The sequence below is a fragment of the Achromobacter colocynthidis genome (assembly GCF_057334535.1).
In genome coordinates, this window is the sequence record NZ_JBHFIZ010000005.1 from 1 (window position 1) to 53898 (window position 53898).

Genomic DNA, 53898 nt, shown 5'->3' on the forward strand with positions numbered 1-53898 from the left:
AGCGCGCGATTCGCCTTCATGGCGATCGCCCTGCGGTGGTCTTTGGGCGCTACCCCGCGCCCTACTCGGCTGATGATCGGGCCGCATGACCTGGAACCGATCGGATCGGAATCGGCCTTCTGGCGTTTCGCAATGCGGCATGCGCTCTTCGGTCAGTCATTCCTGGTGACACGCGGTGGCCACTGGGATGTGGCGGCGTCGGTAGACGGCGACGAGGTCCACGCGTTTGGCCGCAAGTTTGCGCTCAGCCAGTGCCTGTATTAGCCGTTTCTGGATGATGCGCGCGGCGTGCGACTGATGCTTGGGGTGAAGCCCGGCGTTGATAGCCAACGCAGAGGGCCGGGGTCAACGCCCTGTTCACGCACCTCAGCCGGGCTTGCGTTGAAAGGTCGCCATTTCCTCGGCCGTCCAACGCTGTCGCGCCTCGTCTTGGCAGCACGAGCGAAAAACCAAGGCGCCAACGTCCAGGAATCGGTCCACATCCGCATCCGTCAGTTTGCCTTGCACCTGCAACAGGCAATCCGCATACGCCGACAACACGCCATCCCAACCATCCAACTGGTCCGGCGCTACGGGCTGAGAAATCATGCGCGCCATCATTTCACTATGGTCCATTCGATGTCCCCCCTGGATACCGCACTGACGCCGCACCGCGACGACCGTGCGTGCGCAATACCCAGCAAGTGGCATGCCCAACCCCATCCGCCGTGAATGGCATCCGGTCAGGAAGACATCCGGCGCCTACCGCCGCGGCGCCGCATCCGGCGCCCTGCCCCGTAAAAGCGCGTCCGGGTTTGTTTGAAGATAATCGGACAATTCCCGCAACGAGCGGGCCGCGCGGCCCAGCTCACGCAGTGCGGTTTCAGTGCTTAACGGCAACCCCGAATCCGGCGTCAGCAGTGCGCTCAAGACGACCCACGACCGGTTGGCTTGGCGCAGCATTGCCTGCGCCTCGGGAGCCAACTGCGTATCCAGCCGCTTGACCAGACGGGACGCGCCACGCAGCGCACCCGCCAACTCCGTGCCGATGGCATCAAACGGCACCTTGTCCACCTTCGTCAGAATGCTGTTCAACTGCTGCTGCAACTGATCCAGGTTGTTGGGCACCGTGGGAATGAACGGCCGGTCTTCCATCTTGAATGTCACCGGCGGCGCATCGGGAAACTCGGCCAGCGCCACATAGAGTTGTCCCGTCAACAGATTGCCGATACGCAACTGCGCCCGCGTACCGCGCGCCACCATCGCCGTCAGCAATCTGCCGCTGGGGTGGGCGGTGTCGGCGCCCGAGAATTCCCTGATACGTCGGAATGTCTGTCCGCCCAGGCGTTCGGGATACACCGTGGCGGAAACTTCCGCAAAGAACTGTTTGGTGGCGTCGTCGAAATCCAGGTTGATCGCATCGACCTGCCCGATGAGCACCCCGTAGGCGTCAATGGGCGCGCCGACCGCCAAGCCGCGCACCGACTGATCAAAACGCATGCGAATACGCAGCGGCACGCCATCTGGCTGGGCACGGGCGGCCGCTTCATTGGGAAAAATGGTGTAGGTTGCGCCGTCAGCGGCAGCTTGGGGGCCGTCCTGGTCCAAGGTATCAAAGGCCACGCCGCCGATGAACACCGACACCAGGGATTGCGACCGCATTTGCAGGCCACGCGAGTCCACGCTGAAATCCACGCCGCTTGCATTCCAGAAGCGCGTGCTGGGGTTGACGTAGGCGTCATTGGGCGCGTCGATAAAAACCTGCACGTCCACGCCACCGCCACCCTTGGATAGACCGTAGTTCACCACCTGCCCAACGGGAATGCGGCGGTAATAAACGGGCGAGCCGATATCCAGGGAGCCTAGATCCGTCGCATGCAGCGTGAAACGCTTGCCGGCGCGGTCCTGAGTCACTTCAGGCGGCACTTCCAGGCCCGTGAATTCGGTTTTCCGTTCGCCCCGCGCGCCCTCTTTGCCTTGGTTTTCCACCGGGTCCAGGCCAATGTAGGAGCCGGACAGCAGCGTGCCCAGGCCGGAGACACCACTGAGGGTCAAGCGCGGCCGCACCACCCAAAACACGGTGCCCGCCCGCAGCAGGCTGGCGGCGTCATTGTCGACGCGTATCGTCACCACCACGCCGTTGCGTTCCGGATTCAGGCTGACGCGCTCCACCAGCCCAACCGTGACTTCCTTGTACCGGACCTGCGTCTTGTTGGCCTCTAAGCCTTCAGCCGTCTGGAAGTGGATGGTAGCCGTGGGCCCCGCGTTGAGCCAGGCCTGCACCACCAGCAGCAATCCGCCGATCACGGCTATCACGGGCACTAGCCATATCCACGATATGCGACGTGCCTTGCGCGGCGGAATTGCGGGTGCTGCGGAACCAGACTCGGCCATCGAGGATATCTCCTTCGTGTACGCAGCAGACCCAATCGCCCGCCAGCAAGCGCCTGGAATAGCGGGTAGCATGGCCCTCCTATTTGGAGGAAGTCAACGTGAATATCGCCATCCGCCCCGCGGCCACTACGGACGCGGCCCAGATCTACGCCTTCATCACTGAACTGGCCGTCTACGAACGCGCCGCGCATGAAGTGATCGCAAGCGCCGACGACGTCGCCCGCACCCTGTTCGCCCCTGGGGCGCCGGCCAAGGCCTTGATGTGTCTGGTGGACGGCAAACCCATTGGGTACGCCGTCTATTTCTACAGCTATTCCACCTGGCTAGGCAAGAACGGCATTTACCTGGAAGACCTGTACATCACGCCCGAGCACCGCGGTATTGGCGCCGGACGCGACCTGTTGCGCCACCTGGCGCAGGAAGCCGTGGCCAACGATTGCGGCAGGCTGGAGTGGAGCGTGCTGGACTGGAACCAGCCGGCCATTGACTTCTATGTGTCGATCGGCGCGCGGCCGCTGGATGAATGGGTGCGCTACCGGCTGACGGACGATGCGCTCAAGCAATTCGCCGAAGGCCGCCGCCAGCCCGTCTAGAACTCGGGCAGATCGAACAGCGTGTGCAGCGTGGAGCTGGGCGCGGGCACGGACGCAAGACGCTCGCGTCCGTCGTCGGTCACCAGCACCCGGACGGGGCGCAGCGCCACGCTGGTGCCGTCCACGCTGATGGCGGTTTCGACGTCCGCCCCGGCCTTGATCGCGTCGATCACCTCGGAAGCCGACGCGGTGCCGGGCTCGGTGACCCAGCCCGGTACGCCGCGCTCGGCCTGGCCCCACCGCACATAGGTGATGTGCCCGCTGACGGGCTCTTTTCGAACGGCGACGATCACGTAAAAAGACATCCAGGCCTCCCTAAAGTGGTGTGGCCAGGATCGTATAGCAAGTTGCCGGTGATGGCATACCCGCCCGCGTCAGGGTTCGATATCGATGGCCGCAAAGGATTTCACCAGATCGTCCAGTTGCTTAAGCTGGGTCAGGAAAGGTTCAAGCTTGTCCAGCGGCAACGCGCTGGGGCCGTCGCACTTGGCGTTCTTGGGGTCGGGATGGGCTTCCAGGAACAGGCCCGCCAGGCCGACCGCCATGCCGGCCCGCGCCAGTTCGGCCACCTGTGCGCGTCGGCCGCCGGACGCCGCATCCAGTGCCGAACGCTGCTGCAAGGCGTGGGTCACGTCGAAAATCAGCGGACGGTTGTTCGTCACTTTCTTCATGACGCCAAAGCCCAGCATGTCGACCACCAGATTGTCGTAGCCAAAGCTGGTGCCGCGGTCGCACAGGATCAGCTTGTCGTTACCGGCCTCGGTAAACTTTTCAACAATGTTCAGCATCTGGGTCGGGCTGAGGAACTGCGGTTTCTTGATGTTGACCACGCGCTGAGTCTGCGCCAGCGCCACCACCAGGTCAGTCTGCCGGGCCAGGAAAGCCGGCAACTGCAGGATGTCGGCCACTTCGGCGACCGGCGCGGCCTGCCAGGGTTCGTGCACGTCGGTAATGACCGGCACGCCGAATTCCTTTTTGACCGCTTCGAAGATCTTCATGCCCTCTTCCAGGCCCGGCCCCCGGTAGGAATGGATGGAAGAGCGGTTGGCCTTGTCGAACGACGCCTTGAACACGTAGGGAATACCCAGCTTGCGGGTGACGCGTTGATATTCCTCGCACGCGCGCAGCGCCAGATCCAGGGATTCCAGTACGTTGATACCGCCAAATAGCACGAAGGGGCGATCATTGGCGCAGTGGATCGACGAGGAAATAACGACTTCTGGGGCGGTCATGATGGGCGAATCCTGTATTAATTTTGCGGGTGACAGTGCGTAATGTACAACTAGCCCAAGCCGAAAAACGCGCTTGCGGCCCAAGCCGGCCGTGCGGCGCTGGTCATCGCCCTGCCAGCCATGCGTGGCGTTATCGCTGGACGCGGTGGATATCCCTGTCCACAATGACCCGTCGCGGCCCGGCCATTGCGCCGGCCAGCATTTGAATCAAAGGCGGGCTCATGGGTTTCTTAGACACGCTGTTCCGGCGCACGCCCTCGCCGGACCAGTTCGCCAAGCTGTTCGTGGCGGCGGCGCGCAAGCAAGGCTTCGAGGGCGACGTGGCCTACAAGGCTGATGAATTCCGCCTGCTGCTGGGCGAAGGTTCGTACTTCAACCTGCATAACGCCTACCACGCCTACTGCAACACGCAGGGCGCGCAGCAAAAGCGCGCCTTGCAGGGTTTTGTCTCGGCCTTGGCCGGCAGCAAGCAGGCGACGCCGCAGCAGGCCACGGTGATCAGGCCGATGCTTCGCGCCGTGATCCGCAGCCGTACCGCGCTGGAAGACGTGCGCCTGCATCACGTACGCACCGAAGGCGACGATAGCGCCTTTCACCCTGCTTTTCAGCCGTTTGGAGACGATTGCGTGGTGCTGCTGGCGCTGGACCACCCCGACGCGATCTCTACCCTGACCAACGGCCCCGAGGCCGCCTGGCAGTTGACGTACGACGAGGCCCTGGCCATTGCCATCGATAACCTGCGCGACGCGCCGGACAACTTCACCGAACTTGCGCCCGGCGTGTTCCGTAGCGCATGGGGTGACGGCTACGACATCAGCCGCGCCCTGCTGCCCGACATGATCGAACGCGTGCCGGTGCGCGGCCGGCCGGTCTTCATGATGCCCACGCGCGACGTGTTGCTCGTGACCGGTGACAACGACCCCAATGGCCTGACCACGATGGTTGAACTTTGCCATCAGGCGCTGACGCAAGGCCGTTCGGTCAGCGCGCACATGTACCACTACGAAGAGCGGCAAGCGCTGCGCTATGTGCCCAAGGATTCATCTCTTGCGCAACGCCAGGCGCATCTTGCCCGCCTGCTCGACAAGTCCGACTACGACGCGCAGAAGGCCACGCTGGACCATATCCACGAAGAACAGGGCATGGATATCTATGTGGCCAACTACAACCTGTTCACGGCGGACGACGACCCGGTCATGTCGTTCTCGTTGGCGTCATGGACGCGCGGGGTCGACACGTCGCTGCCCAAGGTAGACCGCCTGGCCCTGGTGCGCCCCGAGGCCGAAGACGAGCTCGGCGAAGTCCGGGTGGTGTCTTGGGAACAGTCGGCACATCTGCTGGAGCCCCTGCTGACCAAAGAACCTGGGTACCCGGTTCGGTATCGCACGCGCGGCTTTCCCGAAGACGCCCAGCTTGCCGAATTGGACGAAGTGCCGTAATCGTGCGCCAACGCGCTGATCGGTAACGCCGGAGGACACCGCCCTCGCACGGACGGCGGCGGCCTCCCGGCCCATCTCAACCCTTGATCTGCCTGGCCTCCAGGCTCCACAACGCCGGGTCGCTTGTGGATACACCCACCGCGCCGTGCTTGATGGCGATGCCGATGTCCGTCTGGTTGCATACGAACCCCGAAGCAACGATGGGCGGCAGGGCTTTCAAGTCTTGCTTTGCCATGTGCGTCAGCATGGGCGCCGGCATCAGCTGAACCAGGTTCGGGTCGCTTTGCTCCAGCGCCTTGACGCTGCGCGGCCAAGTCGAGCGGTCGGTCACGAACACCTTTTGCATGGTGACCATGCCCGCCCGGTTGGCGCGTTGGATGGTGGCCACGCGGGTGGATACCAGGCTGGCCACGCCGATATCGGCCAGGTATTCCACCCCGCCCTTGTCCTGCGACAGGCCCTCGCAACTGTCGATATTGACGATGGCGAATTTGCCCGCGCGGTTCAAGGTGGCGATGACGGGCGCCAGCTTGCGCAGTTCAACGTTGGCGACGATACCGATTTCGGCCACGCTGCCCACGAAGGTGTTGATCTGCTCAAGCCCGTACAGGGTCGCAATGACCGGGTGACGCGCCAGACATGCCCCAAATGACCTATCCATGGTTATCGATCTTCCTGACCGTAAAAGCGCTGATCGCTCAAGCCCAGCTTGCCGGGATTCAACAGGTTCTGCGGGTCCAACTGGCGCTTGACGGCAAGCATCAGATTGAACGCGCCGCCCAGCGATTCCTGCATGTACGGCGCCCGCAACAGGCCCACGCCATGATGGTGGCTGAGCGCGGCATTATATTTAATCAGCACGGCGTTGGCGGCATCCCAGGCGGCGCGATACCACGTGGCGCGCTGCTCCACCGCGACGTCGCCGCGCAACGAAAAATACAGGCAGGCGCCGTCGACGTAGGCATGCGACTGATGCGCGGACCCTGCCAGCGTGCCGGGCACCGCATTCACCGCCGCCACCACCTCGTCGTAGATGGCGGACAGGTCGCTCCAGCGCCCCGACATCTCCAGCGTATCGGCCACGAAGCCCGGGCTGCGCTTGAAGCCTTCGGCGCTTTTCCCGGTCAGGTAGCGTGTTTCCAGCCAGCGTTCGAAGATGGCCTCGCCGTCGAGCTTTTCGCCCAGTTCCTCGCAGACGCCTTCGCTGATCTGCATGACGGCGTCCACCATCTGGCGCGCGCCCTCGTCGGCCACCAGCAACACGTTCAGGTCAGGCCGGTTGAACTGCACGCCGCTTTCCAATTCGTCGTACAGGCGCAGCGCCGCGGGGTTTGCGCCGCGCTGCATGATCTCGCGGCAGGCATCCAGGCCGATGGCAAAGGTCTTGAAACCGTAGGCGATGGCGCGGCCATAGTCGGGCAGCCTATGCAGCTTCAAACGCAGCCGCACAATCACGCCCAGCGTGCCTTCCGATCCGATGAACAACTGCTGAAGGTCCGGCCCCACGGCCGCGCGCGAGTAGCCGCCCACCGTGACCAGGCTGCCGTCCGCCAGCACCACGTCCATGCCGAACACCATGTCTTCGATCTTGCCGTAGCGTGTGGACAGTTGCCCCGCCCCACGGCAGGCCGCCCAGCCGCCCACGGTGCTGATGCCGAACGACGACGGCCAATGGCCCATCGTCAACCCATATTCTTTCTGGATGGTCTCTTCAAACACGTCGCCGAACATGCCGGCTTCCACGTCCACGATCTGGCTGTCGCGGTCCACCCCGATCAGCTTGTTCAATTGGCAAACGTCCAGCACGATGCCACCGCGCACGGGCAAGGCCGCGCCCGTCACGTTGCTGCGTCCGGCGGACACGGTGACCGGAATCCCTCCGGCATGCGCAATGCGCATGACCGCCTGCACCTGCTCCACCGACGACACCGCCACGATCACCGCGTGCGGCGTGGCGGGCTTGCCGCCCGTCTCCGACACCATCGACCCGGCCCACCAGTCGCGCGTCCACGCCACCACGTCGCCCGTGGCGGTCAACACGTTGTCAGCCACGTGGCGCAAGGCGTCAAGCTGCGCGTCAGACACGCGCACGGGGTCGCGCTGCAAGCCGGCTTCACCGCCGGTGCCTGTCAAGGTGGCGGCATAGGCAGGCGGCGTGTGTGCGCCCACCACGTAATTGCCCCGGTTGTAGCCGCGCTTGATGGCTTCTTTACTGATCATTGTTCCTCTCCCATGAGTATGGATTTTTCGAGCTTGATGGCAGCCAGGTAATCACTGACCTGCTGCGTGATGGTGGCAGGCGGCAAACCGAGTTCCGCCTGCAAGATCTGTCCCACCCGGTCGGCCGCTTGCGCCGCGGCGTCGCGCGCCATCAGGCGGGTACGCATGCGCCGGGCCAGTACGTCTTCGACGGTGCCTGCCATTTCATGACGCACCGCGTAAAGCACTTCGGCTTCGGTGTAGGGCAGGCCCTGGACAATGGGCGCCAGCAAGGCCGGCGACGCCTGCATCAGGTCGCTGACAAAGCGCGCCTCGGTGCCGTAGCGTTCGCCCAGATGCGCCGACATGCCGCCAGACGCCACGATGGCTTGCGGGTCGTAGCCGGCCGCCCCCAGCAGATAAGCCTTCTTGGTCTGGCAGGCGTTGCGCTGCCCCAGCACCTGCTGCGCGGCATCGATGGTCTGTTCCGCCATGTGCCGCGACGTGGTGAGCTTGCCGCCCACGATCGTGACCAGGCCGTCGGCCGACACGCGGATCTCGTGGTTGCGCTTGATCTCCAGCGTCTTGCCGCCCGGCGGCGCCACCAGCGGACGGCAACCCGCGATGCTGCCCACCACGTCTTCGGCTTGCAGGTCGGTCTTCAGCGCCGAGCGCGCGCCTTCCAGCAGGAAGTCCAGCTCGCGCCGCGTGCAGTAAACGTCATCCAGATTGCCGTCGTAGTCTTCATCGGTCGTACCCAGGTACGACACATCGCCCCAGCGCGTGATGGTGGCGCGGCGGCTGCGGCCGGGCACGGGGATGGTGACGGTGCAGTCGTTGCGGATCTTCATCCACGGCACGGCCACGTGCACGCCCTTGGCCGGACGCACATGCAAGGCGGGCTCATCGCCTTTTTTCGCGCCGGTCCAGTCGCGCAGCCACACCCCCGTGGCCATGATCACCACACGGGCCCGCGCGCGAATTTCGCGCCCGTCCGCGTGCACGATCACGCCATCGACCTTGCCTTGCGCGTCGCGCGTTACCGCCACCGCCTTGGCGTGGTTGGCCACCGCCGCGCCGTGAAAGGCGGCGGTGCGCGCAACCGTCAGCGTCAGGCGCGCGTCGTCCACCCGCGCGTCGTAGTACAGAAAGCCGCCCAGCAGGCCGTCCTCTTTGAAGGTCGGACAATGCGACAGAACTTCCGCCGCGGTCAGCTTCTGGTGCAGGATGCCTTCGCGCCAGCCGCCGGCCATGTCGTAGGTCCACAGCAGGCTTTCAAAGGCCTTGGACAAGCGCTTGTCGAACACGCCGTCCCGTTCCAGGATGGGAAACAGGAACGGCAAGCGCTGCACCAGGTGCCGCGCATTGCGCCGCAAGCGCTGGCGCTCGTGCAGGGAATGGCGCACCAGGCCCAGGTTGCCCTGCTCGATGTAGCGCAAGCCGCCATGCACCATCTTCGAGGACTTGGACGAGGTGCCCGAGGCAAAGTCGTCTTTCTCGATGACAGCAACGCGGTATCCGCGCAAGGCCGCATCCAAGGCCGCATAGGCGCCGGTGATGCCGCCCCCCACGATCAACATGTCGAATTGTTCACTGCCCAACCGGTCCAAATGTTCCTGCCGATTCAGGCGTAATGGCTCGGTGCTGGTCATGTCGGCCCGGTCCTTTCTGGGCTGTCTGGATAGCCACCCGATCATTTCTGCAATGCCTCCTGGTTGTCTTGCTTGAACTGTTTTACGTGCCCCAATTCCGACCCGACGCGGGCGTGCCACAGGGCACGTCGACGCGCGCGTTCACCGGCATCGACAGCGGGTTCGAACACGGCGTCGGTCACGATGGTCTTGCGGGCTTCGTGCAGCGAGGGCCACAGCAAGCCGGACGCCCCCGCCAGATAGGCGATGCCGCGCAAGCTGGCGCGGTCCGCTTCTTGCATGCGGCGTATGGGGATGCCGATCAGATCGGCCTGGATCTGCAACAAGGGATCGCTGCGCGACAGGCCTCCACCCACCACCAGTTCCGACACCCGAACGCCCGACGCTTCCTCATCCGCCTCGATGCAACTGGCGACCGAGTGCGCGATGCCTTCCAGAATGGCGTAGGCCACTTCGGCCTGCGTGGTGGCCATCGACACGCCGGTCAGCGAGGCGCGCGCGGCGGCTTCCATACGCGGCACGCGCAGGCCGGTCAGGGCTGGCACGAACGTCACGCCGTTTGAAGAGTCCACGGTTTGCGCCAGCGCGCTGATCTCGTGCGCGTCCTTGAACCACTTCAGCTTTTCGCACACCCAGTTCAACGCCGACCCGGTCGTCGCCACAAAGGTCTCGACCGCAAAGTGCGACACCCCGCCCTGGCGGCGCGCCGTCATCGTCAGCGATCCGTCGGACATGCCCGCATTCGCGGGCGGCTCGGTACCGATGATCAGGTCCACAAAGCTGCCGGTGCCATGCACGCACATCGCCTGCCCACGGTCCAGGCAGCCCAGGCCGATGGCGCCCGCGTGCTGGTCGCCGGCAGACGCCAGAATCGGCACGTCGATGCCAAGGAGCTCGGGGCGGGTGCGCCCGAAGTCATCGGCGTCCTGACGCAGCGTGGGCAACAGCTCGTGCGGGAAGCCCAGTTCCTGCGCCCATTCCAGGTAGTAGCGATGGTCGGCCAGCACGTAGGCGCCCGCGGATGTGGCGTTGGTGGGCGTGGTCACGCATTCGCGCCGTTGCGAAAAGTGCCACAGCAACCAGGTGTCCACGGTGCCGAACGCCAGCCGCTTGTCGCGCCACGCATCCACCACCTGCGGCGTATCTCGCAGATGGCGCGCGGCCCACAGATACAGCGAGCGCACACCCACCGGCCGACCGACGCGCTCGCGCAGCCGCGCATCCCATTCCGGCGCCAGCAGGTCCAATTCATCCACAAAACGGGTGTCTTGCCAGACCATGGCCGGCACCAGTGCGCGGCCCGTATGCGTATCCCACAGCACGGCCGTGGCACGCTGCGTGGCCAGCGCCAGCGCAACGATCTCCTGCCCGGCGCGCTGGGCATCCGCGATGGTGGCGCGGCAGACGTCGATGGTCCGGTCCAGGATGTCGTTGGCGTCCTGCTCCACCACACCCGGCCTGGGCGAGTCCACATGCAAGGCCGCGTACTGCAGGCAAGACACCTGCCCATCGGCGGACACCGTGGCGGCGCGCGTGCCGGATGTGCCTTCGTCTATGGCCAAAATCACATTCTTGTTTGTCATCGCGAGGCTTTCCCAATGGCGGGGTCCAGGGCGGGCAGCACAACGTCGTCCTTGAACTGCGGCGCGCCGGCTTCGTTATCGGGGTTGATGGCGGTGCGGGTGGGATCCCACTTGATCACGAAGCAGATGATGCTGGCGACAAGCGGCACGATCGACAGGATCAGGAAGGTCTTTTCCAGCCCGTAGTTCTCGCGAAAAAGCGGGAACACCAGCAGCCCGATCGCGGCGCCCGTCGAACCCAGCGCGCCGATGATGCCGTTGGCGCCCGCCCGCAATTCGCTGCGAAACGACAGCGACGACAGGCTCTTGCCATTGGCGCCCGGACCGCCGGAGTGGAACAGGATGAACAGCGAGGGCACGATGACGGCCACCCACAGCGGCATCTTGCCGTGGAAGGTGCCCAGGATCAGCAGCATCAGGAACACCGCGGCGAAGCCGAACGCCGAAGCGCGCCGCAACCCCAGCTTGCGGCCGATGTACGGCGACAAGAAGCCGCCAAAGATGCCGAACACGTTGAACACCAGGGCGCCGATGGTGGCGAAGATGAAGTCCTTGCCGAACAGGGCGGCGCTGATCAAAGGCAAGTACCAGCCCACGGCGAAATACTGGATCGACTGGCCGATCTGAACGGTGGCCGCCAGAATCGTGCGCGGCAGGTAGACGCCACGGAAGATCAGCAACACGTTGGCCATGCCGCGCTTGGCCTGGTTGGTCACGGGCACCCGTTCATGCACCGGCGCGGCGGCGAAGGGTTGGCCATAAATGCGGGTCATGGCGTGCGCCGCCTGTTCGACACGCTCTTTGCGGGCCAGCCAGATCGGGCTTTCGATCATGTAGCTCAGTTGCAGCACCAGGATGACGACGGCGAAGACAGCGGTGGCCGCCACGGAATAGCGCCAGATCGAATCGCCCACGTCCCAAGAGAAGAACAGCATGGCCAGCAGCAGGTTCGTGCACACGGCCGTGTACCACATGCCCTGCCAGGTGTTCAGCCGGCTTTTGAATTTCAGAGGCGTGAACTCGGCCAACACGGCCATCGCAATGGCGAAGTCGATGCCGTAGGCCGCGCCGACAAAGAAGCGGCCCACCAGGATGACTTCGAAACTGGGCGCAAACATCACCAGCAGCGCGCCGATCACGGCCAGGAACTTGGCGATGATCAAGGGCCGGATGCGACCCCAGCGGTCAGCCATCCACCCGCCGATGGGGTTGAAGGCGATGGCGACCCACGCCGCGAACGACGTCATCAGCGCCACCTGACCGGCGGTCAAACCCAGGTCGCGCGTCATGGGGCCCAATGCCGCGCTCAAAGCGGAATTGGCGAAGGCATCCAGAAACAGTCCGCCCAGCGCCAGCCACCAGATAAGGCCGGCCCGGCCAGTAATACCGGGGCGTGAATCGATATAAGCGATGACATCGTCGATGCCACGTATTTTTACGGTCGATGATTGCACAGTCGTCTCCTCTTGGAATTATTTCTGTAAGAGGTCGACGCAAACTGCGCGCAATAAAAGACCACCCTACAGATGGTCTTTTATCTAAATCTGTGCGGTGACTTTATGGGCTGCGCACAGGGGTGTCAAGAAGAAGGCGTATCGGGATAAACCCTGTTTCCCGACGCTTTTGTGGGCTTGGAAAAAGTATCCAAAGCACCAGAAAAGTATAAGGAACGCGATTAATTTATATGTTTTTTTCTTTATTTTTCAACGACTTGCATTAATTTTGCAAGCAGGCAAACTACGCGCATTCTGAAATTCCACCCAACAAGCCGAAAGAGGATTTCCATGCGCTTAATCACCGATCAAGAACTCAGCAATATGTCGACCGAGAACAAGCGTCGTCGTCATATGGAACTGGATAAGAAGCTTGAAGTGGCGGCCAGCCGTGGCTGGGCCTGCGCCCACCGCATTGAAGCCACCCGCGCCAAGGTGCACGCGGCGATCCAGTCGGATGTGGAATTGGGCCGCGATGTTGAGCAGCGCACGGAAAAGCGGCGCGACCGCGTAAAGTTCAAGAACTGACCGGCTGAATCCGGAGATTCGCGACAGCTCCGCAGGATTCGCGCCTACTCCGCAGGATTCGCGACAGCTCCACCGGGTCAGCCCCAAGCTGGCCCAAAAACAAAAAACCCCCTGGCTCAACAGCCAGGGGGTTTTGTCATATTAGTGGTGCGAAGGAGGGGACTCGGAAACCTACCAAATATGCGGGTCTTCGGGATTTTTGGGGCCATTTTGGGGCCAATTGCCGTCCAGTTGTTGGAGCAAACTCAGCACTTCCTGTTATCGCCTTGATCCACATTGCCCTGTTCGCAGGTCATCACTTGCTGTGTGTTACATTCAGGTGCAATTCACCCTTCCCATCATAACCGTTGCGAACATGACAGCCCCCTTACCGTCATCTTCTAACCTGCCCATATGGCTAATTGACGTGGCTACAGTCGCCTCAATTATCGGACTCGGGCTGACAATCTATGTAGCAATTACGCTTGAGCAAGTTCGTCGGAGATATGCACGTAAGGGACGGCTACCCAAGATCTATGATGAGTTAGAGCGCGCGACGAGCGCGCTCTTGGCGTTTCTAAATGCCCTTCCAGGTGGCGAAGTCGACGACCAGAACGCCGCGTCTTTAGCGGCGCAAGCGTTGAAGCCCCATGTTCTCGATGCGGTGAACTACACAAGTTCAAACGTTAAGGTGAGCGCCCAAGGACTACATGACAGGCTTTCAGATTTGATCGATCTAGCCCGAACTACTGGTATCACGGCCGGCCAGCTATGGACGTGCTACGGCTCTGCCAAAGAGCTAAACTCAATGTTGAATTCGTCGCTCCTGGACGATGCTTGGAGAGCATGAAATGGCAGTTCCCACGACCACAAAAGAAGCGCGCTTAGTTGCCACGCTAACGGAATTGTCGTCGACTGGCCGACTTCGATGGACCCTTAAAACACCGAGCGCACTGCGTGCTGGCAAGGCTGTGCCTGCGCATCTGCGATTTTGTTACGAAACAGACTTCGGCGACAGCTATCTTGTGCTTTACGACAACTCGGCTGTGTCGCCACTTGGGCTAGGAATTGGCGTTGTGGGCGCTAGTCTTGAAGCTTTGATGGGGGGCAAGTATGTGCTTTCAATCGTCAACAAAGCAAGTCGGGACGAAACCTTGCAGCTCAGTGGCCGCGTATTGAACGATCTTTACGCGACTGTCCAATCTAAGGCTGGTGATGCCGACAGCGTCATCGACGACCTCTTGCAGACTGCACGCGGTTTCTAGCTCCTTGGGCCGGCGCAATCCGAAAGCGATATGTGCAGCCATTACCAGACCTTGAAAGACGCCGACCTACTGCTCAAAAAGTTCGGCGTGCGCGACAAGACGGCCACTCCCGGCAAGTACGACATGTGGCCGCGCTACCAAGGCGTGTTCGTGCGGCGACCGGTCGAGCATGACGCGGGTGACGAAGCGGTGCCTGAGCGGGAAGCTGTAATTGGCCGCTGGGGTCTCATCAGCGCCATGACCAAGCCCGATGGGCTGGACAAGGTAGGCAAGCTTTCGACGTTCAACGCGCGCAGCGAGACGGCGCCCAAGTCGTTCACGTTCGGCAACGCCTGGCGCCGTGCCCAGCACTGCATCATCCCGGCAGACGCGATATTCGAGCCTGACCATCGCGAGGAAACCAAGGCCAGGTTCCAGACCGATAAATCGGTGCCGACCAGATTCACACGTGCGGATGGTGCGCCGCTCGGCATAGCCGGCATCTGGGATCGGTACCGAGACGAGGCCGGCCAGTGGCAAGAGAGCTACACCATGCTGACCATCAATGCCGACAACGATCCGCTGTTCCGGCTCTACCATCAGCCCGGCAAGGAAAAACGCATGGTCGTCATCCTGCCGGAAGGCGCATACGGCGACTGGCTGACCGCGCCGGTCGAAGCGACCCGCGACCTCCTGGTCCCCATTCCCTCCGACAAGCTCGTCGCAACGCCGATGAAGTGACCCCGTTTTTGCTGCAATATACTGTTTTTTTATCCAGTATTTAGGCAGCAAACGATGCTCTGTACCGTCACCCGCACCCATTGCCTGGGCGAAAAGCGCCCTGACCGCGATCCCGGCCCCACCATCACCGGCACCGTCCGCATGTACTCGATCATGCGAGATGACCTGAAGAGGTACGTGCGCGTCATGACTATGGACAGCCTCGCCACATTCGGCGCGACCAGGAAAAGCCCTATTCCTGACCTATTGCAGCCAGAACTGCTGACCTTCGCATCCGACCGCGGAATGATGGTCTGCGGCTTTGAAGAGATCGACGGCAAGCGCTATTACCAAGGTTGGTGGATGCAGTGGATCGGCAAGTGATGCGCCCGGCACTTCTCAAATAGTCCTGCAACACTATTGCGAACGTCATTCCAAGTGGGCAATACTGGCTGCTCCAGTCACCATTCTTTTGGAGGAAATGGCAATGCATCGCGATGACATCCAGAAGCTCGGCGCACAAGCCGCCCGAGAGGGTCTTAGCCTGTTGGATTGTCCTTATTTGCGCACTGCGGAGATGCCAGGCCACTGCGGTGGCTCGATTGCCGAGTGGCGAGAAAAAGTGGAGGCATGGGAAGCCGGTTGGCGCAAAGAGGTGCGGAGCCGCCCGTCTGCCGTCAGGAGCCGGGCTCACCGCTTAGTCACTCACCACCGAAGTCCGCCGATAGTCCTCGGCGCGAGCTAACGTTCGATAAAACGAAGCCCCGACAGCAATCAGCCGTTCGCACTCTTCCCGGCTCAACTTCGGGCTGACTTCCACGACACAGTTTGCGAACTCTGTCAGTACATCAGCCCAGTCGTCAAAATTGCGACCTGGGGAAGTTTGAACGATCATCTTGGCAAGTAGTTCGTCTCGTAGCATTGGTCGTACCTCTCAATTTCCGCACCGAGCGCGTGTGCAGCAATTTCAATGCCTACAGCGGGCTCCTGCCCGACTGGCGCCCCAGCGATGGGGCGCTTTTTCTTGCCAAAGCCTGACGCCAGCTTGGCCCTCCACCTCATGGCGGATATGCCGAGCTGTTAGGGCAGTGCTAACAATGAAGTATCACGGGAGAACGCGCCGGCCGCTGGCCATTAAAATCTATCCCGATGCGGACGCGCGAGCTTTAGAAGGGGACATTTATGACGTCCGGCTCACGCTTGTCCGATGTCATCGTCAAGCTGCCCGATCGGTCAATCTGTAGGGTAGAAAGGCGCCTAGTTATAAAGCGCAGCCCTGATTGCGCGCCGGTCCACCAGTACGTTTGCACCCTCCCATCAGGCGAGATTGTCATGTGGCTTGGCGATGGCAAATACCGACTGCCGAATGGCTGCATCGCCGTGGCAGTGGCCCACAAGCGGCCCGTCGATTGATACGCAGGAACACTGCTTGCTGCTCCGCCCGTTCTTACAAGGAGGATTCGCATGTCAGACGATCTTACGAACCGAGGCCCCCAGGACCGTGCCCGGATCAACGTGAACGAAGACCACGAACTGCGCTACTGGACCAAAGAACTGGGCGTGAGCGAAGAGCGATTGAAGGAAGCAGTGAAGGCGGTCGGCGTCTCCGTCGGGTCAGTAAGAGAGCACCTTAGGAAATAGCTACGGCGTGCCACGCACGCTTTCGTAGGCCCTCTCACACGTCAGCCCTGCGATGCGGGCGCGGCCTACATTCTTACCAGCTTTTCTGCTCAGTTACTAATGCGACCGAGGAGCTCAAAGTGCTTACGATGCATCTCCTCCGGTAGCGAGGCAACAACGCCGCCCGCGCCATTAGGCCACACACGACCCTGGGCATAAAACCAAGCTCGCAAAAAAAGCCCCTTCCGAAACGGATGGGGCTTGGCCAGCCTCTAGGCAAAACAGCAAGAAAACAGCGCTACAGCATTTTGTCCCGGTCTTGCTCGGCCCTTGATGCACCAATTGCGGTCTCCACTTTCCTGACTTCTTCCGGAGGCGGTAGCACAGCGGGAAACCCGAGAGCCTCAATCCATAACTCTCGTGTCCACCCCATCGTATGGTAGAGATGGTGGTCCTCATCCTTCTCCACCGCTTCATGGGCCTTTTTTAGAATCTTCGCTTCCTTGCCTTTAAGCTTCTCCGCGACGAGGCCAATGAGCTCCCAGTTTTGATGATCCTTCGTCTCCGCCAAGACCACACATTCAGCGGCTGCGACCTGGGCCGCATCAGAGTCACCCTGTGACTTTGCCAACGAAATGGCCGCAACCAACGAGTCACCGTGATGCTTGACCACTTCGCGGCTCGGTACGGGCTTATCAGGGTCAAGGCCCAGTTCTTCAAAGACGGTAAGCAATACCTGTCGATGAGTCGTGGTTTCGTCGAGATAGCTTTGCCACTCTTTCGCCAAGTCTTCATTCGTCGCACAGGTTAGAGCGGCCGTGTAGACATTGATCCCCCCGATCTCGGTCTCCAACGCTTGATACAGCAAATCATGAATTCGAGCCATGTCACCGGTTTTGTTGGTCGCCATAGGGCTCCTCCTGAGGTTATGGGGGGGGTGGGCAATATGGCGCCACCCTCGCAGGTTTAATTACGGAGTCGGTTGATTTGAGGCCGGCGTGCCTACGGGTTCCTCCGGATCTAGTTCGTCCGACTCGCCCGGCTCATCGTCAGTGGTCGGCGACGACTCGTCGATCTCGTCGTCAGGAAGGCCCGATTTCTTGGGTTCGTAGGTTTCCGGCTGGGCAGGCGTAGTTGGAAGGGGTGTCGTCATTTGATTCACCTTATTCGGCCACATAGCCGAAAACAGAGCTTCGCAAGTAATGATCCCAAAAATCCGCGCTCGACGAATCCCAGCGCATTCCAAAGCTGCCCCGCCCCCTGCCCAGAAAGCGCGTACTGCGCTCGCGACGGGATCTTAGGCGCCTACGGCACGGGTGACGCGAGTGCGCCCACCGACCACCGGCTCGAGCGAAAGCGGCATCAGCGAGGTGCCCAAGGCGACTGCCGAGCATCACAGGCCGAAGCCATCCAAGATCTCTTGACGCAATTCTGATTGAAAATCTCCAACCTTAAGACCTGCAAAGGTTGTGCCAGATTTCGTTCCCTTCCAGCACCTGGCGACGCACCGGCGCCGGCGTCGAATCAACCTGTGCGGCAGAATCGAAATAGATCGGCCGTGCATGGTCACAATACTCAACGCCCACCCTGCCCGGGGCCGCGCACCCAGCCAGACTTGAGCCGATCAGAAACAGCATCGTCGTCCATACGGGCCACTTCATCTTCCACATTGCGTACCTCCTGGCGAGCGTTCTTCGCCTGTTCATTGATCTGCTCGTTGCGCTCCTGCCGCTCGACATGCCGACCAGTGGCTCGGCCCCGGTAGAACACGCTGACCAGCGCGCCCATGAAGAGACCGGCAAACAGCAGCCAGCCCTTCACACGTTCAAACCACATTTGCATTCCTGTCCTCCACTGCCGCGATAGCCTGGGCATACAGCGCTGGCCAGGTTTCCGGATGCGGCTTGCCGGGGCGCCAAGTGCGCAGATAAAGCGACCATGCGCCGTCGGCGTCACCAAGCGAAGGCAGGCGCTGGGGGTCGGTCCACAACAGCAGGCGCGCGAATGCTGCCGCCAGAATGTCGTCGTGCGCCAGCGAGTTGTACACGCCCGTCGAGGTAGGCTCCACATCCCGAATGGCGCACACTGCGCGGGCATCGGCCCAACTCGACGCATGCGCCAGCACACCGCGTACGCCGCCCCCGCGCTCGAATTGCCAAAACCCCACGGCCGGCCCTTTGATCTGCCGGCGGTGCACAAAGCGACTTTCCTGCAAGCCAATGGCAAGAAGCATCACGCGCGCTTCGCGGGTGTCTCGGGTTGCCGGTAGCAGCCCGAGCGCAGGCGCGATCGCGGTATCGATAACGGTCTTCAGATCCACAATCACCCCTCCCCACCAGGCCGCACGCCCAAGATCTTGGCGCGGACCTCGGCCACCCATTCAAGCAGCCCCTTCTGGCGCATGCTTGCCATCCATCGCATGTACGCCCCCAATACCCACCACGCGGGAAGCCCCGCCAGCAGCATGCTCGGCCCCAACACGTAGAACTTCGCCAGCAGCGCGTCATCGCTGCCCGCGCCGTGCTGCGCCAGCCAAATCATGGCGTCCATCAGCCCCGGCTTCCACGCGATCACCGCGCCGGCCAACGCCGGCCCAAACATGAACGAGCATGCGACGGTCGAAATCGTGCGGACGGTGAACTCGCGCGCCGACCTTGGCGGCATAATCAGCAGGCCAAGCATGGCCGCCAGCGCCGCCGGTACGCCATACGCCATCGCGACCTTCAAGGCGGCGAGGCCGCCCAGCCCCGTAGTACCTGGTTCCATAGTTGCACTGCTCCTGTAGACGGTGCGCATGATTGCCTCCCGTTTGGACGAAAAAAGGCCCGCACGCGGCGGGCATAGACAGAGTGAATTTAGATGGATCGTGTCAGAGCCAGCCTGACACATCAATAAACGAAACAGGGCAATTCCCCGCATAGCTGACAAACGAGTTCGAATACAACGGCGCCCACCCAAAAAAGCGCATGCGCCACTCCCCCATGTTCACGTGCAGGCCATTCGGCGTGGCCGACAGGTACTCGGTTTGAAGATTCGACGACCATCCGCCACCAGGCTCCGGCATACAGTTGTAGCCCTGGCGGACATATGAGACGTTGTAGGCGTACTTCGAAGTCGGCAGGCCCGCGTATGTCCATCCGTCCTGGAACGCAAGCCGATAAGCGTCAAAGTACTTGGGAAGATCGATCGTCTGCACGACGTTCATGGGCCGCGCAGTGCTCATGAAAATGTGCCGCCCGTCTTGAGCCCAAATGTCGATGGGGCCGCCGGTCCTCCAGGGTCGATCGAAGACGTAATACTCACACTGTCCACGGAAGCGAAACGTGAAAGAATTGCCGCTTCGACTCGTTGCGACCAGTGCGCCTAAACCCGAAACCGGGCGAATGAAGACGACCGGATCCAAGCACTCCAAGACCACATTATTAAAGCGCTCGCCCCCCGTAATTCCAGAGTGTCGCAAGAACAAGTTGATGTTCCGGCTGTCAACCAGGAGGTCGCCGCTTTGGTTGTAGAGCACCACCGCTGCATCGGCCATTCACCGCACCCCGTAAATTATCGTTGCGGCGACGCGCCCGCCGCTCGGCTGGTTGGGGATAAACCGCCAGGACAATGACCCGCCTACTCGGTTGATCATCGGCGCACTATCAACACCGTAGTCGCCGAAGAATTGCACCGCCATCCAGCCGTTTGCGTCCGCCAGTTCCGCCACGTACTGACTGCCATCGGAAGTGCCTGTTGAAAAACTACCCATCTGCCGCGCTACTCGTGTGTTGAAGTTGAAAAGCGATCGCCCCTGTTCATCCCAAATTTCAAGCGGTGCGATTGCCATATCATTCGCCTCCGAAACGCGCGCCTAGCACGCCGTTGGGGTAGTAATACCGCATCCCCTTGTTGTTGATTTCCGTGCGTGACCCATCCGCACTTTGCCCATTGAACTCAGCGACCCCAGAGCGAAAATTCAGTCGCAACAGAGGCCTTCCGCCATACCCGGTCGCATCAGAGTCCAGGTAGTCGCGGAACTTCGCCGACCCAATGGACGCATTTCTAACCAGCAGATCGTCCATGAAGACTTGGTTCCCCTGGACAACGAACGGCAGCGTGACATTTGCGCCGTTAGGGTGCATAACTGCGAAGCGGTCAGCGGCCACCAACACCTGGGATTCGACTACGCCGCCTGAGTTCTCGACGCCTACGCCAATTCCTGCGATGTAGGTTCGCCCCCCCGAGGTGGTTTGCGTCTTGATGCTCCACATGGCCGCCAAGTCGCCGTTCGTCTTGGCTATCGCCTGGCTGGTCTGTTCAACAGCCGAGAAGGCTTCGCCTGCCGCCCCCTGTGCGTCTTCCGCGACGGCCTGCACCGTATCTACCCTACGCCCGATCGCCTCATCAGCGTTGGCCAGCGCGGTGATCTGTGTCTGGATAGCCGCATTGGTTGTGTCAACCTTCGCGCTGACGGTGCTGATGGTCTCTGCCATCGCGTCGTTCTGCTCCTGCCGTGTGGTCGACTCCTGAGAAATTCGAGTCTCCAACACCGGGATCTTTTCAATCGGCGTCAGGAGGTCCTGGGCCAGCTGAGTTGGTGTGATCCTCCCCTTCAAGTACTCCAGAATTTCCCATGCGTCAGAACTGGATTGCCCCAACACGCCATTGCCGGCCGGGTAGCGCTCCCCAGCCACACCATTGCGATCGCGCAGGATTGCCCAGAAGTACAGCCGCGCTCCCGCCGAAAGACCCATAAGGGTCGCCGTGTCTTGCGGGAAAGCGTAGTCACCCAGCTTCTGGGCCGTCGAAAATGCCTGCGCTTCGCTGTACCAGATTTCCGTGCGCTCGATGATCGACGGAGACGTGGGCAAACCCCACTTCAAGCGGATGGCAAACACCAGGGCCGTGGCCGTCAAGCTTGTCACCGTCGGCGGCGGGGCCAAGATCCCGTCAAGTTGCGTCTGCGTGGACGATGCCCAGATGGAGGCAATATCCAGCGCATTGAGCGCCCGCACGCGGCACAAGAACGCACCGGCATAGATATTGGGAATCTCAATGCTGGTAGACCCTGTACGGGGCAGATTGACCCACTCGGAGTTGTCGCGCCGCCACTGCACTTCATACGCCACTGCATTCGCCGCCGGCTTCCACGTAAACACGGCGGTGTGGCTGGCGTATCCCTGATCAATCACCGGGTACGACGTGATTGTCACATCCGAAGGCGGCGGTTGAACACCGGGCGGGATAACGGTGATGGGCGCGGGGTCCAGGCGTGTGCCGAAGTCCACGTTGTCGAATTTCCCGGGCTCATGCTGTATGGCCGAGATTTCGGCAATCAGCCCGTCCTTGCGCTTCACACTGAGGACGCGGAAGCGCTGGGCCGAAAGCGTTTCCGATTCCAGCGTCCACACACATTCAGCCTCGGGCACCTCGGAAAACGGCGCCGTTACAGTCAAAACCAGGACCGTACCGGGCAATCCCACCATGTCGGCCGTCAGCTCGGTGGAATCAACGGTGAACGTCGTCATGTCAGCCGTCAGCCCCTGTCCGACCGCCGTGCTGATGATTCGGGTTTCCGACACGCCGCTGGGTAGGTTCACCGTCAGACGATCCCCAGGCCTCACACCCAGTTCTGCGTCTACCGTGACAACCGTTGCGGTCGCTTGTCGGATCCGCCCGCCGATACGCCGTCCGGCCAAGTGCTGATCGGCCACCCGAACGATGCTGCCCGGCCGTACCCGGCAAGCGTCCAGCCCGACCGCGAACGACACCGACCGCGTTTCCATCCGCGATGTCAGCAAAAGCCACTTGCCAACGCGATTAGCCTGCCCGCGAGACGTGCACCCGAACGCACTCACTTCGACCTGCTTAAGCCCATAGCGAGCCAGCGCTTGCCGGTCCTCCACGTACTCGACCTTCTGCCGGCCCATGTCGGACAAGTCGTTCCACGAAACCAGCGCCACCGTGTAGCGGGTATTGAGTGGCGACCCGACATAGTTGAACCGTCCGTCAATGACGTTTGCCGACGTGAAGGTGTATACCGGGTCACCCGGCATATCGGCCACCGCGAACACTGATCCGCTGGCCCAATACGCCATTCCCCGAAACGTTGATGCCAGATCCTGCAATACCCGAAAGGCGTCTGCGGCCGTCTGCAAGTAGGCGTTGCACGTGAACCGCGGCTCCTGGCCGCCGAATCCATCCGGCACCAGCTCGTCGCAATACCGGGCTATCTGGTACAGCCCCCACTTGTCCAGCCAACCGGCCGGAATGCGCTCGCCCAGCCCATAGCGGTCATTGCTTACCAGATCAAAGAAAATCCACGCTGGGTTGTCGGTCCAGGACAGCTTGAACGTGCCATCCCACGTACCAGTGTAGGCCCGGCTGTCGGCGTCATAGTTCGACGGCACACGGATAATCCGGCCCTTCCAATCGTATGAGCGCGTGGGAATGTTCTGGAACTGCGAAGCGTCAACCTTGATGCCCACAACCGCAGACATCGGATATCGAAGCTTCGCGTCTATCACCTCAGTGAACGCATCGACAAAAGTGCGGTCCACAATCGTGCTGCTCGCCGCGTTTGCCGTGATGCGCACAACACGAACAGACCAACCGGAGCGCGCGGCAGGTAAGTCGATACGGTGCGAGCGAGCGTATCGTTGCGTGGTCTTGCCGTCGAAGGCGCTGGCCAGTGCAAGCTGATACGCGCCTCCATCGGTGCTTACTTCGATTCGATACTCGACCCGGTATCCAGAAATGTCGCCGTTGCTCGTGTTCGCTTGTGAAAGCCCATTCACCGCCAGCGTAAGCCGCACTGCCGAAAGTTGGGTGTCGGTGAAGGACCGTACCCATGGGGTCGTAGCCGTCAGTTCAACGTTAACGCCGGTCGTGGTTTCGGACGCTGGAAAGCCCGGCAGCGGGTCTTGCGTTTGCGTTCCGGTCCGAAAGTCGATCGCGACGTTTTGAAAGTTGAGCGTTCCATCTTCGTTCGCGATGGGCGTCCCGTCCAGACGCACATCCCGCAATGCGCCACCCAGGCCGTGCGTGGGTCCGTACACCTCGCCTTCTGAAATCAGGTCGATGATCCGCGCGAAGGCGGTGCTGTGCAGACTGTCTGGCGACTCTTTCGGACTGCGCCCGCCGCCCCCGCCTTTGCCGCCTCCGAAACCGACCACCGGAAGGCCGCGCCCGCGAGCCGCGCCAGAAACAACAAGGGCGCCCGAAGGCGCCCTGTTGGCTCGATTGTGTTGCAGTGTCATATCTGGTCCTCGGCAAATATCCCCGCCGATATCACAGCGGATCCAACGATCATCCGGCCGTATAAAACCGGCACTGGATTACCTTGCGCACTGGTGTTGACCGCGCCATTGAAGTTGTACGAAGCCCCGTTCTCCGGGCTGTCCCGCGCGCTCAATCCTCGCTGTTGCGACGAAAGCAACTGCACGGAACCGCCTAGGGCCAGCGTCGCCCCCATACTGGTCATCATCGCCCACCCGGCCGTGGCGCCATAGGCGTTATAGGTGACCGCAGACACCACCAGAATTGCGGCGCCGAGAATCGTTTGAAATAGACCTGCACGTTTTGCGCCCGCTATTACCGGGGCAATCCGAATCGCGTCAGCCCCGACCTGTTTGTGCAAGTCGTCTTCGCCAATATTGTGCTTACCCAAAAAGCAGGCGTACCGCACCCCGTGGGCATCGCTTTCCGCCAGCGCACGCTCAAAGCCCGGCACAAGCACGCAAAGGGCGCGTATGGCCTCCGCTGCGCTGCTAACCGCCAGCATATGGATCCGTCCGAAGCGTGCGCCCAGCCGCCCGTACAGGCGAATCTCTCGCAGCTTTTCGTTCACGTCCCCCCCTTGTATCGCAGCACCAGCCGCGTGGCCTCGCGCCAGTAGCCCCCGTACACCACCCGTTCCGAATCACGCCCATACAGGTGATGGAGCATCGCGTCCGGCACTGGGAATAAATCGGATGCCTCGGTCAACGTCTGCGCGCCGATGAACACGCCGGAGTGATTCGCCCTGTCGGATCGGATCTGCATCAGCACCACGTCGCCGGGCGCCAGCTGCTCGCTGATGGTCAATGGCCTGAATCCCGCCTCGGCGTAATGGTCCATGTATAGATCCTCGCTCTTGCCCGCGTTCCACCAGCCGTCCTCGCGCGGGAAATCAGGCAGCACAATGCCACGCTCTCGTGCGTACCAGTCGCGCACCAGGCTGTAGCAGTCCAGGACGCCATGCGCGAACGGGCGCCCCAGCAACGGCGCGGCATAGCCCTCCGGCGCGAAGCCGACAAACTCGCCGGCCACCACTGCCCCGGCGTCATCCTTCGACACCGCGACAATGAACCACGGCAGGCCTGACGCCTCGCAAGCAACACGGTCGGCTTCGCTGGGTGTGACTGGCACGTCGGGGTGCGAGTGAATGACGGCGGTAATCCGCCCCGCCTCTTCCGCCGCCGCATAGTCCTGCGGGTCAAGGACGAAATGGTCCGTTCCCTCCGCGAGATTGCGGCACGGCCGGTAGGTTTCGCGGCGGTCGCGCACCACCACCAGCCCGCAGCACTCGCGCGGGTACGCCGCCATCGCGTGTGCCCGGATGGCGGCCATAGTCTTCTTGCGCATGTTTATCCCCTGATGCGGTCCGCTGACGGGAACCCGCCGAAGTTGATTACTTCGTATTCGCCGAACCGCTTCTTGCAGTCGGAAAGCAGGCCCGAACATCGATCCAGCGCCGGATCGGAAACCGGGTTTCCGTTGATGTCGAACATCCGCGATCCGGTGTAGGCACAGTACGTGCCGCGATAGCCGCCTTTCGTCAGCCAACCGCACACGCCCGCGATGATCTGCCGGCCCGGTAGCATCTGCCCGCTGAAGTCCAGCGCACTGGAAAGTTCGAACTCGACATACTCGGCGGTCTCGGCCGTCTTCTGCTGGACGATCCAAATTTCCGGCGGCAACTCTTCGTCTGGTGACGCCGTCGGGTTGCCGCCCTCGAAATTGCGCGCATCGAGATACTTGCCCAGCGTGCGGCGCACAACAACGCGCGCCCCCACTAGATCATCCAAAGCGATACAAAGTGCCGAGATCACGCCTGCGATGGGATTGCCATCAGCATCCTGCCCAATATTGCCGACGGACAGGGTCGGCGTGGGCTGTTGCCCTTCCCCCACCTGTTCGAACCCCTCGGCCTTGATGGCCCACGGGTCGTACTGATTGCCCTGCCACCAGATAGGCCCCACCTGCGTGTAGCCGTGAAAGCGTTGAAGCGAACCACCGATGCCGGTAGCGTCCAGTTCGAATAGGTCGACAAGACCCCCGACCTCCAGCTTCTGGACGTCTGCATAGATTCTCATAACGCCCCTTTAAGCCCGGATGCTTGCGGCCAAGATAAACAGCGCATCGATCTGCGCTGCCGTCAGCCCCAGCATGCCCGCGATTGCCGCAAGCATCTCGCTATCGCGACGGAATTCTTGCAGGTCGTCCCAGGCACGGCGATACATGGCTGGCGTGGCAGGATCAGCAAGCACCGCCTCGGCCCCCTCGAACAGCGACACTTCGCCGTGCGAGGTTTGCCACATGGCCTCGCGACCCTGGAAGCGGCTGACGGTTTGCGGGGCGGGCGGCGCGGGTTCCGGCGCGACATCGACCCATTGAGTAAACCGTAGTTCAGGTTGAGGGAAGCTGGAACAGCCTTGTTGCTCGCCTGTTGGGTCTATGTACGGCATAGATTAATCCTCAAACAAATCAACATAACCAATGACTTTAACTGTCGCGAGGATATCGTTCGGCCCCACCAAGAACGAGACGATCGGGTTGGGCACCCCATTCATAGGAACTTCCCATGAGCCGATACTATTCCCCGACGGTCCTGCCACTACGACGTACTGATACGCGGTATCCCGCCCGTTATTTCGGAAGCGCTGCAACAATGAAGCAGTACCACCGGTGGACGAGACGTACCCCGTCATCCGTACTATGTGCGCCACGTTAGGAGGTGTGTAAGTGGAAGGGGAGTACGCACCGTTGGCGATCAGCGGCGCGGTGCTCCACAGATCAAAGCTGGTATCTAGCCAGAATTCGTTTCCATACTGAACGTACTTCCAAAGCTCATTTGAGGCGTTGGTGATGCACTGCCCGATCCGACGATAGTGTGAATGCGTCGCGGGTCGATTTGCGCAGTTAAAAGTTGTGTCGAACGCAACGCACACCGCGCCGTCGCTGTTCCGGCGCAGCAAGAAAATGTAATACCAGGTGTTGGGCGTCCGCGCCCCTGTCAGCAGCCCATTCCCCGTAGCAGCGTGCGTGAACGCCCCGCTGCTTTGAACGGTCCGAGTGTTAGACGCGGACAGTTGCAAGCACGCTGCGCCGTCAGCAGACGCGCACATGCCCGGATAGACCGTGAGTGCGCTCACAGTAGACCATTCGGTTTTCAGACCTTGACGGTGCGTCGGGGTCGGGGGTGCCCACACGTACGACCCAACAGCGGCATTCCAGCGGTGGACACCCGAGCCGTCAACTTCGACATCGCCCGCGTCGGCCGTGGGCAACCACGCAGTACTAGAAACGGGGCTGATGATTTTCCAGGCTTGCCAGGTCGTACCGGAGCCAAAACGCTGAAAAATCCGGGGCTTAGCGGCGGCTGCGGGAACAACCACCGTTTGAATGATGTAGTCGGCCGCCGTCCAGCGTACATCCACGTACCCGCCGGACACGTTGGCGACGGGCGGTCCGTTGGTGCCCGCCGTGACTACCGTTCCTGACCGCCAGGTGTAGAAAGTGTTGTCGGCGGTCAGAGTATTGAAGTCAGTCGCAGCAGTCAGGAAGACGTGCGTCATTGCGTCGTCATAGCGCGCCAATTGCTGCCACAGCCCCCAAACCCCGGCCCCGCCGCCGAAGCGCACACGTTTGTACGTGCGCAGCACTCCGCCCGACCCGTTGCGCGTCGTGTAAGTCTGGGTGATTTGCTGGTTGGCCGACCCCGCCGCCACTTCTGCCGCTTCCACGAACAATGAGCCGGCCAGTTGCTCCGGCCAGTTCAAAACCGCCGTAGCTTGGGCGTCGGAATTGTTGTAGTACAGGCCGGGCGACGTCAGGTTATTGGCGTCGGTCCCCGCCGGGTTGGAGACGGAAAGGGGGAACTGCGTATTCGGGATGCGCCCGTTAGCGTCCAGCCTCCCCACTTCTACCCAATCCGTCCACGTGCTGTTAACCAGTGCCCGAAAGAAAAGGCGGTTTGAGTTCGCCGCGTGGTAAATCTGCGAACAACCCGTAGCCGCCGTGCCTCCGGGGTAGCCCGCCGAAAGAACCGAAAGGTACCCGGATTGCGCGACAGGGTAGTTTGTTCCCGCAGCGGCCGCCGCAGAACTGGCCTGTACCCACGTACCGCGCTGGGTGAGATCATTCAAGTTCACGCCCGAGGCAAGACCGCCTTGGTAGGTGTACGCGATCGTCGTATCAACGACCTCTTTCCAGTTCGACCACGTGGTACTGGTGACGCGCACGCGCCAAAACTGCTGCTGAATAGCAGGCGTTGCGTTGCGGGTCGTGAAAACCTGCAAGACCGGCGTACCCGTCGCCACAACTTCCAGGAAGCCCACCTGCGCCGTCGGGTAGCTCGCGCCGCCCGCCGTTGCGCCAGCGATCGATGCCTGGTACCAGACGCCGGGCGTAACGTAGTCGTTCAGCGTGTGCGTGGCCGTAGGCAGCACGGCTGCATACATGATGGGCGCTTGTTCGGCTGGAAGGTGCCCCGAGGAATCCAGCGAAGCTACACCATTCGCGGCCCCTTTCTGAACGAGAGGGATCGCAGCAGCAACTGCGGTGGACAGGGCATCGAGTTCCGCTTTCTTCGCCACTTCTTGCCAGTCGGACCAAACATTGGCGTAGTACGTGCGCCAGTATGTCGCCTGGGAACCGCCTGGGCCACTGCGGAACCGCGTGTAGAACTGATACAAGAAGTTCGTCGCCGAAGCGCGAACCAGCAAGAGCCCGGCGTAAGGCGTGGGATAGTGGGTGCCGGTCGTCGCGCCCACGTTGGTGTTCTGGTGGTAAGTGCCAGGTGCGATGAAGTCGTTCAGGTCGTGCGCGGATGTAGGCAGCGCCGTCGCGTAGACGATCGGCGCTTGCGCTGCAAGCAGCCGGCCGTTGCCATCGAGGCTCGCAAAGCCGTTCGCTTGGCCCTTCGTGTCCAGAACGCCTTGAATCGCGGTATTGAGCGCGGAGAAATTCAGATTGACTTTCTGCATCGCGTCGCGGAGCGGATCGCCCTTCTTATCGTTGGGGGCCAAGCCAACGTTGATAGTTTCGAGTGTCGGCATAGTCTTCAGGGAATGAACTTTTGTTTGAACGTGACGGACAACGTGAACCAGCCGCCCCCAAGGGGTACAGGCTGATATCCGTCGTCCATGAGAAACACAGCCTGCTTGCCCAGCGGCGGGGTCCAGAGGAACCCTTTGCAGCCGCCGTGACGATCCAGAAAGTCTTTGATCGGCGATATCTCTGCCTCAGTGCCGAAGAACTCCAAGGGCCATTTTTCGCTGCGCGAATTGATTCCGTCCTCGGCAACTTGCGCATACCCGTCACCAAACTGCGCGGTAAGCGTGCGAAAGCTGACGCTGCCCTGCGGATTTCTCCGAGGGCACCAGGTGAAAATTTCCATGTCTATGACCTGCCGTTGCGTGAATTCCAGGCGGCTCCGCCCTGCTGGTAAGACCGCTTTATCTTCACGTCCACGCGGGCATCCACGAACTCGCCAATTTCCTTGCCAAACTGCTCCCAGCCTGGCGTGGTCTCCGAACGCGTTTGCTCGCCGCCTTGAACGTAAATGGTCACTTGCACAGGGCCGCTCGAAGCATTGCCTGCACCGCCGGTAGCGGTATTCGGAATCTGCGCTCGCACGCCTAAGCTTCCGTCCGCCGCTCGCTTCAGGGGGAGAATTGCCTCTGGGCCGGCTTCGCCAAAAACGCCCGCACCCTTAGCGAAGGCAAACACCTGCGGGGTGTCGTAAATCCCGCCCGAGTAGGCGGAAAGGCTGGGCGACGTGTAGACGTTCCCTTTTGCGTTCGCCACACCCCAGCCGTTGGATGCAATCAGCGATCCGATTCCGTCCCCACCCGCGGCCTGGACACTGCTGGCCATGGCCTCAGTACCCGCCGCAGCACCGGAAGCCGCACCAAACAGCGACCCCGCAATACTCGTGACTAGCCCGAGCATTGCTTGGCGCGCTGCGATCTTCGCCATATCGGCAAGAACGCTCCTTGTGAAGTCCCCGAAATTCGCCTTCCCGGAGGTCACGAACGACGCAACTGCGTGCTCCATGCCCGTGAAAAGCGAAGAGAAAACCTGCTGCGACTGCGCCATCAGGTTGGCCGAACCGTCGACCCACTCGTTTACCGCGAGCAGCGCGCCATTCTTCCAGTCCCCCTGCATGGCGACACGTTGCTGCATGTACTCGCGCTCGCGCTGCACCTGCGCTTGCATAGCCGCGTCGATCTGCGCAATGCCTTGTCGGTACTGCTCGGAATCCAACGCGCCCGCCCCGCCCTCGCGGAGCATCTTGTCGGTGAAGCCGTCCTGAATGCGTCTGAAGCGATCCTGCGCCTGATTGACCGAGTCGGCCAACGCTCGATCATTACTCCCCAACGTCAGCGCGTTCATTTGCCGGCTGACCTGCAAATCGCGCGTCTCGCGGTAGTTGGCAATGTCCAGCTGCGTTGCTCGCAACGCCCCGCGGATCTTGGCCTGGTACTTCTCGATGTCGGTCGCTTCTTGCTGCTGCGACCGCGCAATCTGCGCCTCCAGTTCCTGCACTCGGCCGAGATATCGCTCCCGCTCGACCAACTGCTTCTTCCCGCCCGCGATATCCGCCTGCTGACGAACGATTGCCAGTTCATCGGAAAGCGCCGCCCGTTGGGCCGCGGCACGCCGGCGGATGAAATCCTCTTCCGACAGCAGGCCGGCCGCCCGTTGACCTTCGAGGGCGGAGGTCTCCGCGCGTAAGGCTTCCTCGCGCAAGCGCGCCTGGGCTTGCATTGCCGCAAGTTGCGCCGATAGCCCGTTCTGGCCGGCGCTATTGGCGTCCTTGTCTTCGAACTTCTTGCGCGTCGCCGCCTCACGAGCCTTGATCGCTTCCGGCGTAATCCGCTCGTCGCCCGGCTTCACCGCACGGATGGCGTTCTCGAACCGCAGATTCTCCGCCAAGGCAAAATTGAGCTGCTTTACCTTGTTCGTCTCGCGGTCAAGACCATCCAACCGCTTAGCGGCATCGATTGATGCCGCATTCGCGGCGGCATTCACGCCTTTGACCAGGGCTGCGGCTTCCTCCAAGGCCTTTTGGTCTTCGGCGTCCCGCAGCGCGCCCTCGGCATTCGCGACCCTTGCCCGGCCGGCATCGTTCAAACCCGCCGGCCCGTTGTCGCGCGCCTTCATCCGCGCGACGTTTTCGCGCAGCGTATTGATGCGCGCCGTGAGCGGGTCTTGCTCTTGCCCAACCCGCTTCATTGATTCCCAGGCGCCATCTACGGCGCCCTTTACCTCCCGCCAGGCGCGTTCAAGTAGGCCCAGCTTCTGAGGCGCTTCGGTTCCCAGATAGTCGTGCAGCGCCTGCGACGTCTCGCGCATGGCCGCTTCGCGATTACCGCTTTCCTCCAGCGTGCGGATGTAATCCCACTGCGCCAGCGTCATGAAGTTGAGCGAGCGGTTATGTTCTTCCGCCCATTTCGTGACGCCTTCCGGCAGCTTGGCAAAGTCCTTGGACACTTCGTCCATGGCCGTACCAGACACCTTCTGAAACGCCACCATCGTGGCGCTCATCTTCTGGACTGTGTCGCTCGATATCTGACCTGTCGCAACCAGGGACTCAACCGCCTGTTGCGCCTGACGGCGCGAGCCGCCATCCCCAGCCGCCGCGACCGCCATGCTTTTAATCTTGTCGGCTGTCACCCCGGCATAGTTGCCCGTCAGCTGAATTGTCCGATTCAGCCGCTTGGCGTCTTCGCCTCCTTGGTACGCCGCAAATCCGAACGCGACTGTTGCGCCGGCGAGCAGCGTAAAGGGAGTGATCATCCCCAGCAGCGTGCTTCCAAGCGCCTTCAAAGCGGGAAGAATCCCGCCAAAGAGATCTTTTAACTGCCCGCCTTGCTGAAGTATCACGGTACCGAGGTTCTGTCCGGCATGAACAGAAACAACCATGTCCGTGACCTGAGCCGAAACGCTTCGCATCGCCCAGGCAGTCTCGCCGGCCGTTTTACCGTACTGATTCATGGAGCGGCTGGCCGCTCCCATTGCCACCTCTTGCTCACGCAGTCGCGCGATCATCGGCGCTGCACGTCCACCCACGCCCAGCTCAGCGGCTTGCAACTCCAACAATTCCGACCGAGTCTTGCCTATCGCGCGCACCTGCCGCTCAAGTGCCTGCACAAACCGCTCAGACGTTTGGGTGAACGCACTTCCACCCGTCGCGCTGGCATTGACGGCCTGCGTCATCTGCCCCGCCGCGGCTCCCATCTGCGCAGCGGCGGCACCCGCCCGCCCAAGCGCCGCGTCAGTCTTGGCCGCGAATTGAGTGGTGGCCGCTTCGGCCGCCCCGAACCCGCGTGTCAGGTCTGCCTCGTTGGCGGTCAGGGTTACGCCAAGGGTCTTGTCTGTCATGTCATTCCGCCCACTGCGGTGCGCTATTGCGCAGCTATGAATACGTCCAGCGCTGCGCTTTCCATCGCCCGGATATCTCTGAACGCCTGGCGGTGGTCAGCAGTTTGAGGCAATAGCATCTGGATCGTGGCCTGTATCTCTGTGGCCGGAATTCCTGCGCGTATCGGCGCCCCCATAGGAGGTACAAGCCAAGACCAGCATGTCGCCAGTTGCAGGAACACTTCCAGGATTAGCCAGTTGTCGTCGAACACTTCGAATTGCGTCTCGGGTTCGCCGACATTGGGCCGCTCCATGATTTCAGCCGGCGCGCCGAGCAGCGCCAAGGCCTCCAGCACGACGTCGTCCGGTTCGAACTCGCCGGCCTGCTGCTCAGCCTTCCCGCCCATGGCCCAATGGCGGGCGGCCGCTACGAGTTTTTTTCGCGCACCTGCTGGTGGGCTTCGAAGAAGCCGCTGAACAGAGGGCCGACAACCTCCGGCCAGTCGCTCAGCACCTGACCCAGCGCCTTCGCGGTAAACGGAATTGCTTCGCCTTGGCTGTCTCGCGCGCCGAGCCAGCCCGTCATCTTGTCCTTGATGAACTCAACGTCGGTGGAGTAAGTCCATTTCGGCGCCGGCTTTGTACGCACGACAGGGGGACGGCCCTGGCGCTCATTGAAGGAGTTGGTCAACGAGTCCTGAAGGTCGGCAACCTGGTCCAGCGTGTGTCGTTTGTACTGAGCAACAAACTCGATGATGACGGCATCGCCGTTTTCGCCATGCACTTGAACCTTGATCGGGCACGCGGCGACCGCGCGCTTGGTTGTTACGAATGCCATGCTTATTTCTCCCAGAATGCAAAACGCCCGGGCATGCCGGGCGCAGAGTTTTGAATTTGATGGACTAGAGTTTGTGCGGCTCAGCGGACGATGATTTCCAGCTCGTCGTTACCGGCAACGCCAGGATTCACGTTCATGTCGAGTTCCAACATCGCCACGTTGTCTTGCTCGGAATACGCGGGGTTGGTCAACTGGGCTGACGGAGCCTTGATTTCGACGATGTTGCCCGCCACGGTGCCGTGCGTAATGGAGACCGGCTTTCCGGCCCCGTCGAGGACCATCGTGGGCCAGTCGAGCTGGGCAATCGAAGGCAGTTCCAGCGCGATCTTTCCAGTGGGCTGGCGATCGGTAATTTCCGCGCCCTCGCAGCCGATAAGGGAGCGCCAGACAAGCTGGTTCGCAATGTCGAAGTTCAGCGATTGAAGGCAGCCCGAGTACGAACCGAGGGACCATGTGGGCGTGTTCTGCTTATTGACACCTTTCGGGATCTGGAAGGCGGCGTAATCGACCACCGAAGGATTTGCGCCGTCGGTGATGGGTTGATACGCACCCATAAAGCGGAAGCGCATGAAGGGAATGCCCTTGGCCGTCAGGTCAAAGGAAACAGTGCCGCGCGCGTCAAGAATCTTGTGGAACAGCCCGTCGAGGTAGTAATGCAGCGTCAGCCGTTCGAAGTTGTCGGACACGGGCAAATACCGTGTGTCGGTGTCCTCCGTGACCGTCTCCGAAAATCCGCAGGCGCGCAGCAGAGGCCCCCAAGCAGGAGCCTTGCCGGCCGTTCCCGAGCCGGCAAGTTCCACCTCGCCCTCAATCTGGGCGTACTGCGTGGTAGCGATCTGCCCCGAATTGCCCATATACGGGCGCAACAGCGCACGCTCCACAAACTCGGCGGACAGAGGCGTGGCCGTGACATTGCGCAGCAGAATGGCATTCGCGGCGCCGGTCGGCACAGGGTCGGTGCCCACTGCGGTCTGGATCTTCGCCAGCAGCAAGGTCTTTCGAATCGATTTTGCCATTTATGGCTCCATGGTTACCGGAGAGTGGTTTCGCTCGGCTTAGCCTGCGCAATCACACGGGCCGGTGCGCTCGATGAGCACGCGCTCCCCTGTCTCGGGGTCGCGCAGGTAGCTGCCGCCCTGCCCGTGGTATTGATCGGGCGAACCGGCGGAGGGTTGGGCAGTAGTGCGGACTCCGGCGCCCGCCTCGGCCTGATTGATCACGACCGCGGCAGCGTTGGTTTTGGGTGTGGACATTTGATGCTCCCAGGATCGGACGACTACCCGCTGAGGGATTGCTCGTCAGTCTGATAGGTGATGCGATAGCGCCGGGTCACGACCTGGCGCCGTAAGTCGCCGTTGGCATACTTCGGTTCGTCGGTGCCGAACTCGGCGACCGCAATGACGTTCGGCCCGCTGTAGCCCATCACCAGCGGGTGGGCCGCCTCAAACACATCCTCTGCCAGTTCCAGATGGTCGTCTCCGCACGTATGGACGATCAGGTGGATCTCGCGAACGCGGGTAACGCGGGGAACTGCCATGCTCTCGACAGATTCCGCCCCCAACTGAACGGAAACCACCCGAGGGTCTTCCCTGGTGATTGCCCGTACTGGGGACGGCTCCATCACGGCAGGGAAGCCCGCCACTTTCAAGGCCGCCCGCAGTTCTTGAACGTAGGTCAGTGCAAGCGTGGTCATGTCAGGCGTTCCAAAAGCGCCCGCGTCCAGTACCCATCGCCAACGGTGACGGGTTCCTGGCGGACTCGATAGCGATCCCCGGCGATATCCAGCTCGCTGTGGTACTCCAGGCCCGGCGCGTCAGCGGTGGTGAATTCGATTTCGTAATCGGTCGAATGCACCATCGTTGCCTCATCGATGACGCCGGGTCGGTCGAACCGAACCTGGAATCTGACCGGGGGGGCCGCGCCGACCAGGTCGGCCGGCTCTCGGATACCCACCGCGTCGAACGCCTCGTCGAACACAGAGTTATCCCATTGCATGCTGTCAGGTGCCCATCTTCAGCTTGATGATCGCCTTCGGCCGCGTCGGCAGATGCAGCGGATTCGATTGGCTCTCGATCTCCAGCCCCTTGCCGAACGGAAGTGGCTCAACGCGCGTGTAGTACGGAAGGCCGTCGGTATTGACGGTTTCCATGTAATCGGCCGGCGCAAATCGCGTGATGAAGAAGTCCGGCACACCATCGGGAAAGGCGTAGGCCTCCTCGTCCGCGATGAAGGGCGTTCCGCCCAGCTTGCCGCGATAGCGTTCGTAGGTAACGCCGCCAATCTCGAACGAATCGGCCGGCTTGCCCCGCAGTTCGGCCGCCTGTGCGGTGTTCAGGTACGTCTCGCGCACGCTCTTGTGGCTGATCAGCTTCTTCCAGAAGACCTTGCCGCACACGGCGCGAATGCCGCGGACAGGAGTCGCACCCAGAGCGTCTTCGATCAGATCGGCGACATCGTCGGACTTCAGGCGGATATCCGTGGTTGCGGTCGACAGTTCCATCGGGAACTGCTGTTGCACGATGTTGAAGGATTGATATACGTCCAGCAGCACAGTTACACCGTCGGCGTCGAGAACCTGCCCCTTGATGCCGCCGATACGCTGAAATTCGTGCGTGAGGTCCAGTTGCTGGCGGTGCTTGCTCTGATACTTGGCCACCCGCGCCTCCGCCACTTCCAGTTCCGTTTGGCTACCGAAGGCGCGGATGCCCTGAATCTCGTCCGCCAGCATCGTGGAACGCTGCGGCAGGTGAACCGTATTGAACGGAATGAGTTTGCGCCCGGCCAGCACGACGGCCTGTCCGACGCCGCCGCGAGGTTTGGCGGAGACCAGGCCAAGAGTCTGGCCGTCGTATTCGATCTGGGCCACCGTGGTGGAAATGCCCTCTTCCGAGTACAGGCCCAACTGGGCGATACGGCCGGGAATGGACTGCAATTCGTTGATCGCGGCGGTCAGCGTGGAAACCGAGAATTTTTCGTCTTCGAAGATGTTGATAGCGGCCATGTAAGGCTCCAGAAATGGAAACGGCCGCCCGAAGGCGACCGCAGATGTTGGAAATGTGAGGGTACGGAGGGCTGATCAGCGAACGAGGATGCCAGCGGCGCCCAGCGTTTCGCGGCCAGGCGTGTCCAAGCCGACGAGCAGACTCGCCGCCAGTTCCGCATCGCGCGCGATGACGACGATCTGCTGATCGGCATCGGAGGCGGGCACATTGCTGTACAGGACAGCGTCGGCCTTGATCGGCGTGTCGGGGTCCGCCCCCGGCCCCGCGTAGGCAACGTACTTGCCATCGCCGCCCAGCGTGAGCAGCTGGCCTGCGGCCAAGGTGACAAGGGTGGCGGCCAACAGCGCGTTCTCGCGCGAGCGCTGACCATTCGCTTCGGACAGGATGAAATCGGCAGTGCGGGCTTTTTGATAAACAAAGGACATGGTGACTCCTATTGGGCAGAGAGGGCTTTTCGTTTGGCGTAGATCGCCTGGGAATTCGGCCCGCTCTGCTTCGGGGCCGATGAATTGGTCGGGGGACGGTTATTGATCGGATCTCCCGAGTCGGCGAGAACCTGATCGAAAAGGCGTGCTCGCGCCTGGTCCACCGTGAGGCCGGCAGACACGAAACCAGCAGCCTTTTCGGGCAACTTCGCCGCCAAGCAGATGCCGGCGATCTCTTTAGCTTGCGCTACCAGTTCGTCCGCACGCGCAAGGCTATCCAGCGCGCCGCTGACCAGCACGCCCTCCGCCAACTCGGCAATACCCTGCTGCCGGCAAGATGCGTACACCCGGGCGGCCAGTGCCGCCGCCGTCGGCAAATCTTCGGGCGGGATGGGCTCGGGTTCCGGCTTGGGTTCGGGTTCAGGCTTGGGCTTGGGTTCGGGCTCGGGCGCCGGATCAGCCCCCTCCAGGGCTTTGAGCATGGCTTTCACATCGTCCGGCAGATTCTTGTGCTTCTCCAGCACTGCGGCTGCGCTGTCCGACATTTGCAGGCGAATCGGATCTTCGATGAGGTCGCAGAAGCCCAGGGCCTGCGCTTCGAGCGCAGTCATCCAGGTGGTCGCGTCCATCATTTCAATGATCTTGTCGCTGTCCAACCCGCTCTTGAGGGAGTAGGCCGCGACCACACCATCTCGGATACGATCCATCATTTCTGCGGTAGTGCGCAGATCCTCGGCCGTCCCGCCGGTGATGATCCATGCGTTGTGCATCATTAGCTGCGTATTCTCGGGCATGATCGTCGGCTGGCCGGCCATCGCGATCAATGAGGCCGCGGATGCGGCCACACCATCTACCCGCGTGGTCACCCGACCGGCATACCGGCGGAGCGCGTTGTAGATTGCAAAGGCGTCGAATACGTCGCCCCCCGGGCTATTCAGCGACACCAAGATGTCGGCACCACCCGCCGCGGCTGCGTCCAGTTCGGTGACGAACGCTTCGGCCGTGGTTCCCCAGAATCCGATTTCGCCGTAAATGCGAATCTCGACCACAGGCTTATCCGCCTGCGCGTTCGCAGTAATCGTGTACCAGGCCTTCTTTGCCATGTTGGCTCCATTCATTGATTGATAGGGTTGGGGCTGCCGCCCCCGTCGGATCCGGTCGCCTTGCCGGCGGTGGTGGTCTGCCGGGGATCGCTATCGAACACAAAGCCCTCGGAATCGGCCGTTTCGTTGTCGGCACGGATCTCCGCTGCCACGTGGTCCGGATCGTCACCCTTCTTGAGAATGATTGACGACCGGCTGGCAAACCCGCTTCGCACAGATTCCTTGTCCGCCTGCACGTCCTGCACCGGGTTGAAATAAGGCCATCCTTGAGGCACCCACAGTACGCGCAGCCATTCGCGACGGCGACGGTGGTAGTCCGGCATCGGAAAGGTGCCGGAGAGCGCCAAGGCATCAATCCATGCGTTCCAGACGGGCCGGCAGAATTGATGAATCACGCAGTGCCATTGGTACTGCTCTATGAGCCGATGAAACTCGTTGACGACCACCCGGAGCGTTCGGTCACTGATGCCGCGAAGGTCGCCCGAGGCAATCTCGTAGGGCATGCCGACGGAAGCAAACGCCGCCATCAGTTGTTGCCGCATGAACCCTTCGTAGTTGCTGCCAGCGTCAGGCGGGCTGGAAAAAGTCACCGATTCGCCCGGCGCCAGCTCCTGCATAGTTCCGGGCTCCATCGAGACGAGCGGCGTGCCATCGTCATCGATCTCGTAATTTCCGGATTCACCCGTGAGCGGATTAATCGGATCGGATTCGGGATCTGGCTTCGTGATGAAACCAGCGAAGAGATTTGCGACCTCCTGCCGATACATCACGGCATCGTCCAGGTTGTCGATGGACTTCAGGCGCAGCAGGATGGTCGCCAGGGCAGTCACGCCGCGGACTTGACCGGGCCGCAGCATCGGATAGGCGTGGATCACCTGCTCCGCAGGCACCCGCACTATGTCCTGTTCCATGCCAGCGCGGCCGAACTCGCCCGGATGGCGGCGCCACAAGTGATAGTCGGTGCGCCGGCCGATAGCATCAAACTCAATGCCATTTACCACTTCACGACCGTTCGGGAGTGAAAATGTTCGCTCTACCGGAAGTTGGTCGCCTTCCAGTAGCTGCACCTGCAAAGGCACGGACAGGCCGTCTTGAGGCCGCCGCGGGCGGAGACGCGCCAGAGTTTCACCATCCTGGAAGATGCTCCGAACCGCTAGGGCCTGCATGCCGTAGAAATCCAGCCGGCCATCAGCATCAGCCTCTTGCACCCAATCCGCCCAAAGTTCCTTCAGCGCTCGCCGCACTGCCGCATCTGGGTGCTTGGGATACGGCTGGATCCCGGTTCCGATCACATTGGTGACCCATCGTGTCGTAGCCGTGAGCGCCCAGGGGTCATTACGCACAGCGTCTCGCGCGCGACGCCGCTGCAATCCAAGATTTTGGGTGGCAGCAGCGTTTGGCCCTGCCCCCGATGGATTCCAATTGCGAGCACGCCTGCCGGTAGCACTGCCGCTTTCATAACTGCTGCTCATTTGCGCGCTCAGGCGACGGGGCACGAGCAAGCCCGAACTGCGCTGCTTGAGGTAGCTCATCGAATCCCCTTTCCGGCACTGCGCAGCCTGAACTGTCGCGGCCGCCCTTTGCCTTTGCTAAGCTCCCGCTCCACATGAGCGCGGGCGCGCATCAATTCGTCCGTGCTACGGAAGCGCACGCGCTTGCCGTCGTACTGGACCTCCAACTGGCTACCGGCGATAGCGCGGTCCAATTTCTCTAGATCGGCCTGGGTGTATGCCATGGAACTGTCCTATTTCATTGTTTTGGCTGCTGGTTCACGCCGTTCACCTCCGCCCCTTCAGATAGCTCGAGGGCGCAGCCCGGCGTCGACCAGGGCGCGCTGGCGCCCTTGGAGCTGGCGCTGGTGACGCTAGCGCCGCCCGCGCCGGCTTTGCAGCCTGCGGGTTAGGCGATTGCGCCGAGTCGTCGTCAGCCTCGGCGGCCGGCGGCAACGCATCCAACTTTTCCGCCATCGCGTCCCACCAGGCATCGGTCTTGCGCGAAAGGCCCAGATGCTCGGCAACCCACAGCGCGTAGACGGTGCAGTCCCACGTTTCCACCCGCTTGCGAATCGCCGTCCAAAGCGTGCGAGTGCCGGTTGCGGTCTTGCGCCCCACCCGCACCTCGCCAGAAAACTGCCTAAACCACTCGTCCGACAGGTCCGCCGACAAGTGGACATAGCCGGCCCCCGGCGCCTCGATTGCCAGGCGGCTATGCAGCAGGTCTTTGGCCAAGTTGGTGCCGACGTGCCAAAGAATGACGCCCTTCTTCAAGCGTTTACCCCGCCAATCGATATCAACCTGGCCGGCGCCGTCCTTGATTGCCTTCTCTCCGAAGGGGCGCCCACGTACCGCAAACACCCGGCGCGCCTTGTTGCGTCGCGCGAAGTCATAAACGGCATTCGAATGGTGGCCGCCGGAGTCGATGGCGGATGCATAAATGCTCATTTGCTGGCCGCCCTCATGCTGGAAACGGCGCTCAAATAGGTATTCCGCCACGCTGGCCCAGACTTCATCCTCGGCTGGGTTGCCGTGAAAAATCTGATGATCAATCGTCCACATTTCCTGGCCGCGTCCAAATCCCCAGACGCCAACCTCGACCCGATTTCCCTGTGTGTCGCAACCAGCCAGCAACAGCGTGCAGCCCATCGGCACCATGTTGTCGCCTTGGCCTGGAAGCCGGTAAGCCTCGATCTCCGCGCGCCGCTTAAGTTCGTCGGCTTCGATCTTCTCGATTTCGCCTTCCCAGGCCTGGCCCAGCGTTGTGTTCCAGAAGGTCTTCAGCGGCTCGTCGTCTCCTTGCTGCGCCTTTGTGTACGCGTCCAGAAACTCCCGCACGAGCTTGGACCAGCTAACCATCGGGCTGTACGCGGTCCAAACCTGAAAGGCGACCCGCTTGTGAGCCGGGATGATCGCGCCGGCTGCATCTCGGAAAACGCCATCACGATCGATCGTCGTCCCGTCCGTGCCGAACCAGAATCCATCCTCCGCCGCGGCCAGATACTCGCCCTGGGTAATCAATACGCCGCAATGCGGGCACAAGTGCCGGACCGTCTCCGGGTCGCCATTCAGCCATTTGAATCCGTGGGGTTCGTCCTTTCCGCCCCAGGTCAATGCGTGATGTTCTCCGCAGTGGGGACAGGCGATGTGATAGTCGTATCGCGCATCCGCGCCGGCCGCACGCTTGTCCATCAGGCAGGTCTCTTTGAGCTTCGGCGTGGATCCGATCACTAGCTTAGGAAAGGTGGCCCCCTCAAGGCGCTTGCTTGCCAGCTGGCCGGGATCGCCTTCACCGTCGATGTTCGAATCGAATGAGCTGAACTCGTCCAGCACGGCAACGCTGATCGACAGACGCCGGTAGTTGTCGCCGGAGCGCCCTCCGCGCAGGTGCAGCACGCTACCGCGGAACTTCTTCACCAGCAGTGTGTTGTCTTTGTGGCGCGCCAGCCGCGACGGAAAAATCGGGTGCATCGCGGTGACGTCCCGGAGCATCGGTTCCAATTCCGTTTTGACGAACTCGTCCCGGGCGCTGTCAGTGGGCTGCCATAAGGCTTGGTTGCGGCGGCGATGCTCCGCGAAGTATCCGAGAGCGGCCAAAACGATTTTGGTATATCCGACCCGGGCGGACTTGATGACGTCAACCTCGTGGACGTCATCGCTTCCGATACAGGCCAGAATTGCGCGTTGGAACGGCCAAGCCTCCCACCGCTGCTCTACATACGACGATTCAGCCGAGAGATAAAAGTGGCGCTCTGCCCATTCCCGCAGCGTCATCGGCTCCGGCGCGCCAAAGGAGGCAAGCCCGCGTCGAAGCGCGCGAGCGACCGCCGCGCGATTGTCGTCTACGAGCATCCCTAGTCCTCATGGTCTTCGTCCGCTTCGATATCCTCCAAGGACAGAGCCGCAACGGCGTTGCGCGCCTTGGCTATTTCTCGTCGCAGGATCGTCAGATCCGCATCCGTCAGGTTGGGCAGCCGGCGCTTCAGGATTGCCGGAATGGCGTCGAGGGTGGCTGCTACCTTCGTGCCGGCGCGGACCAGCACATCCTCCAGGACGCTGACCGGAGCAAGCTCGCCACGCGTGACGGCGTTTTCCATTTCCACTTTGTCCGCCTGAGCGGCATTCAGTCGGGCCTTTTCTGCTGCCGGATCGAGACCGGGCGCGTCAGGATCGGCGTTGCGGCCGGCGGCGCTGCCCCGCAGGTTTCCGCAGTAGGCAAGCAGCCAATTTCCGAGCGTGTCGCCCGCGGTCATCACCCCGCGCATCAGCAAGCCACTGATAACGGGCTGCGTGACGCCCACCAGTTGCGCGAAGCGCGCCTGCGTTGTCTTCTTGTCTGGGTCGATCATCTTGCTGTCGCCAGGGCGGCGTCCCATGCCGTCGAAAACTCCGCGTCGAAGCGCTCGCCATAGACCTCTGTGGCCGTCTCATAGAAGGGCAAGCGCGGCGTGTACGTCGGCGCTTGGATGGCGAGTAGAACGGGTTTCACATCCACCCCGTGTGTGCCAGTCTTGCGCCATACGCCCGCAGGCAAGGCCTGGCGGCGATTGCCATTCATCGAGCCCTTGCCGCGTGAAATGAAGTACTGCACGCCGTTGATCTTGCGATAGCCCTCTTTCGAGGTGGACACCTGCGCAATTCGCGCACGGCTTTTGGCACTCGCGTTCGCGCGGTAGCCCTGCTCGCCAAAGGCCTCGAAGTACGACAGCAGCCGGACGATCTGGCCGCGCGACATATTGCCGTAGGCGTCGAGTTCGGCGCCGGCAGCTGGTACTAGGAAGCTCGCCGCCGGAAGCCCGGAGCGCTGCAATGCCCGCTCCGATCGCTTGTGCCGGCGCCCGCCGCCCAGCACCTGCGGCGAAAGATACCTGTCGGCCCCGATCCCTTTCGCCGTCGCGTCCCGGTAATCGATCCTGGCCGTCAGGTTCTCTTTCGTCGCACGGCTGACCCGTAACGCGTTGAGCGTGTACGGCGTGGGCCGGTCGAACACCTGGCGCGTCTGCTGTACCAGCGCCTCGCGAACCGCTTGGGCCGTTTTGTTGAGGGCCGCCGCAGTCGCAAATGGCAGCTGCCGCTTCGCCGTGGCGTAGTAGTCCGCGCCAGCGCGGAGCGTGGACGTGAACTTCAACATGACGACACCTCAGATATAACCCCCCTCCCGAGGGGAGGACGGCACGCGACAAAGGGTCAGCCGAAGCTAACTCATTGTTTTTGTTTGGAATTACCCCGAAATTATTATTACCCCCCTTAGCGCTCTCGTGACTAGCGAGCGTCTGGGGTTCGAATTACCCTTACCGGACGGATTTCTCCAGGGGCCCCCGGCATTTTTTTTCCCCTCAGATGCCATCAATCTGCTTCCAGGTTCGATGCGAGAGGCACCCCCGCCAATCACAGAGGACACACCATGTTGATCTACTGCTACACCCTGACGCCGGACACCAACGGCACGAACTTGATTCAGTACCCCGACCTGCCTGGAGGCGCATCGGTCAGCGAAGGCGAACACGACGAGCAAGCAGCCGAAGGGCTTGAAGCTATTTTGCAGATGTACATCGACGCGCGCCGCCCTATCCCTCTTCCTGAAGCGGTGGGGGATGGCAGCGTGACCCTTGACGCACTGCCCACCGCGAAGCTCTTTCTATCAAACGAGATGGTGCGTCAGGGCGTGCGAAAAACCGAGCTGGCGCAGCGACTCGGCATCCACAACCCGCAGGTTGACCGCCTTCTGGATCTGGCGCACAGTTCAAAGCTGGAAGCGATGGAGGCTGCGTTTCGAGAATTGGGCCGCCGCTTGGACATTTCTGTTGCCTAAATCGGGGTGGCTCTATGCGCGTACTTATCGTTGACGATGATTCGGACACCGCCGAGCTGACAGCCGAATGCTTGATGGTGGATGGCGACGTCACCGTCCAGATCGCCAGCAACGGTGACGCTGCACTACGCGCGGTTGCCGACTTTGCGCCCGATGCAATTCTTCTTGATGTCGATCTCCGTGGCGGGTCGGGCCTCGACTTGGCACCAGAACTAAAGAAGCTATGCCCGGGCCGGGAACCCCGCATCATCATATTCAGCGGAACCGTTCCCAGATCAAACTTTGGATCGTTTCCGGCAGGCGTAGACGCCTGGCTTGCCAAACCTGCGCACCTTGCGGAAATTCAAGCGTGTATTACAGGAAAACGCGACTCCATCTGAAGGCGCATCGGCAGCCAAGGTCTGCCCCACCAGCTATTGGCCCGACCAACTCTGAATCACAAGTTCGCGCCTGGGCACACCAGCGCCCCCGGCCACCGTGTACCGGATGTCCAGGAAGTGCATGGGAAACCCGGCGAACACTTGCCGCATTTCCGGATGATCGTTAACGCTGACTAGCGCTCGACCTTTCATCGTCCGCATGACGTCCGCCATCGCGGCATATTGCTCAAGCCCGAACTCGACGCCGTACCCAGCGGTGGCCCAATAAGGCGGATCCATATAGAAGAGCGTGTGCGGCCGGTCGTAGCGCTTCACGCAATCCAGCCACGGCAGATGCTCAATGAAGATGCGCGCGAGGCGCAAATGCGCCGCTGACAGCGTTTCTTCCAAGCGCAGCAGATTCAGGCCGGGCGGGGAAGTCGTTGCCGTGCCGAATGTCATGCCTTCCAGCTTGCCGCTGAAGCAATTCTGCATGAGGTAATAGAACCGTGCCGCCCGCTGGATGTCGGTCAGCGTTTCGGGCCGGGTCTCTTTCTGCCACTTAAACATCTGCCGGCTGGACAGTGCCCATTTGAACTGACGCACGAACTCTTCTAGGTGATGCTGCACCACGCGGTACAGGTTGACCAGGTCGCCGTTGATATCGTTAAGCACCTCAACCTTGGCCGGCTCGGGCCTGGCGAACAGCAGCGCCGCGCCTCCGGCGAAGGGTTCGACGTAGCAGGAATGTTTCGGGAAAAAGGGAAGAATCTTGTCGGCCAGGCGGCGCTTGCCACCCAGCCAGGGAATGATCGGTTTTGCCACTTGTGAACGTCCATGTAAACTGACCGCCGCCTGTACAGGTGGGACGGCCTTGGGTCGATCACGGCTCACTCCGTGTTTCGGCTGTCAGCCGGGGAACTCGCGATTCTCCGGCTGTCGCCGTCTTCTATAGCTGTAATGCAAAAGCCCCGAACGGAACTCCGTCGCGGGGCTTTGTTGTATGAGAAGTAGGCAGAGGGCATCGCGCCCTCGCCCGGCTGTGCGCTTGGCCAAACCAACCGAGGGTTCTTGCCTCGCGCTGATATACACTCGGCCGATAAACTGAGGTCATCAGCCGATCAGGACACCTGAAGGCAACCGCAGTGCTTGCCTCCCGGATACCGCGCCGCTACGAATTGGAGCCAGAGCTCATGGGCCACGCCGCCCCTCGCACAACAAAATTCCTGGTGGAATTAATTGGAGACCTGGAGACGGTCAACGGCATTTGTTCCAGATGTCCAGAGGGCATTTCCCTTGAAGAGAATTTTGTGGGCTGGGAGCCAACTTCAAACCCGTTGATCCAAGTGTTTCTTGTCGCGCATCAGGGCATGGAAGCGGAAACTGCGGCGTTACTGTTGGCCTTGGCCCTAGAGGACCTGCCTGCGATAGGCGGCACCTCTTTGTGGGTATGGGTAACCGTGGGCATCGATGTCAAACTGACAACCATTAAAGACCATTTCCACCGTATCGCTGAGTGCACCGGGGTAGACATCCGGTACTCAACCGCGCCAGGGCCTGTAATTCAAGTCCACACCACAAATATGACCACGCTTCTAAAAAGCGCGGCAGCGGCCAGTCGCTAGGCCGATCAATAAGGTCTTGGTGCCACGTTGTGGCGGCAGCCCGTAGCGCAAAGCTCGAGCTGCCGTTTCCCAATGGAACTCCTCGTTTAGAACGACCAGAGGCTACCTCCCATAGCCTAAAGTCGCGTGTGCTGGTCGACCACAAAGTGCTGACGATTGCGGCCGTCTAACTCTGCGGCGGCAAGCCACCGGGGAATGACGCCTCGTCCTGTCCATGTTTTTCCCGTCTCGGGATCTCGGTACTTCGGCTCTACGCGGGTCCGCCCATCCATGCGTGGCACCGGGCCAACCGAAGGTTTAGGCATAAGCGGCTGATATGCGGCCGTTATCTCCTCCGGCGTGATATGGGACTGGCGCATCAAACGAACGATCTCTCGGACAGCCAACGCTCTCCTTTTCGCACGTAGCGCGTACATGCGATGCTCCAACTGACCGATTTCTCTAGACAGTACTTTCAGTGAGTCTCTTTGCTTCATGGCGGCTCCTTCCAACCGGCTAAGGCACTTTATTCCTAGCGGGAATTTGTAGGGAGTCAGGGGTTACCCTTGTTGCAGCCGCGCGAACCGGCAAAGGATAGGAAAAACCCTTGATGCCGCCCGGTGTGACAATGGATGTGGACTAAAGGCGTATTGACCAACCGGATGGATAGTGCCCCAATCAAGGCGCGGAAATCGGCAAGCCAGTTCAATGGAGTTGCGCCATGCAAACTGTCTACACAAAGCGCCCTACAGTGTTGATTGCGGTCAGCCCAGACGGAACGACCTTTGTTATCGAGCGTCGATGCCGATCGCTGCCCTGCGATGATGGCGAGCAGGGGTTCTTCTATTGCTGCTTGCCGGACGGAAGCGCCGTATCCTGGATGGGCGAGAACTACTACCAGTTAGCGGACGGCACAACGCTACTCGCGGTGGCATGCCGCCTGACACCGCCCGGGGACAGCAATCTGGAGCGGGCTGCGGGAATTGAACCCGCGTAAGCGGCTTGGAAGGCCGCAGCCTGACCCTCTCGGCCAAGCCCGCTGGTTGCGCGGCTGGGATTCGAACCCAGGGACAATCCAGTATCGGAGGCGCGCCCCACTGAAAAGTTTATAGCGGCCTCGCCCTTCGTCCAGTCCTTTCGGCCATCTCGGGCACCGCGCAAAAAAGCAAAAACCCGCTGCTTTCGCTGGCGGGCGTTTAAAGCTGAAACGGCTCTCAATCGGGAGATATAGCGCCGACTATGGAAGCCTCGATACGATGAACGAGACTTCGTTTTGATGGTTAGGGTATCGACTATTTTGGAGCGCGGCGAAGTCTTTCTTGGAGATTCGGTGACGGTAAGCGTCGTGCAACTCAACCATAAACTGGTTCGCCTCGGCTTCCGTATCGATGGGCATGCGCTTGTAGTTCGGGTCTGCCTTGATCTGGTCCACTAAACCGTTAAACCAAGTATAGAAGGGCTTGTCGTCCACCGCCGCCGCAACGCGGGGGTCAGTATTTGTCGCACACCCCTGTATCGCAGGCACAACCAGCACGCACGCTAGCAGGGCGGCGCGCCCGAACTTGCTCACTTTCATTTTCATGCTCACATCCCCGAGGAATTCCAAGTAGGAGCATTGAAGATACTTCGATATGAGCGCGGCCAGAAGTAAAAAAGCCAGACACCAATGAAAAAACCCGCTGCTTTCGCTGGCGGGCTTTCTATGTACGCACTTATTCAAAGTGACTAAACAGAGCGAAATTTAGCAGAGAAAATTCAACCTCGCAAGATCTCAATCACAAAGGCCTTTTGCCGACAGCAGGTCCGCCGCATGCTCCATCGCCAGCGCTTCGACGCCCTTCTGGCCTGCGCCACGCTCACCGCCCTTCTGTTTCGTGGTGCGCGTGCCGTAGAGCCAAAGCTTGATCTTGCCGTTGTGATTGGTCGCCGTGGCTGCGCTCACCCCCGCACGTTCGGCGGCTTCCGACAATTTCAGATCCTTGCCAAAGTAACGCGCCACAATCGCGTCACGCAGCACACGCGGCGTCGGATGCGCCGACAAGGCACCACACGCAGCCGCGTCAGAGATTTCGCGTACCGCCGCGAGCCAATCATGCCGATCAACGGTGCCCTGACAGCATTTGCAGCGATCAGTCCGGGGCGCAAAGCGCGCAACTAGGATCGCACGGTACAGGCGAGGCAGCGGATCCAGCGCCCCGAAGACAAAGGCGGCCTGCCCTGCCCCGTCAGTGCCACCCAAGCCCTTACCCTCAGACGGCGCCTGAGCCATGCGAGCCATCATGGGCCTGTCATACACCTGGTCGGTGTGGTTATAGGCGAAGGTCAGCGCCGCATGAGCGGTTGCAAACAGTCGGCTGGGTTTCGCCTCTACGACCGGGGTCGAAGCCAGGCGGGAAAGGGTCAAGGTGGTCATCAGATAATCCCCGGAGAATAAGTCACTTTCGCGGGCAGCATTTCCCGCATCCATTGCATTGCCGCTTCCCATCCGAGGGTTACGGTGTGCCGCCCCCGGACAGGAAAAATCTTTGGGTTCACGTCGTGGGCATCGACCATCACCGATTCGCCACGCGCCCCCGTTTGTCTGTAGATCAACACCGGTACGCCTTGTTCGCCGGCCTGCTGTTGCGCCTGACGCCACCATGCGGGCACGCAGAGCGTGTTGGCGTGCTTGCATTCGATGCTGATGCGCGCGAAGGCCGGATCGTCCGCCACCACATCGCTATCACCAACCGCGTTGCGCACGCGCCGCCGCCAAATCTTGCCGGTCGCCTCGGTCAGCATGTTGGCCACCTTGCGCTCATACGATGCACCCTTGTTGCGTGCCATTGCGCCGCTCATGGTTGCGCCCCCTGCCCCGCGTCCAGGCGCAGCGCGTTCCGCGCCATCGCAACGATGCCCGGCGAGTAGCGTTTGCCTTTGGGATCCTGGGTTTCAGCGATGATCCGCTTCCACCCCCGCAACGGATCGCGGCCGGACTCGTTCATGATCCCCGTCGCACCGATCTTGCGCATTTGCTCTTCCGCCTGGGCACGACTGATTGACGTCTTGGGCGGCGGCGGCAAGGCCTTGACGATGACGGGAATCGGCTTCCATTCGCCACGGGCCAGCACTTCATTCAACGACCGTTCCCACCGCGCCTTCATCGTCGTGTACGGGCAATGCTGAAGGTCGTGCGCCCCCACCTCGACCGCCGCCCAGAAGATGGCCGGATGCGGCCAAGTGCCCGACTCGCCGTTGTGGCGTGCGGCCATCCCCGCGACCGCCGTGTAAAACGCAACCTCGGGTTCCAATGCCGGACGGCAGGCGCGGATGAATTCGCCCACGCTCGGAGGCCAGTCCGGTGACATGCGGCGGCAGGCGCGAAGCCCTTCGGCCACGTCTTGCGGCGTCAGGTTCTCTTCGTCAAAGGCTTCGGCCCACGCCGCCTTCCAGTTCTCGATACTCTGCATGTCCGGAAAGTCTTTCAGCCAGCGGCCGCCATACGTGCCGGACATGCGATTCCAGAGGTGATCGATCAGGGAAATGCCTTCCAGCTTCGCCAGAGGCACAGCCCAGCGCGAGCGCTCAGACGTCAATTGTGCGACCCTCGTCATAGTCGTTGCCTCCTTGGGTGCGATTGCGGTTCACGTAGTCGGTTGGGTTGAACTTGCCGGGACGCGGTGCCCCCCCTGGTGCTGCGCCGCTGGGAGCAAACAAGCCCTGCCAGCTTTTGCCGATGGCGTGCGTGATGACAGCCTCGGGCGTGTAGCCCTGCTGCTTGAACCCGGCCAGGTCTTTGATCTGCTGCTTGGCGGCCTCTTCGGTCAGCGGCTTGCGGATCTGCACGCGGTGACGCACCCAGCGCCCCCACAGGTCCGCGTCCAGCCAGTCCGGCAATTCCAAGCACATCGGATCGAACCCCGGCGAGCGCTTGCGCGCGCCTGTGACGGTTCTTGATGGTTCTGACGGTTCTATGACGGTTATATGCGGGTGCAACCCGTTGCACCCTTTCGTGTCGCCGTTTGCACCCTTTACGTCGTCAGTTGCACCCTTTGTGTCGTGGATTGCACCCTTTTCAGGCGTTTTGGATGGTGCAATTTCTGCACCCTTTTCTTGCTCAGAGCCTGACGATTTGAGGGATGCAAAATCTGCACCCTTTATCCAAGCTTCGGAAATGCGGTACTCGCGGCGTTGATTGCGGCCACCGTTGCCCGAATTCACCAGGATCAACCAGCCGGCCTGCTCCATGCCTCGCAATTGGTACTGCACGGCACGCACGGACTGGCGCGTCTTCTCGGCCAGGGACGCGATGGACGGATAGATACCCGTGCCCTGGTCACTCGAATGATCGGCAAGCGCCAGCGCGAGGATCATTTCGCCGCCGCCGTTCGGATAGCGGTCGAACACCATCCCCATGACTTTCACGCTCATGGCGACTCTCCATACAAAAGTTGGAACCCGCGCTCGGCCTCATCCGGCCATTTGCCCATGGCGATGATTCGCGCGCGGGTAAGGCGCAAGCCAGGAATGAAATAACTGAGCTTCTGTTCCAGCGGTGCCGAGGACTGGTCAATGAACCAGTGGCAAGGGCCACAGCCGAATGCGATACACCAGTCATGCGCTTTGATTCCCTTGCCCTTGCCATCACGCAAGCGGTTCGAGTGGCAGGCAACCGTTGTCTCTTTGTCGTTCTGGCAATATCCCGGAACGCGCAGCAGACATTCCTCGCCTTCAGCAAGATCACGCAGCGCCTGGTTGCGATAGATCGTTTTGGTCGGCTTCTTGCCCTTCTTGCGCGCCTTCATGGCGGCACGGGGCGGCGGCATTGGGGTGGTCCGAATCGGTGCAGCACGCATCATCGGCGTGGCGCTGCGCTTCATGGGCGTCTTGTTCTTGAGCGGGGTGCGGCGCATCAACGACATTCCGCCCCCGACGCAGCTTTGACCCGCCACCAGTACGGGAACTTCCAGCCGTTCATACGCCGGGTGACCAAGCCTGCTTGGGTCGCGTCGAACAGGAACGATTGAACCGCAAGAGCGGCAGCATCAGCACGCGATGTGCTGGGCCACGGGTCCACGGCCACTAGGGCGGGCAGGACGATTCCCTGCAGCGCCTTGATGTCGACGCGGCGCTGGGTGTCGATAATGGCCTGCTTGACCGCTTGCACGGTCGCAGACGGCACGCGATAGCCCCGGAACATGTGCAAGCAGTCAGCCATAGATCCCGCTCCAATCTACGAACGGGATGCGAACCGCTGTATGGAACAACGTGGCCGCTTCGGCGTTGTGGTCCAGATCCGCGCGGCTGGTGATACCGCACACGTCGCGGACGAACTGCGCGGCGTGCTGCTGGGCCGACACGCCATCGGGGGCGGCGCCAACGCGGGAAACAACCCACCGCTGGAACTTCGCGCCGTTGCACATCATCGCAGCCGCGCGCGACAGCGCCGCCCCCTTACGCTCCGTGGACGCGACACGCGCCCGCACGGGTACACCAGAAGTTCCACGCTGCATCATTTGTCAGCCATCCCGCTAAGGCGGCGTGCCACGCCCGCAACCGCTTCCATCACGGCACGGCCGGCCGCATCCACGCGCTTCACTTCCTGCTGGTCCACACCGCCATCGGCCAGGGCGTCGTACACCTCCTTACCGAAGGTGCCATGCGCGACCATCAGCGCGGCCACCTGCTCCAGCACGGAAACGTCGCTTTCGGCGCAGTTCTCAGGTGCCTTGACCAGCAGATAGCCGTTGCTGTGCGCGAAGGCGGCCAAGATGCGGGCGTCACCCGTCATTCGCACAACGCGGTCAGCTTCAGCAAGCGTGAGGTGATGCGTCGTGTTGTTGGGGTTGACCTTGTTGCGCAGCACAGCCGCGGATATGCCGACCAGCGGCCCCAACGACTCGCTGCCGCCCTTGTATTCGTGCACCGTCAAATCGGCCGCAGTGGTGATGTTCATTTCAAACATTCCTGAACGTATCTATTGCAAAGCAGCGGCTTTACGATGCGCTGCATGGGGAACGAACTTCAAACGTCCAGCGGACCAATCTGCACGCGGTCATCCTGCTGGGGGACGGGCGCAACCGGCTGTACTGGTTTGGGAGGTGTGTCAGTGGTGTGCATATGCGGCCACCTTGAGTTCGGGCCATATCCGGTCCCAGCCATCTGGCCAAAGATCGCGGCGGCTGACGACGCCACCGGTCTCTTTCTCGATTGCCACGCAGCGTTCCGGCGAGATGGGCGATTGGCCGGACGCCATCTGCGATAGATAAGAAGGCGAGACGCCAATTGCCTTAGCTAAGCTCGCCGCCGTGCCACGTGGGCTAGTGCTGATATAGGTCTTAAGGTCCATCCGCCAAGTTTAGTGAGAACTAAACCGTAAGGTCAAGTGTTTACTAATTTAGTGTCCTATAAACTTTCGCCATGACTATCCAAGACATTCGACGGGCGAATCTTCGCGGCTGGGTGCAGCAGAACGGTGCGCCCAGCAAGGAGAAAAGCTATTTCTCGCAAGTCCTATCCGGCACGTCTCCTATCGGGGAACGCGCCGCGCGACGACTTGAGCGCGATTACCGAATGGGTGAAGGTTTTTTAGATGCACCGCTGGACGCCAACCCCAAGGCCGCGCCGCGACCACCCGCGCCCTCTCCCTGGCCGTTCGCGTCTATCGCGGAGGCGGACGTGCGGGCTTTGCCGGCCGGCCAACTGAGCGCGTTAGAGGGAGCGATAGCGCTCGCCATCGCTCAGCTGAAACTCGGAATTACGGTGGCTCTGCCACCCTCGGTGGGGCCAGCGCAACCAGCCCGGGGCGAACTGGTGGACATGGATGCTGCCGACGACGCATTCCCGATGCGAATCGGCGGCCTCCCGCCTGCGCCGGGGGAAGGCGGGAAAACCACACAGCAAGCGGAACGCGATCGCAAAATTCGGGTTAGCACCAAAGCCGGTGTAATAGCCAATGTCGGACCAGGCGAGCCGCACGCGGCGAATGACAAGTTCGAAAAGGTGCCAGAAATGGCAGACGTGCGTCTGGCTGCGGGAGACGGCATTGAGAATTTGGCAGAGGAAGAAACCGGCACCGTTCACTTCCGGCGGTCCTTCCTGCGATCTGTCGGCGCCGGCTCGGGTAAAGCCCGCGTCGTGTATGCGAAGGGCGATAGCATGGAGCCAATCATTCGAGACGGTGCTGCCTTGCTCGTCGTTCCTAATGAAAGCCTCGCCTTGCAAGACGTGGCTGCGGGCGGAGTCTACGCCATCAATTACGACGGCAAGATGATTGTGAAGACCATCACGCGGGACCGGCTGACAAAACGATGGGTTGCTCGCTCGTTTAACCCCGCATACCCGGATATTCCGCTTGAGAACGGCGCGTCCGTTCGCGTGCTCGGCCAGGTCGTTTGGGCGGGATCTCGTCTGAGCGACAGTGAATCCGGTCAATGGACGCGCGCTTAAGAAGCTCCCCTCACCATTAGCACCAGCCACCTTCGGGTGGCTTTTTTTTCGCCACGCACTAAGTCGCACGGCCCAAAGTCACGTTCCAGTGTTTAGTTTTTACTTGACGAAAAGTTTAGTGTTTACTAATATCTGCTCTACCGCGGCTTTGCGCTGCAAGCAGTACCCCACGGACCCGCAGGCAGCAGTCAGGCCATCGCCTCAAGCGGGAGACGTCACCGCCACAAAGTCGGATTGGGGAAGGCGAGAACCGCTCTTTAACAACTTAGGCCGCCCGCCCCCGAGAGGGAGGAAGGGCGAAACAGGACAACCAGGCGCCAGCACGCCCCCGGACCCTGTGTGCTTGGGCTTCAACTGCCAAGCAACGCCCAGCCGGGCGTGGCGACGATAACCCCGGTTCTTTCGATTCTGCTGCAAAACCTCCGAAAGTTCAGGCGTCCTCTTCGAGCAAATCCCCTTTGTAGAATTTCAGTAATTCCGACTGGCCGATTTTCAGCTTCTTTTCTGACAGTCGGTCCTTTCGGTCAGACAGCAGTGCAAGAATATCTTCCTTCTTCGTCACCGGACTGCCGAGGTGCAGTCGCTTATGACAGTTGGGGCAAAGGGCGATAATGTTCGCAGTGACGTCAAGGGAGACTGGGTAGCTACCTTGAAGACTAAAAGGAATCAGGTGGTGGGCCTCGACGTATGACTTGCCGGTGGAGTGCGACGTAAAGGTTTGGTGGCTGGGATCGATTTCGCACTTGAATTTAGCCAACCGCAGGGCCTCGGCCGCCACTGCGGGCTTCCGCTTATAGCCGCTCTCGCTGATGCCACTTCTACCGATTTTCGGTACCGGAACGCCACCCTTGGGTTCGACGAATCTTTGTGATCTCGCCGCCTTTTCCATCACTTTGCTCTGGTATTCGGATTCCGGGCTAGGCGGTGCTTTTCTGTTTGCATACCAAGCATCATGCGACTGTTCGTAGAGCGGTTTGGGCACCGCCTTCTTGACCAAAGCGCAGATTTCCTGAAACTCCCTCGCTGATTCGAATGCATGCGGTAGCTGCAACCCAGCCAGATAACCA

At 61.3% G+C, this 53898-nt stretch carries 65 protein-coding genes and 2 tRNA genes (1 of these 67 only partly in view); 14 read left to right on the forward strand and 53 right to left on the reverse strand.

Going from position 1 to position 53898, the window contains the following annotated elements:
* On the forward strand, positions 1–264 hold a 264-nt coding region (locus ACE04A_RS01650), incomplete at its 5' end, for a hypothetical protein (RefSeq protein WP_485819812.1).
* Between the two features lie 102 nt (positions 265–366).
* Here the strand turns inward: ACE04A_RS01650 and ACE04A_RS01655 are convergent.
* Positions 367–615 carry a hypothetical protein gene (locus ACE04A_RS01655; protein ID WP_100856297.1) on the reverse strand — a complete coding sequence of 83 codons (249 nt, stop codon included), beginning with the start codon at positions 613–615 and terminating at the stop codon, positions 367–369.
* A gap of 126 nt (positions 616–741) precedes the next feature.
* A complete protein-coding gene (locus tag ACE04A_RS01660) occupies positions 742–2373 on the reverse strand; it encodes a PqiB family protein (protein WP_485819813.1) in 1632 nt (543 codons plus the stop codon).
* A 98-nt stretch (positions 2374–2471) separates the two neighbouring features.
* Here ACE04A_RS01660 and ACE04A_RS01665 point away from each other — a divergent pair, with 98 nt between their 5' ends.
* A complete protein-coding gene (locus ACE04A_RS01665) occupies positions 2472–2966 on the forward strand; it encodes a GNAT family N-acetyltransferase (RefSeq protein WP_448716020.1) in 495 nt (164 codons plus the stop codon).
* Here the strand turns inward: ACE04A_RS01665 and ACE04A_RS01670 are convergent.
* Both ACE04A_RS01670 and kdsA read right to left on the reverse strand, forming a co-directional pair.
* The gene (locus tag ACE04A_RS01670) at positions 2963–3271 is read right to left on the reverse strand and encodes a DUF3892 domain-containing protein (RefSeq protein ID WP_100856299.1); all 309 of its coding nucleotides are present in this window, start codon (positions 3269–3271) and stop codon (positions 2963–2965) included. The two genes, ACE04A_RS01665 and ACE04A_RS01670, sit on opposite strands and share 4 nt — an antisense overlap.
* A 69-nt stretch (positions 3272–3340) precedes the next feature.
* The gene (gene kdsA, locus ACE04A_RS01675; protein ID WP_100856300.1) at positions 3341–4198 is read right to left on the reverse strand and encodes a 3-deoxy-8-phosphooctulonate synthase; all 858 of its coding nucleotides are present in this window, start codon (positions 4196–4198) and stop codon (positions 3341–3343) included.
* A 221-nt stretch (positions 4199–4419) separates the two neighbouring features.
* Between kdsA and ACE04A_RS01680 the strand changes: the two genes are divergently transcribed.
* A complete protein-coding gene (locus ACE04A_RS01680; RefSeq protein WP_438857922.1) occupies positions 4420–5637 on the forward strand; it encodes a DUF1444 domain-containing protein in 1218 nt (405 codons plus the stop codon).
* Between the two features lie 76 nt (positions 5638–5713).
* Here the strand turns inward: ACE04A_RS01680 and ACE04A_RS01685 are convergent, their stop codons facing one another.
* From ACE04A_RS01685 to ACE04A_RS01705, 5 genes are read right to left on the reverse strand one after another with little or no spacing between them, the layout of a single operon-like run.
* Positions 5714–6298 carry a glycerol-3-phosphate responsive antiterminator gene (locus tag ACE04A_RS01685; RefSeq protein ID WP_259246352.1) on the reverse strand — a complete coding sequence of 195 codons (585 nt, stop codon included), beginning with the start codon at positions 6296–6298 and terminating at the stop codon, positions 5714–5716.
* A gap of 2 nt (positions 6299–6300) precedes the next feature.
* Positions 6301–7857, reverse strand: a complete 1557-nt coding sequence (locus tag ACE04A_RS01690; RefSeq protein ID WP_448716018.1) for an FAD-binding oxidoreductase — start codon at positions 7855–7857, stop codon at positions 6301–6303.
* Positions 7854–9533: a glycerol-3-phosphate dehydrogenase/oxidase gene (locus ACE04A_RS01695; protein WP_485819814.1), complete on the reverse strand. Its 1680-nt coding sequence runs from the start codon at positions 9531–9533 to the stop codon at positions 7854–7856. Before ACE04A_RS01695 ends, ACE04A_RS01690 begins: the two co-directional genes overlap by 4 nt.
* Positions 9530–11071 (reverse strand): FGGY family carbohydrate kinase, encoded by a 1542-nt coding sequence (locus tag ACE04A_RS01700; RefSeq protein ID WP_485819815.1) that lies wholly within the window; start codon positions 11069–11071, stop codon positions 9530–9532. Before ACE04A_RS01700 ends, ACE04A_RS01695 begins: the two co-directional genes overlap by 4 nt.
* Positions 11068–12525: an MFS transporter gene (locus ACE04A_RS01705; protein WP_448716016.1), complete on the reverse strand. Its 1458-nt coding sequence runs from the start codon at positions 12523–12525 to the stop codon at positions 11068–11070. The genes ACE04A_RS01700 and ACE04A_RS01705 overlap by 4 nt, the downstream gene beginning before the upstream one ends.
* Positions 12526–12855: 330 nt before the next feature.
* On the opposite strand from ACE04A_RS01705, the gene ACE04A_RS01710 reads away from it, so the two are divergent.
* The 6 genes from ACE04A_RS01710 to ACE04A_RS01735 all read left to right on the forward strand — a co-directional run bounded on the left by ACE04A_RS01710 (position 12856) and on the right by ACE04A_RS01735 (position 16676).
* Positions 12856–13092, forward strand: a complete 237-nt coding sequence (locus tag ACE04A_RS01710; RefSeq protein ID WP_259246343.1) for a toluene tolerance protein — start codon at positions 12856–12858, stop codon at positions 13090–13092.
* 830 nt (positions 13093–13922) lie between these two features.
* On the forward strand, positions 13923–14336 hold the full coding sequence (locus ACE04A_RS01715) for a hypothetical protein (protein ID WP_448716015.1): 414 nt from the start codon (positions 13923–13925) through the stop codon (positions 14334–14336).
* Positions 14337–14366: 30 nt separating this feature from the next.
* A complete protein-coding gene (locus ACE04A_RS01720; RefSeq protein WP_448716014.1) occupies positions 14367–15056 on the forward strand; it encodes an SOS response-associated peptidase in 690 nt (229 codons plus the stop codon).
* Positions 15057–15110: 54 nt separating this feature from the next.
* The gene (locus ACE04A_RS01725) at positions 15111–15419 is read left to right on the forward strand and encodes a hypothetical protein (RefSeq protein ID WP_391442158.1); all 309 of its coding nucleotides are present in this window, start codon (positions 15111–15113) and stop codon (positions 15417–15419) included.
* Positions 15420–15522: 103 nt separating this feature from the next.
* A complete protein-coding gene (locus tag ACE04A_RS01730; protein WP_485814334.1) occupies positions 15523–15780 on the forward strand; it encodes a CrpP-related protein in 258 nt (85 codons plus the stop codon).
* A gap of 719 nt (positions 15781–16499) precedes the next feature.
* Positions 16500–16676: a DUF3606 domain-containing protein gene (locus ACE04A_RS01735; RefSeq protein WP_391442156.1), complete on the forward strand. Its 177-nt coding sequence runs from the start codon at positions 16500–16502 to the stop codon at positions 16674–16676.
* 277 nt (positions 16677–16953) lie between these two features.
* Here the strand turns inward: ACE04A_RS01735 and ACE04A_RS01740 are convergent, their stop codons facing one another.
* From ACE04A_RS01740 to ACE04A_RS01880, 29 genes are all read right to left on the reverse strand, one after another.
* On the reverse strand, positions 16954–17565 hold the full coding sequence (locus ACE04A_RS01740) for a ferritin-like domain-containing protein (protein ID WP_391442154.1): 612 nt from the start codon (positions 17563–17565) through the stop codon (positions 16954–16956).
* A gap of 60 nt (positions 17566–17625) precedes the next feature.
* Positions 17626–17808, reverse strand: a complete 183-nt coding sequence (locus ACE04A_RS01745) for a hypothetical protein (RefSeq protein ID WP_279993863.1) — start codon at positions 17806–17808, stop codon at positions 17626–17628.
* Positions 17809–18230: 422 nt separating this feature from the next.
* Positions 18231–18491: a hypothetical protein gene (locus ACE04A_RS01750; protein ID WP_279993862.1), complete on the reverse strand. Its 261-nt coding sequence runs from the start codon at positions 18489–18491 to the stop codon at positions 18231–18233.
* Positions 18481–18975, reverse strand: coding sequence for a hypothetical protein (locus tag ACE04A_RS01755; RefSeq protein WP_448716012.1), 495 nt, complete (start codon positions 18973–18975; stop codon positions 18481–18483). Before ACE04A_RS01755 ends, ACE04A_RS01750 begins: the two co-directional genes overlap by 11 nt.
* A 2-nt stretch (positions 18976–18977) precedes the next feature.
* Positions 18978–19421: a hypothetical protein gene (locus ACE04A_RS01760; protein WP_346550891.1), complete on the reverse strand. Its 444-nt coding sequence runs from the start codon at positions 19419–19421 to the stop codon at positions 18978–18980.
* Positions 19422–19524: 103 nt separating this feature from the next.
* Complete coding sequence (locus ACE04A_RS01765) at positions 19525–20190, reverse strand: hypothetical protein (RefSeq protein WP_448716011.1); 666 nt, start codon at positions 20188–20190, stop codon at positions 19525–19527.
* On the reverse strand, positions 20191–20484 hold the full coding sequence (locus ACE04A_RS01770; RefSeq protein WP_279997728.1) for a hypothetical protein: 294 nt from the start codon (positions 20482–20484) through the stop codon (positions 20191–20193).
* Position 20485: 1 nt separating this feature from the next.
* Positions 20486–23896 (reverse strand): TipJ family phage tail tip protein, encoded by a 3411-nt coding sequence (locus ACE04A_RS01775; RefSeq protein WP_448716010.1) that lies wholly within the window; start codon positions 23894–23896, stop codon positions 20486–20488.
* A complete protein-coding gene (locus ACE04A_RS01780) occupies positions 23893–24486 on the reverse strand; it encodes a tail assembly protein (protein ID WP_448716009.1) in 594 nt (197 codons plus the stop codon). Before ACE04A_RS01780 ends, ACE04A_RS01775 begins: the two co-directional genes overlap by 4 nt.
* Positions 24483–25262: a C40 family peptidase gene (locus ACE04A_RS01785; protein ID WP_448716008.1), complete on the reverse strand. Its 780-nt coding sequence runs from the start codon at positions 25260–25262 to the stop codon at positions 24483–24485. Before ACE04A_RS01785 ends, ACE04A_RS01780 begins: the two co-directional genes overlap by 4 nt.
* 2 nt (positions 25263–25264) lie before the next feature.
* Complete coding sequence (locus ACE04A_RS01790; protein ID WP_448716007.1) at positions 25265–25993, reverse strand: phage minor tail protein L; 729 nt, start codon at positions 25991–25993, stop codon at positions 25265–25267.
* Positions 25994–26002: 9 nt separating this feature from the next.
* Positions 26003–26365 carry a hypothetical protein gene (locus ACE04A_RS01795; protein ID WP_448716006.1) on the reverse strand — a complete coding sequence of 121 codons (363 nt, stop codon included), beginning with the start codon at positions 26363–26365 and terminating at the stop codon, positions 26003–26005.
* A 3-nt stretch (positions 26366–26368) separates the two neighbouring features.
* Complete coding sequence (locus tag ACE04A_RS01800) at positions 26369–28957, reverse strand: pyocin knob domain-containing protein (RefSeq protein WP_448716005.1); 2589 nt, start codon at positions 28955–28957, stop codon at positions 26369–26371.
* A 5-nt stretch (positions 28958–28962) separates the two neighbouring features.
* The gene (locus ACE04A_RS01805) at positions 28963–29298 is read right to left on the reverse strand and encodes a phage tail protein (protein WP_448716004.1); all 336 of its coding nucleotides are present in this window, start codon (positions 29296–29298) and stop codon (positions 28963–28965) included.
* Positions 29299–29300: 2 nt separating this feature from the next.
* Positions 29301–32288, reverse strand: coding sequence for a phage tail tape measure protein (locus ACE04A_RS01810; protein WP_485819816.1), 2988 nt, complete (start codon positions 32286–32288; stop codon positions 29301–29303).
* Between the two features lie 23 nt (positions 32289–32311).
* On the reverse strand, positions 32312–32674 hold the full coding sequence (locus tag ACE04A_RS01815) for a hypothetical protein (RefSeq protein ID WP_448716002.1): 363 nt from the start codon (positions 32672–32674) through the stop codon (positions 32312–32314).
* 20 nt (positions 32675–32694) lie between these two features.
* Positions 32695–33105 carry a hypothetical protein gene (locus ACE04A_RS01820; RefSeq protein ID WP_448716001.1) on the reverse strand — a complete coding sequence of 137 codons (411 nt, stop codon included), beginning with the start codon at positions 33103–33105 and terminating at the stop codon, positions 32695–32697.
* Positions 33106–33185: 80 nt separating this feature from the next.
* Entirely contained in the window at positions 33186–34121 is a 936-nt protein-coding gene (locus tag ACE04A_RS01825) for a phage tail tube protein (RefSeq protein WP_448716000.1), read from the reverse strand.
* Between the two features lie 39 nt (positions 34122–34160).
* On the reverse strand, positions 34161–34358 hold the full coding sequence (locus tag ACE04A_RS01830; RefSeq protein ID WP_448715999.1) for a hypothetical protein: 198 nt from the start codon (positions 34356–34358) through the stop codon (positions 34161–34163).
* 23 nt (positions 34359–34381) lie between these two features.
* Positions 34382–34798, reverse strand: a complete 417-nt coding sequence (locus ACE04A_RS01835; protein WP_448715998.1) for a hypothetical protein — start codon at positions 34796–34798, stop codon at positions 34382–34384.
* Complete coding sequence (locus ACE04A_RS01840) at positions 34795–35100, reverse strand: head-tail joining protein (protein ID WP_448715997.1); 306 nt, start codon at positions 35098–35100, stop codon at positions 34795–34797. Before ACE04A_RS01840 ends, ACE04A_RS01835 begins: the two co-directional genes overlap by 4 nt.
* Positions 35101–35104: 4 nt before the next feature.
* Positions 35105–36106 carry a major capsid protein gene (locus ACE04A_RS01845; protein WP_448715996.1) on the reverse strand — a complete coding sequence of 334 codons (1002 nt, stop codon included), beginning with the start codon at positions 36104–36106 and terminating at the stop codon, positions 35105–35107.
* A 75-nt stretch (positions 36107–36181) separates the two neighbouring features.
* Positions 36182–36532: a head decoration protein gene (locus tag ACE04A_RS01850; protein ID WP_448715995.1), complete on the reverse strand. Its 351-nt coding sequence runs from the start codon at positions 36530–36532 to the stop codon at positions 36182–36184.
* A gap of 8 nt (positions 36533–36540) precedes the next feature.
* Positions 36541–37635, reverse strand: coding sequence for a head maturation protease, ClpP-related (locus ACE04A_RS01855; RefSeq protein WP_448715994.1), 1095 nt, complete (start codon positions 37633–37635; stop codon positions 36541–36543).
* An 11-nt stretch (positions 37636–37646) separates the two neighbouring features.
* Complete coding sequence (locus ACE04A_RS01860) at positions 37647–39167, reverse strand: phage portal protein (RefSeq protein ID WP_448715993.1); 1521 nt, start codon at positions 39165–39167, stop codon at positions 37647–37649.
* Positions 39164–39370, reverse strand: a complete 207-nt coding sequence (locus tag ACE04A_RS01865; protein WP_315136873.1) for a phage head-tail joining protein — start codon at positions 39368–39370, stop codon at positions 39164–39166. The genes ACE04A_RS01860 and ACE04A_RS01865 overlap by 4 nt, the downstream gene beginning before the upstream one ends.
* A gap of 43 nt (positions 39371–39413) precedes the next feature.
* Positions 39414–41480, reverse strand: coding sequence for a phage terminase large subunit family protein (locus ACE04A_RS01870; RefSeq protein ID WP_448715992.1), 2067 nt, complete (start codon positions 41478–41480; stop codon positions 39414–39416).
* Positions 41481–41482: 2 nt separating this feature from the next.
* Complete coding sequence (locus ACE04A_RS01875) at positions 41483–41977, reverse strand: terminase small subunit (RefSeq protein WP_448715991.1); 495 nt, start codon at positions 41975–41977, stop codon at positions 41483–41485.
* Entirely contained in the window at positions 41974–42759 is a 786-nt protein-coding gene (locus tag ACE04A_RS01880; RefSeq protein ID WP_448715990.1) for a hypothetical protein, read from the reverse strand. Before ACE04A_RS01880 ends, ACE04A_RS01875 begins: the two co-directional genes overlap by 4 nt.
* Positions 42760–43032: 273 nt before the next feature.
* On the opposite strand from ACE04A_RS01880, the gene ACE04A_RS01885 reads away from it, so the two are divergent.
* Both ACE04A_RS01885 and ACE04A_RS01890 read left to right on the forward strand, forming a co-directional pair.
* A complete protein-coding gene (locus ACE04A_RS01885) occupies positions 43033–43440 on the forward strand; it encodes a type II toxin-antitoxin system HicB family antitoxin (RefSeq protein ID WP_279997558.1) in 408 nt (135 codons plus the stop codon).
* 14 nt (positions 43441–43454) lie between these two features.
* Positions 43455–43820, forward strand: a complete 366-nt coding sequence (locus tag ACE04A_RS01890; protein ID WP_279997559.1) for a response regulator — start codon at positions 43455–43457, stop codon at positions 43818–43820.
* A 33-nt stretch (positions 43821–43853) separates the two neighbouring features.
* Here ACE04A_RS01890 and ACE04A_RS01895 read toward each other — a convergent pair whose 3' ends face one another.
* A complete protein-coding gene (locus ACE04A_RS01895; RefSeq protein WP_279997591.1) occupies positions 43854–44624 on the reverse strand; it encodes a DNA adenine methylase in 771 nt (256 codons plus the stop codon).
* Between the two features lie 368 nt (positions 44625–44992).
* On the opposite strand from ACE04A_RS01895, the gene ACE04A_RS01900 reads away from it, so the two are divergent.
* Entirely contained in the window at positions 44993–45424 is a 432-nt protein-coding gene (locus ACE04A_RS01900; protein ID WP_279997560.1) for a hypothetical protein, read from the forward strand.
* Between the two features lie 116 nt (positions 45425–45540).
* Here the strand turns inward: ACE04A_RS01900 and ACE04A_RS01905 are convergent, their stop codons facing one another.
* Positions 45541–45900 carry an H-NS histone family protein gene (locus ACE04A_RS01905; RefSeq protein WP_279997561.1) on the reverse strand — a complete coding sequence of 120 codons (360 nt, stop codon included), beginning with the start codon at positions 45898–45900 and terminating at the stop codon, positions 45541–45543.
* 224 nt (positions 45901–46124) lie between these two features.
* On the opposite strand from ACE04A_RS01905, the gene ACE04A_RS01910 reads away from it, so the two are divergent.
* Positions 46125–46400 carry a hypothetical protein gene (locus ACE04A_RS01910; RefSeq protein WP_279997562.1) on the forward strand — a complete coding sequence of 92 codons (276 nt, stop codon included), beginning with the start codon at positions 46125–46127 and terminating at the stop codon, positions 46398–46400.
* On the opposite strand, the gene ACE04A_RS01915 is transcribed toward ACE04A_RS01910, so the two are convergent.
* The 12 genes from ACE04A_RS01915 to ACE04A_RS01970 form a co-directional block, all read right to left on the reverse strand.
* Positions 46369–46443 (reverse strand) — tRNA-Gly (locus ACE04A_RS01915). The genes ACE04A_RS01910 and ACE04A_RS01915 overlap by 32 nt on opposite strands.
* Positions 46444–46563, reverse strand: a tRNA-OTHER gene (locus ACE04A_RS01920).
* Between the two features lie 77 nt (positions 46564–46640).
* Positions 46641–46985, reverse strand: coding sequence for a hypothetical protein (locus ACE04A_RS01925; protein WP_259246314.1), 345 nt, complete (start codon positions 46983–46985; stop codon positions 46641–46643).
* Between the two features lie 189 nt (positions 46986–47174).
* The gene (locus ACE04A_RS01930; protein ID WP_279997564.1) at positions 47175–47816 is read right to left on the reverse strand and encodes a hypothetical protein; all 642 of its coding nucleotides are present in this window, start codon (positions 47814–47816) and stop codon (positions 47175–47177) included.
* Complete coding sequence (locus ACE04A_RS01935) at positions 47816–48229, reverse strand: putative PDDEXK endonuclease (RefSeq protein WP_279997565.1); 414 nt, start codon at positions 48227–48229, stop codon at positions 47816–47818. The genes ACE04A_RS01930 and ACE04A_RS01935 overlap by 1 nt, the downstream gene beginning before the upstream one ends.
* A gap of 8 nt (positions 48230–48237) precedes the next feature.
* On the reverse strand, positions 48238–48978 hold the full coding sequence (locus tag ACE04A_RS01940) for a replication protein P (RefSeq protein WP_448715989.1): 741 nt from the start codon (positions 48976–48978) through the stop codon (positions 48238–48240).
* Positions 48968–49813, reverse strand: coding sequence for a phage replication initiator YdaU family protein (locus ACE04A_RS01945; protein WP_448715988.1), 846 nt, complete (start codon positions 49811–49813; stop codon positions 48968–48970). The genes ACE04A_RS01940 and ACE04A_RS01945 overlap by 11 nt, the downstream gene beginning before the upstream one ends.
* Entirely contained in the window at positions 49810–50295 is a 486-nt protein-coding gene (locus tag ACE04A_RS01950; protein WP_279997568.1) for a nuclease domain-containing protein, read from the reverse strand. Before ACE04A_RS01950 ends, ACE04A_RS01945 begins: the two co-directional genes overlap by 4 nt.
* Complete coding sequence (locus ACE04A_RS01955; protein WP_279997569.1) at positions 50295–50600, reverse strand: hypothetical protein; 306 nt, start codon at positions 50598–50600, stop codon at positions 50295–50297. Before ACE04A_RS01955 ends, ACE04A_RS01950 begins: the two co-directional genes overlap by 1 nt.
* Positions 50593–50868, reverse strand: coding sequence for a hypothetical protein (locus ACE04A_RS01960; protein ID WP_279997570.1), 276 nt, complete (start codon positions 50866–50868; stop codon positions 50593–50595). Before ACE04A_RS01960 ends, ACE04A_RS01955 begins: the two co-directional genes overlap by 8 nt.
* Positions 50869–50894: 26 nt before the next feature.
* Positions 50895–51338 (reverse strand): phage regulatory CII family protein, encoded by a 444-nt coding sequence (locus ACE04A_RS01965; protein WP_279997571.1) that lies wholly within the window; start codon positions 51336–51338, stop codon positions 50895–50897.
* Positions 51339–51488: 150 nt separating this feature from the next.
* On the reverse strand, positions 51489–51731 hold the full coding sequence (locus ACE04A_RS01970) for a transcriptional regulator (RefSeq protein WP_279997572.1): 243 nt from the start codon (positions 51729–51731) through the stop codon (positions 51489–51491).
* Positions 51732–51802: 71 nt separating this feature from the next.
* On the opposite strand from ACE04A_RS01970, the gene ACE04A_RS01975 reads away from it, so the two are divergent.
* Positions 51803–52831: a S24 family peptidase gene (locus ACE04A_RS01975; protein WP_279997573.1), complete on the forward strand. Its 1029-nt coding sequence runs from the start codon at positions 51803–51805 to the stop codon at positions 52829–52831.
* A gap of 430 nt (positions 52832–53261) precedes the next feature.
* Here the strand turns inward: ACE04A_RS01975 and ACE04A_RS01980 are convergent, their stop codons facing one another.
* Positions 53262–53898: the 3' portion of an HNH endonuclease gene (locus tag ACE04A_RS01980; protein WP_448715987.1), read on the reverse strand. 518 nt of this gene lie beyond the right edge of the window; only the last 637 of its 1155 coding nucleotides appear in the window; its start codon lies beyond the right edge, outside the window; its stop codon occupies positions 53262–53264.

Bases quoted from the DNA above. Each gene is read 5' to 3' on its own strand.
- ACE04A_RS01760 (WP_346550891.1), bottom strand. From the start codon at position 19,421: ATGGAACCAGGTACTACGGGGCTGGGCGGCCTCGCCGCCTTGAAGGTC.
- ACE04A_RS01935 (WP_279997565.1), bottom strand. From the start codon at position 48,229: ATGGCACGCAACAAGGGTGCATCGTATGAGCGCAAGGTGGCCAACATG.
- ACE04A_RS01750 (WP_279993862.1), bottom strand. From the start codon at position 18,491: ATGTGGTTTGAACGTGTGAAGGGCTGGCTGCTGTTTGCCGGTCTCTTC.
- ACE04A_RS01810 (WP_485819816.1), bottom strand. From the start codon at position 32,288: ATGACAGACAAGACCCTTGGCGTAACCCTGACCGCCAACGAGGCAGAC.
- ACE04A_RS01955 (WP_279997569.1), bottom strand. From the start codon at position 50,600: ATGGCTGACTGCTTGCACATGTTCCGGGGCTATCGCGTGCCGTCTGCG.
- ACE04A_RS01975 (WP_279997573.1), top strand. From the start codon at position 51,803: ATGACTATCCAAGACATTCGACGGGCGAATCTTCGCGGCTGGGTGCAG.
- ACE04A_RS01880 (WP_448715990.1), bottom strand. From the start codon at position 42,759: ATGTTGAAGTTCACGTCCACGCTCCGCGCTGGCGCGGACTACTACGCC.
- ACE04A_RS01695 (WP_485819814.1), bottom strand. From the start codon at position 9,533: ATGATCGGGTGGCTATCCAGACAGCCCAGAAAGGACCGGGCCGACATG.
- ACE04A_RS01770 (WP_279997728.1), bottom strand. From the start codon at position 20,484: ATGGCAATCGCACCGCTTGAAATTTGGGATGAACAGGGGCGATCGCTT.
- ACE04A_RS01690 (WP_448716018.1), bottom strand. From the start codon at position 7,857: ATGATCAGTAAAGAAGCCATCAAGCGCGGCTACAACCGGGGCAATTAC.
- ACE04A_RS01950 (WP_279997568.1), bottom strand. From the start codon at position 50,295: ATGCGCCGCACCCCGCTCAAGAACAAGACGCCCATGAAGCGCAGCGCC.
- ACE04A_RS01855 (WP_448715994.1), bottom strand. From the start codon at position 37,635: ATGGCAAAGAAGGCCTGGTACACGATTACTGCGAACGCGCAGGCGGAT.
- ACE04A_RS01730 (WP_485814334.1), top strand. From the start codon at position 15,523: ATGCATCGCGATGACATCCAGAAGCTCGGCGCACAAGCCGCCCGAGAG.
- ACE04A_RS01655 (WP_100856297.1), bottom strand. From the start codon at position 615: ATGGACCATAGTGAAATGATGGCGCGCATGATTTCTCAGCCCGTAGCG.
- ACE04A_RS01910 (WP_279997562.1), top strand. From the start codon at position 46,125: ATGCAAACTGTCTACACAAAGCGCCCTACAGTGTTGATTGCGGTCAGC.
- ACE04A_RS01680 (WP_438857922.1), top strand. From the start codon at position 4,420: ATGGGTTTCTTAGACACGCTGTTCCGGCGCACGCCCTCGCCGGACCAG.
- ACE04A_RS01965 (WP_279997571.1), bottom strand. From the start codon at position 51,338: ATGAACATCACCACTGCGGCCGATTTGACGGTGCACGAATACAAGGGC.
- ACE04A_RS01870 (WP_448715992.1), bottom strand. From the start codon at position 41,480: ATGCTCGTAGACGACAATCGCGCGGCGGTCGCTCGCGCGCTTCGACGC.
- ACE04A_RS01945 (WP_448715988.1), bottom strand. From the start codon at position 49,813: ATGAGCGTGAAAGTCATGGGGATGGTGTTCGACCGCTATCCGAACGGC.
- ACE04A_RS01860 (WP_448715993.1), bottom strand. From the start codon at position 39,167: ATGAGCTACCTCAAGCAGCGCAGTTCGGGCTTGCTCGTGCCCCGTCGC.
- ACE04A_RS01765 (WP_448716011.1), bottom strand. From the start codon at position 20,190: ATGGCCGATGCAGCGGTGGTGCTCTACAACCAAAGCGGCGACCTCCTG.
- ACE04A_RS01970 (WP_279997572.1), bottom strand. From the start codon at position 51,731: ATGGACCTTAAGACCTATATCAGCACTAGCCCACGTGGCACGGCGGCG.
- ACE04A_RS01835 (WP_448715998.1), bottom strand. From the start codon at position 34,798: ATGACCACGCTTGCACTGACCTACGTTCAAGAACTGCGGGCGGCCTTG.
- ACE04A_RS01745 (WP_279993863.1), bottom strand. From the start codon at position 17,808: ATGACGACACCCCTTCCAACTACGCCTGCCCAGCCGGAAACCTACGAA.
- ACE04A_RS01875 (WP_448715991.1), bottom strand. From the start codon at position 41,977: ATGATCGACCCAGACAAGAAGACAACGCAGGCGCGCTTCGCGCAACTG.
- ACE04A_RS01775 (WP_448716010.1), bottom strand. From the start codon at position 23,896: ATGACACTGCAACACAATCGAGCCAACAGGGCGCCTTCGGGCGCCCTT.
- ACE04A_RS01735 (WP_391442156.1), top strand. From the start codon at position 16,500: ATGTCAGACGATCTTACGAACCGAGGCCCCCAGGACCGTGCCCGGATC.
- ACE04A_RS01815 (WP_448716002.1), bottom strand. From the start codon at position 32,674: ATGGGCGGGAAGGCTGAGCAGCAGGCCGGCGAGTTCGAACCGGACGAC.
- ACE04A_RS01660 (WP_485819813.1), bottom strand. From the start codon at position 2,373: ATGGCCGAGTCTGGTTCCGCAGCACCCGCAATTCCGCCGCGCAAGGCA.
- ACE04A_RS01830 (WP_448715999.1), bottom strand. From the start codon at position 34,358: ATGTCCACACCCAAAACCAACGCTGCCGCGGTCGTGATCAATCAGGCC.
- ACE04A_RS01795 (WP_448716006.1), bottom strand. From the start codon at position 26,365: ATGCCGTACATAGACCCAACAGGCGAGCAACAAGGCTGTTCCAGCTTC.
- ACE04A_RS01715 (WP_448716015.1), top strand. From the start codon at position 13,923: ATGGCAGTTCCCACGACCACAAAAGAAGCGCGCTTAGTTGCCACGCTA.
- ACE04A_RS01825 (WP_448716000.1), bottom strand. From the start codon at position 34,121: ATGGCAAAATCGATTCGAAAGACCTTGCTGCTGGCGAAGATCCAGACC.
- ACE04A_RS01785 (WP_448716008.1), bottom strand. From the start codon at position 25,262: ATGCGCAAGAAGACTATGGCCGCCATCCGGGCACACGCGATGGCGGCG.
- ACE04A_RS01820 (WP_448716001.1), bottom strand. From the start codon at position 33,105: ATGGCATTCGTAACAACCAAGCGCGCGGTCGCCGCGTGCCCGATCAAG.
- ACE04A_RS01925 (WP_259246314.1), bottom strand. From the start codon at position 46,985: ATGAAAATGAAAGTGAGCAAGTTCGGGCGCGCCGCCCTGCTAGCGTGC.
- ACE04A_RS01850 (WP_448715995.1), bottom strand. From the start codon at position 36,532: ATGTCCTTTGTTTATCAAAAAGCCCGCACTGCCGATTTCATCCTGTCC.
- ACE04A_RS01720 (WP_448716014.1), top strand. From the start codon at position 14,367: ATGTGCAGCCATTACCAGACCTTGAAAGACGCCGACCTACTGCTCAAA.
- ACE04A_RS01840 (WP_448715997.1), bottom strand. From the start codon at position 35,100: ATGCAATGGGATAACTCTGTGTTCGACGAGGCGTTCGACGCGGTGGGT.
- ACE04A_RS01685 (WP_259246352.1), bottom strand. From the start codon at position 6,298: ATGGATAGGTCATTTGGGGCATGTCTGGCGCGTCACCCGGTCATTGCG.
- ACE04A_RS01805 (WP_448716004.1), bottom strand. From the start codon at position 29,298: ATGGAAATTTTCACCTGGTGCCCTCGGAGAAATCCGCAGGGCAGCGTC.
- ACE04A_RS01700 (WP_485819815.1), bottom strand. From the start codon at position 11,071: ATGACAAACAAGAATGTGATTTTGGCCATAGACGAAGGCACATCCGGC.
- ACE04A_RS01740 (WP_391442154.1), bottom strand. From the start codon at position 17,565: ATGGCGACCAACAAAACCGGTGACATGGCTCGAATTCATGATTTGCTG.
- ACE04A_RS01890 (WP_279997559.1), top strand. From the start codon at position 43,455: ATGCGCGTACTTATCGTTGACGATGATTCGGACACCGCCGAGCTGACA.
- ACE04A_RS01800 (WP_448716005.1), bottom strand. From the start codon at position 28,957: ATGCCGACACTCGAAACTATCAACGTTGGCTTGGCCCCCAACGATAAG.
- ACE04A_RS01790 (WP_448716007.1), bottom strand. From the start codon at position 25,993: ATGAGAATCTATGCAGACGTCCAGAAGCTGGAGGTCGGGGGTCTTGTC.
- ACE04A_RS01670 (WP_100856299.1), bottom strand. From the start codon at position 3,271: ATGTCTTTTTACGTGATCGTCGCCGTTCGAAAAGAGCCCGTCAGCGGG.
- ACE04A_RS01900 (WP_279997560.1), top strand. From the start codon at position 44,993: ATGGGCCACGCCGCCCCTCGCACAACAAAATTCCTGGTGGAATTAATT.
- ACE04A_RS01725 (WP_391442158.1), top strand. From the start codon at position 15,111: ATGCTCTGTACCGTCACCCGCACCCATTGCCTGGGCGAAAAGCGCCCT.
- ACE04A_RS01885 (WP_279997558.1), top strand. From the start codon at position 43,033: ATGTTGATCTACTGCTACACCCTGACGCCGGACACCAACGGCACGAAC.
- ACE04A_RS01905 (WP_279997561.1), bottom strand. From the start codon at position 45,900: ATGAAGCAAAGAGACTCACTGAAAGTACTGTCTAGAGAAATCGGTCAG.
- ACE04A_RS01845 (WP_448715996.1), bottom strand. From the start codon at position 36,106: ATGGCCGCTATCAACATCTTCGAAGACGAAAAATTCTCGGTTTCCACG.
- kdsA (WP_100856300.1), bottom strand. From the start codon at position 4,198: ATGACCGCCCCAGAAGTCGTTATTTCCTCGTCGATCCACTGCGCCAAT.
- ACE04A_RS01710 (WP_259246343.1), top strand. From the start codon at position 12,856: ATGCGCTTAATCACCGATCAAGAACTCAGCAATATGTCGACCGAGAAC.
- ACE04A_RS01930 (WP_279997564.1), bottom strand. From the start codon at position 47,816: ATGACCACCTTGACCCTTTCCCGCCTGGCTTCGACCCCGGTCGTAGAG.
- ACE04A_RS01865 (WP_315136873.1), bottom strand. From the start codon at position 39,370: ATGGCATACACCCAGGCCGATCTAGAGAAATTGGACCGCGCTATCGCC.